Here is a 42,177-nt window from a genome sequence, read left to right as displayed (position 1 = left end):
GTCGATACCTACTACTAGATGAGAGGTGGAAATTCGTTCTATACGTTGATTTTGTCCATCGTTTTGTTTAAACTTCATAGTAAGAGCGCCTCCTTGATGGTATTGGGTTTCAAACCCGTGCACAAACCCATCATACCGAGGCGCTCCTTTTTTGACAAAGTCCAAATCTTAGTCATTACAGGAATGTTTAGCGCAATTCCTTATTTTACGGTTCTCCGAAAAGAAATTTAATATAATACTTTGCCGATCCACCCAACTAATACCCCAGAACTTCCGAGATTTGCGAATCATTCGTCATGGCCGTAAACCAATTTGGATACAAGGAAACTGGTCTCGTTATTTCATCCAGTCTCGCAACATCTTCGGTGCTCAACTGAAGCTCTACCGCGCGCAAATTATCTTCCAATTGGGCTAGTTTACTGGAGCCAACCAACACGCTACTGATGTAGGGCTGGGCCAGAAGCCAAGCCAGCGATACTTGTGCCGGTGTCGCTCCATATACTCCAGCTATTTCGCGAACAGTGTCCAAAATCTTGAAGCCGTACTCTTTGTCATGCGGCAGAAAGTCAAAACCGCTTAAGCGGTTTTGAGCGTCATTCAAGTTCTCTTTGCTATATTTTCCGCTCAAGAAGCCACCAGCGAGCGGACTCCAGACAGTTAATCCGATTTTATTTCGGACCGCGAATGGAACCGTCTCATGTTCAATGTCACGGCCAACTAAGGAATAATATAACTGACCGTTAATAAAGGTCGCCCATCGGCGCTCACGCTGAATCGATACGGCCTGCGCCGCCTGCCAGGCCGGCCAATTCGAGTATCCGATATAGCGAATTTTCCCTTGCCGTACCAGATCGTTTAGCGCTTCCAATGTTTCCTCCAGCGGTGTGTATTGGTCGGTTTTATGTACGATATAGAGATCTATGTAATCAGTGCTTAAGCGACGTAGACTAGCTTCGCAAGCCTCGAAAAGATGCTTACGGGATAAACCTGCTTGTACGAGCCCCGGACCCACGCGAAAGCCGCCCTTCGTAGCGATGACGGTTTCCTTGCGCCGGGAACTGAGCAGCCGTCCAAGCATCTCTTCACTTTGCCCGTCCGCATAACCGTCAGCGGTATCAAAGAAATTAATGCCCGCATCTAAAGCGCGGTCAACAAGCTGCTGCGCGCCGCTTTGGTCCACTTTGTATACACTGGGATTGTTCCCTGATCCGAAAGTCATCGCCCCGAATGCCAGCCTAGAAACAAGCAATCCCGATTGACCCAATATTGCGTATTTCATCTTCTCTCCTCCTCGATTCACCTGAATTGGAATACAAATCCAGTATATCAATAATGTAAACTGATAGTATGAGACTTAAGTCGATGAGTCGAAAGACATTGTCCATCGACTTATATTATGCCTTATATGGAGCCTCTAATTTTATTGAACTATCGTTTCCGTTAGCGCAATTCAGAGTCTCAATCTCACCATAAATATTAAATATAATATACGAGGTAATCCTATAGCAGATAGTATTGTTATTACGGTACGTACTTTTTTCTCATCTCGTAATATAAATGCGAAAAACTTATACCCTAAAATACCAATCAATCCACCCAAACAATTTAAAATTATGTCATCAATGTCTGATGTTCCGATGCCTAAAAGCCCCTGAGTGATTTCAACAGATAAACTCACAAAGAATATAAACAACAAATTGGTTATCACTCTTTTGTCTTTTTTGAATAATGACAAATAAGTACCAAGAGGAAGAAGAATAATTATATTGCCAACCACATTACTAAAAGCGAATTTTTTTATAGTCGTGGAACCGCCAAATAAATATTCCTTTATACTATAAAAAGGAATAAGATTGATTGACCTATTAAAAGTCCTTTGATTATTAAACATCTCCAAAAGTGAAATTCTTGATAAGAACAATAATTTAATTAAAAAAATTATGTAACAAATGAAAACACCATATAAAAAGATTGTTTTAATTCGTTCTCGTTTATTCATAATAATCTCCGGTTTCGTTTACTTTTTCTCCTACGGAACATATCATGCAGCTTCTTCTTATATTTCAATGCCATATTCCCCTTCTTTGAGTCTATGAGCTAATAATCACTGTGTGTCAAACCGAAGTAGCGAAAATGCGCTCAACTCTCCTGACCATTCATTAGCTCTAGGATAAGGAAAACTGTTTAAATAAAACTGGGGGTAATAATAAAATTTTTCTTAAAACGCGCGTCCCTCAGTTTAATGGCTGCGTTTTAGTTTAAACTAACGAGGAACGTTAGTTCCATAACAAAGATCAAACAGGCTTCAGGAGATAAACTCTGTGGCCTGTTGTGCTAAGGGGCAGATTACGTTAATCGTGGAAAACCTATTTGAGATTTTCGCATAATAAAATATCTAGTTAATAGTTGATCAACAATAAGAAACCTTTTATGGAAGCAATAAAAACAAATAAAGAAACGATAATATATTCCCAAAATCTTTTTCTATCTTTTTAAAGTTCAGCTAATCCTGTCACTAACATGAAAAGCGCTAGGAATAACATCAAATACGGCATGAATTCACAGTTTTGAGTAATTAGACTAAAAAGAGAGCAACAAATAACGATTATTGCTAAGTAATTCTACTTATCTTTAAAAACATGACCCCTCCTACTGAAAATTGATTAGTGCTTTCATTTAGGTGATACTTTAGAAATGTCCAATCTTAGCAATCTACCTGTCGTTGTTTCAATATAGGCATATCCCATAAAAAAACGGAAACAAAGAAACCATCGCACCATTTTTCTGAAAGGTTTATTCCCTTATAGTGATAAGAGTTTAAAACACGAAAGTAATATAACTTTACCCTATCACCTGTTTTTAAATTATTGATAAATACTGTTCTTGAGCCCTCATTACTGCTTAAACTATCCATTTCTTTTTGTGAGGTTTCGTCTGTAAAGGTGGAGGGGATATTTCTGATTTCAGTCTTAACAATTTTGACATTTGCATTAGGTAGATATGGTGAAATGACTTTAACAACAGCATAATTAACATAATATTTGTATCCAACATAACCAATCCAAGTAATTGCAATGACCACTAAAATTATCAGTGTTTTTTTGTGCTTCAAAGTTCAACTCTCCCAAACTACATAAAATCATTCTTTCATCAACGTATAACTTTCGCTATATTATACCATATTTTGGAATTTATATTTGTCATTTCGTTTTCAAATTTTACGCACAGTCCGTCGATGGAACACAAATTCCTACCACCCTCTACTGCCCGTTAACGAAGTAATCACTATTTCTTACCAAACATGTTTTTATTGCAATCATTATTTAGTTTTAATCTTCGATTAATAAATCATGGTTTTTATATAAACAGACCCCCATTAATATAAGGAAAATCGGACTTACAACCTTAAAACGGTGTAGGTCTGATTTTCGTTTTTAGTTAAGTTAATGCTTAACGCGTACCCGTTAGATGAGCAAAGGACCACCTATCAGAACCAAACTTATTTTTTTTGAAAAATAATTCAATTGCAACACCGACCACTATGCTCACTACCTTTTAATACTAGCTTATCAATGATTGGTATTTGGTGGCAGTACTAATTATTTATATCTCACAACATTCTTTTGCGTTTTCCCGTTAATGGGGCTATTTCAATTCATTCTCGTCAAGTACAGCCGGGAGCTCGATCCAAGCTCGTACACCTTGATCTTCTCTAAGACTGTAATGTAAACCGTAGTTTTCGCCGAAATGCAGCTGAATCCGCTTCTGAACATTAATGATTCCGAAGCCTCGATTATTTTCCTTCCCCTGCAGGATACCATTCATCATCTCGATATCCACCCGGCGATAACCGTTATCTTCTACACTGATGATGACATTATCATCCTCGCTTTTTACCGAAATCCATAATTCCCCATCCTGGCTCATGTTCTTAATCCCGTGCAGAATCGCATTCTCAATAATCGGCTGAAGAACGACCTTCGGCATGACAAATCGCTTCGCTCCCTCTTCAATATCCCAATGGACTTGAAAGGCATATTCATAGCGGAATAGCTGCAAGCGAACATAAGCCTCCGCGTGATTGATTTCCTCCATAACCGGAATTAAAAGCTTCCCTTTGCTAAGCCCAATTCGCATAATTAGCGATAAATCCTTGATCATTTCAGCAGACTCTGCTGCCCCTTCCATTAGCGTATGCCAATATACAGATTCCAAGGTGTTGTAGAGCAAGTGCGGATTAATTTGTGTATGAAGAATAGATAATTCAATCTCCTTATGCCTCAGTTCGAGTTCATATTGGTCATAAATCGTTTGATTCAAGCGATCAGTCATGCGTATAAAATGATTATTGAGTAAAACAATCTCATTTTTGCTCTCAGAGTGTAAGGAAATAGCTAAGGGTCTACCTGGATGATAAGAATTCGTGATGCGGGCTAGTCGAGAGATCGGTTTCAAGATCGACTGGATAAAGTATATACTCGCCAAAATCAAGATAAAGAAATAAATAACCATGATCCAATCAACCAATCGCTGCACACTAATATGATCGATAATAATCGACTGAACAGGAACTCGCATGAGCAATTTCGTTTTCGTATATTCACTTGTGTGAAGAACGCACATGAACTCTTGTCCAGCCTCTTTCAGCTTATAAACACCTTCTACTTGATTCGCAGGAACATGTACCGATGATCCGATCTCAAAGCTGGCTGTATTCGTCGCGAGCACCGTATTGTCTTGGTTTAAGAGCATTAATTCCGCATCCGCATATTTATCAAAAGGGGAAAAATCCTGCTGCAGAGGTGTCTCGATGCCTGATACTACCAAATATCCAATCACACTTTCCCCGTTATAAACACTATTTAATTGACGCATATACGCAACGGTTTGCAAATTATTAGGGTTGTATCCGAATTTATCAATAACACGAATAACCCCTTTCCCTCTCGCCTGACTTACCTCCTTATACCAAGAGAGCGCATTCAAGTCTGTTGAATAAAAAATACCATTGTTCAGAAGATCCGGATTGGGGACGAACGAATACTGCTTATCTGTATCCGAAAAAAACAACGAATATCGCACCGCACTCGTCGAATAGTTGTTCAAATATTTATCAAGGGCTTTAAAGATTTCAAATCGTTCAAACTCCGATGAGGACGGGATGCTTGCAAGCTGTTGGATTTCCTGAGATATCATGATTTTCTCTGTCTTTTCCTCGAAATCACTGCTCTCTCTGTCTAGTGTCAAATGACTTCCTCGCACTAACTGGAGCAGCGCGTTCCCTACTTGCTCTTCTGTAATGGACTCCAGCTTTTTGGCTACAAACAAATCCAATACCAATATCGGGATGACGACGAATAAGATGAGCAATACGATTAACTTTTTCATCAAATTCATATTACGCAGCATTTTTCGCATGCCGACATTCCTTCCTTTCAAACCGTATCCTCGGAGATTATTACTCCTAGCCGTCTCATTGCACACATAGCTTCGCTATAACGGTCGCAATCTCCTTTAAGCAAAAGAAAACGCCTTCAGAATAAGCATTCTGAGGGGCGTTCATTGACCTAACCTTTGACACTGGAAACGGTTAACCCACGTATGATAAATTTTTGGAAAATGAGAAAAAATGCAACCGGCGGCAGCATCGCCATCGTCAAGATAGCAAACCGCACACTCCATGGAATAACCGATGTTGAGTACACCACATACCGATAAATCCCTGTGGCAAGCGGGTACATCTCCTTTTCAGTCATCACAATGCTAGGCCAGTAGAAATCATTCCATGTTGTTGAGAAGGACAGAATCAGCAGGGTCCCAATAATGGGAGTTGAAAGTGGGACAGCAATTTTAATGAATGAATTAAATTCACTCGCCCCATCAATTCTCGCTGCCTCCAGAATTTCTTTGTGAATGCCATCGAAGAAGTTTTTGAGCAGAAGCATGAAATAAGCATTCGCTGCAGCCGGCAGCCAGAAGGCCCAGTACGTATTGATCATGCCCAAGCTTTTCAGGTTCATAAAGTTAGGAACGATGTAGGTTGCTGGCGGTATCAACAGAGTCGCTAAGAAAAAGAGCGTCACCCATCTCTTGAACGGTACCCTCAAATGTGACAACGCGTAGGCAGCTAAACCAATTAGGAGCAGCGAGCATACGACATTTCCCATGTAGATGAATATCGTATTCTTCAAGAAAGTCAGTAATGGCAAATCGAACCCGTTCCATGCATCATTGTAATTGGTCCAAATCCAGCTTTTCGGAAAAAAGGTTGGTGGAAAGGCAAAGAATTCCTCACGTGTTTTGAGTGAACCAAAAAAGGTATTGAAAAACGGGTATAATGTCGTAATGCCAATGATGATCATCAGCAGCACCATGAGGGTGTAACCGGCTTTCACAGCGCCTTTTTTCATATCAAATGGCGAAATAATGCCGCGTTCATCCCGCTTCATGCCTTCTCACCTCTACGCTGCAACAGATTGTATAACACGGACAGTAGGATTAAAACGAAAAACATTAAGCTGCCCATTGCACTCGCTTTCCCAAAATCAAGATCACGGAACGCCGTATGATTCATCCACAGCAGGTACGTAAGCGTCGCATTATTCGGGCCACCGTCGGTCATCGATAATTGCGCTTGAAAGCCCTGTGAAGTCGTGATCAGCTGCAAGAGAAGTAGAAGCAGCATCAAAGTCTTGATACTTGGAAAGGTAATATGGCGGATACGCTGCCAGACACAGGCGCCATCGATCTCAGCCGCTTCGTATATGTCCCTCGGAATACCCACGACTGCAGCGATATAGATGAGAGTGGCTGCGCCAAAGCTTTGCCACGTTTCTAGCAGAACAATCGAACCCATGGCCATCTTCGGACTGAAGAATTCCACTTTTGGGATACCGAACGCTTGTAACAGGCTGTTAATTGGGCCAACGGCATCAAAAAACCACTGCCACATCCCATAGAGCACGATGGCTGGAACAGCGCTTGGCAAATAGCCAATGATACGGGCTGCCCCCTGAAACCATTTTAATTCGGAGACGACAATTGCGATAAGCGGCGGTACCCAGAAACCGAGTAGGACGCCTAAGCCCATATAGTACAGCGTATTTTTAATCGAGGTGAGTAGCAGTCCATCTTGAAAAATACTTACATAGTTAGCCAAGCCAATGAAATGATTGCCATCGACAAAATCAATATTGTAAAAGCTGTAGAAAATCCCTTTAAAAATCGGCACCCATAAAAATACAATAAATAACACGATTTCTGGAAAGACAAACAGCGTCCCCCACAAAAACCAGTTGATTTTCTTCTTCACCGTACTACTCGCTACGATAGGTCGTACACGCAATTCTGCTTGCATGTTGAACACTCCTTAAAGTTTTCGTTAGAAAACTTACTTCGAAAGCATATACTTATAAAATCGGACCTAAACCGCTAAACGGCTTAGATCCGATGTTCCGGTGCTACTCGACTTTCACTTTGTCAAATACTTCCGTTTGCACTTTACTCGATGCATCAGCCAGCGTCTTTTTCAAATCAACATCTTTGGTTGTGAACACTTTTTGGATCACATTAGCCATCTCGGTATAATATTTCTGTGCCTCATACTGAGCTTCAGGCTTACCATCCCATAGGTTGAGCAATTGGGGGTCGTATTTAAATACGTTGTCATATTTAGCCAGTAAATCGGTATACTTTTTGCCAAAATCAGAGGAATCCTTCCAGTAGTTAATAGGTTGTGGAATGTAGACACGGTTTTTCCCTTTACGGTCTTCGATTTCTTTTTTCGTGGAATTTAGGAAGTCGTCTGTGAAGTACTCGTCCGTAATCCATTTGAAAGCAAGTTGCTGTTGTTCCTTGTCACTCTTCGGATTAATAACGCGATAGTTACCGCCAAGAACGCCCGTATGCTTGCCGCCTTTCGTGATCGAAGGCATTGGATATACGACCATATCCTCTTTGCTGATACCGCCCTCATTGATCGCAGCATCTGCCGCGTTGCCGCTTCCGCACATCACCATCGCACCGCGTCCTTGGGAGAAAGCGCTCAATGCGTCGCCATACCCTAAGGCCCAGTTCTGAGGAATTAAGTTCTCGTCTTTTAACTTTTTATAAAATTCAAGCGCCTTCACACCAGCATCAGAATTGAACACGCTTACCACTTTCCCGTTATCGAGCTTCTGCACATCGCCGCCAGCTGCATAAAGGAAATTCGTCCAGTTCCAGCCTGCTTCCGGTCCTTTACCCATTGGAATAAAGCCCGCGATGCCTTTGGCCGGATCATTAATCTTTCTCGCTGCCGTTAACAGATCGTCCCACGTCCAATCCATTGGAGGCAGCTCGACACCTTTATCTTTGAAAAGCTTCTTGTTCAGCGTAATGGTCATCACGTAACCGTCGATGGGCACTCCATACGTTTTACCATTCACCACAAACGGTTTGGAAAGAAGATCATTCATGTCCTTAGCATGTTCCCAGGCATTGATCGAATCGGTAATATCAGCGACCCATTTCTTGTCGACGAGCACTTTACCTTCTGTTGCATACGTCGTATATTCGGTTGGCGCGCTATTCGAAGCCATTTTGATCCCAATTTCCAACGGGTTGTACTGCCAGTCGTCTTTCTTGAAATCAACATTCGGGGTTTTCGCCTTAAAGCGGCTGATCCGCTGGTCAAGCTGATCATTCTTTTCCTTCTGGTCAGGCTTGAAGCCTTGGGCTGTAATTGTCACTTTTTTGGCTGCAGGCGTTGCTGCTGCTGCTGTTTCCTTTGCTGAAGCGGGACTGCTTGTTGTGCTAGTCGTGGTACTGTTCGAACCACATCCTGCGAGTAAAACGGTCAGTGCAATCACACTGATGGCTGAAGCCTTTTTAACTTTCATGTTTGGTTCCCCTTTCGAATCGTTTCATCAAATGTTAGTTTCTACACTTTCGATTATAAAGGGAACCGCCAAGAGCGACGATGTGTCCTGTTACGCTAATCATGTCGCATCTTACGGACCCGTATGTTTTAACTCCGAAATATTCAACCCGAAATGTTTTTTAAAAATTTTACTGAAATGCTCTGGTGATTCGTAACCGATTTCCTCCGAAATTTCGTACCTGCGTTTGTCCGTGGTCAGAATCAATTGCTTCCCTTTTTCCATACGAAGCTTGGTCACATAGTCCCAAATGTTGACTCCCATCACTTTTTTAAACAAATAACTCAAATAATTAGGGCTTAAATGCACAGCATCGGCGATATCTTGAAGCTTCAGGCCTTTATCACAGAAGTGTCCTTCAATATAGGTTTTTGTCTCATAAACAATTCGGTTATTAGCCTCGTCAACCTGCGTGTTTGTTAAATTCTGCTCGTTCGTCGTTTTGCCGATATCCTCAATGTAGAACATGTGATGCCCTTTGTGTGTTTCGCTCCAACCCAAGCTCTCCAGAGCTTCTTGATAGATAACAGGCAGCTGTGTGATACCCTCCCGAATGCGGCTGATCCCAATCTGACATTTGACATTGACGTATTTCTGCAAATTCGTGTGAATCATCTGGGCGACCATCAACAATTGATTAATGCTCTGAGAACCCCTAACCTCCTCTTCAGGAATTTGCAGCAGCAAGGAGAAAGTAGAATTATGCGTATTAAAAACAAGATGACACCACTGATTCGCGGTCTCCTCAATAATATTCAAAGCGGCGTACTTCAGAAGACTACGGTCCTTCAGCGTCGATATTTCCTGATCATGAATGCCGCCTCGATCTAGGGATAATTTGATCACTAACATGCTGTAATGCGTACCCCTCATTCGGGTTCCAAGCTTCTCCATAATGGCAGGTACCTCAGACTCATGGACCGTTCCGGTGACAAGCTCATTCAAGTAATAATTCATCTCGAGCGAAGTATGCTCTGACAGGGTTCGGCTGCTCTCCCAATTAGAGAAATGCCGCTGCTTCTCTTCCTTCTCTCCCAGCAACTTAGCTGCTACCGAAATGAGATGAGGCGGCGTTATCGGCTTGACCAAATATTCCTTGGCTCCGAAACGGATCGCCTTCTGTGCGTACTCAAACTCGCCATGGGCGGATAAAATGACGATTGGAATCGTAGGATCTTCCATGAATATATTTTCAATTAATTCAATACCGTTCATCTTTTCCATCTGTATATCCGTAAAAACAAGATCGATTTTCTCCAAATGTATAAAATCCAACGCTTCAAAACCGTTATATGCGATAAACACCTCAGCGATGTCCAGATTCGACTGTTTCAATATGGTAGCCACGCCTTTACAAATCATCGGCTCATCATCTACAACCAAAATATTAACCATGCGGCCACCTCACTATCCTTTTATGCATCAATACCATTTTATTGTACAACAAATGGCATTAACATGTGTTTTATTACGGTTATTGTGTCTTATGTTCCGAATTGTGAGGATAAACAATTTAAACAGCCTGAAACTGGATGTTATGAACTAAATCTTGCTAGCACCAAAGGGTGTAGCTCCAAGGTTACAGATATTGTTGTATTTCGTACAAATGATCCGATAAAATAAAAAATCCGCCATTTAAGCGGATCCTAATCGGACTATATTCTTGTCACCCGACATTTGTAATTCATGGTTGAAAGAACTATTATTTTGAATCAGCAGCCTAGCAGATCGAAGTTCCGTGTCTTTAAAACTTAATGAAATCAGTACTTATTTGACCTTCTTTGTTCACTTTCCAAATCGCTTTATTATAAAAGCTAGAGAAACTTGCCTCATCTTGGCTTCCTTGTATTACAATAAATCGTTTTATTAGATCGTTCTCTTTATTATCAAATAACCAACCCTTCTCTTCTCCTAATTTTTATTGAAATATCGTCTTCCAGTAGTTCAGCGAGCAAGACAAATACTGATTAACGTAATAGCTCGCCGTAAAACACATGAAAATGAAGATGTTTTGAGTCTTGGTATTTTCCCAAATTTGTCAGCACCCTGCAGGCTCCATGCTCAGACTGTACCTGCGATGCCACCTTTTTAACAACGTCTATCAACTCAATTAAGAGCTCATTATCGCTTTGTTCCAGCGTAAGAAGAGGCGAAATATGCTTCTTCGGAATCGTAACAATGTGAACGGGATAATAAGGGCGAGTGTGATGATATGCAAGCACGTTATCAGTTTCAAATACCTTTTGCACAGAAGTACGACCACTTAATACCTCATCACAATAAAAATCCTCGGTCAAACTTATCCCCCCCCAGTATTTTCGTTAGTTGAACGAATAAGGTCGCCATCAAGGGCTGCATATATTTCTACTTACGGATATAATTTCTCAAATTCGCTTTTAGTCAGGCCATATATATATTCGTCATAGTGCTGGCTTTTTGTAAAAACCATGTCTCTAATTCTTCCTTCTTGGACAAAGCCAAGATGCTCCTGCAATGCTGCAGATCCATCATTGAAGGCATAGACATGAGCGTTAACCTTCCGATATCTTAATTCTTCAAAGTAATATCGAAGTACTATCTTTATTGCATCAGAAGCATAGCCATTACGCCAATACTCCCGAAATATCGAAACCCCATATTTGAAAGTCCCGTTTCTAGAGTTACAACTATTTGTGCTTATACTTCCGACGAGTGTGCCATCAAATGTTTCAATTGCCAAAAATACATTATCCCCGTTTGAGGTATTAGAGGCTTGCTGTTCTGCCCACTGCCTTGTCCCTTCTTCTGATCTCGGAAAATGTATTTCATCACAAAGTCTGGCGTTAACCGAATCCAGGTCATTGTTATGAAACTTGTCCCCGTCTGATGGCAAAATTGGCCTTAACCTGACTTTTAAACCATCCCACGCATAATTGCTCATATATATTGATCCTCCTAATTTCAATCTCTTATGTTAGAAGAGCCTCATCTTGCAATCTCGTTATAATTTCATTAACGGTTTCTTCAGGAGTTAATTCAGATGAGTCCAACCACATTCCGATTCGAGGTGTTTCATCTCGCAACAGACTATCCAATCTCTCAACGGTCCATATACCATATCCTTTTTTTAAACGGGCAGATTCCCTTAGTGTGACAACTGACTGGTTTGGACAAAGAACCACGACATAAAAAGGGCGGTTTTGGATATAGGAAATAAAATCATTTAACATTTGTCCAACCACGACGTCTTGAACTACAACTGTAAATCCTGATTGAAAATAGGCATCCGCAGATTGTGCGGCCAGCCGATATCGAAGTCGCAATTGGTTCAGTTCATCACTTCCGGCATCTGGGTGAACCTCTTTGCGGTTATTAACAATCATTCTCCGGAAGGTATCTCCCCGCAAATGAACCGATTTCTCGAACCGTTCGGAAAGCAACTGTGCCACCGTTGATTTCCCACTCGCCATTATTCCGGTAATTAAAATAATGCTAGGACATTCTGGCAACATAGAGTCATCACTTCTTTCATCTTTTTACCAAATATTATAAGGGTAATAAATAACTGATTTAAGGGCGAGTTTAGATAAATACGATTTATTCCGCTCATCTGGCCGTTAGCACAAGTTCCCCATTAGTTCAATAATATCTGCCATTTTAGGTGTTCAAAACTCGTCGATCAACGAAATTCCTTTTGTAATCCGCATGCGACTATCTTGTAAAAAATGGCGTGTCCAATCGTCTGGTTGACTTAAGTCCCAGCTCCGGTGCATACTGACGAATACGACAATTTCTCGTAATCTAAGGAAGAGCCCAAGCTGTTCCTTCCAGCCGTCAGGCATTTGACGACCATCCTCTGTATAACCTTGCTCGAAATGTTTAATGAAAAGTTCACCAAAGCAACTAGCAGAGATCGGTTTCTTGACTCTAATTTTATTAAGTCCATTGGTTAACAATGGTTCATCCCCGTTGTAAATTAGAACTCCATTATCTTGCAAGCCATTTACAATCTCTAATTTGGCGGCAGCAATTTCTTCCCTTGATCCAAGACTCGATAAGTGAGACACACCAATCATTGTTATGACAGCAACATCTGGCTGAGCTATACGGGAGAGTCGATCGATTTGACCACGCGCACTCATCCCCATTTCAATTACAGCAACTTCTGCGTTTTTATCTATATCTAGTATGGTCAAGGGAACTCCAATTTGGCTATTTAAATTCCCCACAGTTTTATGAACTCAGTATTTTGTCTGCACCACGGAATTTATCATATCTTTTGTGGTTGTCTTACCATTGCTACCAGTAACACCAATTACTTTTAATGATAATTCCCTTCGATAATTAGCGGCCAGAATTTGAAGTGCTGTTAAGCAATCATCAACATAAATTAATGGTAAATGAACAGGTGGGTTGGGATGATCCTTTTGCCATAATGAGGCTACAATTTCAAGCTATGGCAATAATATCTTGTTCTTGTCCAAAAATCAGCTAAGAATATAACTTCTTGTCTATATTTACGGCAAAAGATATTTGTTCTTAGCACAAAAATTAATTATTTTATTCATTGAATGACGTCCCTAAATAGTTCTTTTATTTGCTTATTAACACTTCTTAAAAATGAAATATGATGCATTGAACTCCACCACGGCAAAGGATATTTGTTTTTGTCCAGTATCAGTAAAGGATGTAAGTTCTTGTCTAGCGAAAAAGACAAGAACTTACATCCATAAAATAATAAATCCGCACTGCGCGCGGATCTCTAAAGATATATGATCTTGTCCTCTTACATCAAAAGTGCATTTTATTGTTGCTTGACTTCTTCCTTCATAGTGCGTCATTCGCTATGAATGAAGAAATTCGAGCGCCTTCTCAAGTGTGACGTCACGTTGTTGATAGAGATCTTCTCTTCTCATTGTGACCTCCAAATTCGGCACGATGCCGATCCCTTCGAACGAATCTCCGTTGGGTAAAAAAGAACGAATGGCTCCGACCATTACGACGATGTTGCCGTCATCGAAATTCCGAATTAACGGTTGGCCAGTTGAACCATAAGTACGCTCGCCGATGATTGTCGCCCTGCCGTTTTCCAGGAACGGTAAGATGAAGTCCTCAGCAGCCGATCCGGAGAAACGATCCACTAGAAGGACTAGTTTTCCAATATATGGCGTAACTTCGAATACTGGATCGGCATAATCGTCTCCGCTTTCCGCATAACTGTAATCGGGTGCAAAGCAGATCTCTGCCTTAGGATGCCGTTGTCTCAGGAATTCGGGATGGCGTGCTCGTTCTTTCCACCACCTATAGGGCCGATCCATGAGTCGTTGGGTTAGCTTTCCCGGAGTCGAGCCACCGCTATTGCCCCTTACGTCAACAATAACCGCAGTGGCATAGCGAAACTCCTCGAGGAGCTCCAGAGCCCTCTCTTCAAACTTCAAATGGTTGAAGCTTGGAATTCGAATGTAAGCGATTATTTCACTCTGAAGCCATTTTCCCGTCGTTTCCACAAGATTCAGTGCCTCGAAGTCGATGGGCTTGCGAAGCAAGTCGACAGATCGTAACCCTTGCTGATTCATAACCTCCACCTTAACCTGTTCTTCCGTAAGGAGATGTGACAGATAGTAAGGTAGTCGTCCGATCATCGATCGCCAATCGGTGATGCCTGTGAGAGAACTAATATCGTCCAACCAATTCCTCAGTGGCCTTTCCCCGATCGACACCACTAAGTCCCCGGGTTTCAACAAGCCGGAATCATCTTCTTTTACCACCCATTCGTCATCCAACTCCAGCATTGAAAAACCAACCATTCCGCCATGGGGGAATGGAGCTGCTCGGTCGAAATAATTCGAATGGCCGTTGCGAAGCTTTCCGAAATACTCCCACATGACGGTCTGGAAGTCAGCCCGCCGTTCAGCTCTCGCCGCTTTCCTGAAAAATTCCTCCGCAATGGTTCCGAGATCGTCGGGCCCGAATTTCGCATTTTCCCAATGAGTAATGCTTTTTCTGTTAATCTTATGGATTCCGACACAATCAAAAGCCGTTGTTCCAACGACAGCTCGGGCATTTGGATCACGCTCCTCATAATAGAGTAAAGTCGTCAACTATGTTCATTCACTCCCCTAATATTACCTTATTTTGGATGTGAGTGAGAAGAGTGTTTCCACGCTAAACTGCCTTTCATAGCAAAAAGAGACCCACAGCAACGGCTGAGGGTCTAAGTTTATATTTTAAAGGGGGGTCGACTTTTATTATAGGCTTGATTCATTAATGCCACATGAAAATAAGATTTCAATCATGTTACATTTACTTAACTCTTGTTCCTCGTTAGCGTAATTCGTTAGTTTGAAGGAATGCATTGTTATATGTTACAGTTAGCAAATGTTTGGTCAATACTTGCTCTATCGTATTTTAATATCCATTCATGATAATCTCGATAGATGTTTATCAACGCTTCTTTTGATGAAGCGACTACATCGCATCCCCTGTCATCATAAACATGAAATATGGTTCCAGCGGAAATATTGACAAAAAAAACATCATGACAAATCGAAGGTCTGATTGCAACATCATTATTACATATTGCTTTAATCAAACTTCCATACTTAATGTTCCTTCCGTAACACTTTAAAATGAACCGATGTGTTTCAAAATCATCTATCTCATAAACATCAGCAAATACATAAGGAATTACTTTATGCTGTAAGCATTTCAATACATCTTTATTGTTAATATATCTTCGATAAACCTTGGGGTTTCGCCTTATTGGATTAGGTTTATCAGCAAAATGCGCATTAGTTACAACATATATTTCATCATTATCTTTATGTATGTGCGTGTAGATACTAATCGCTCTATTATAAACTTGTTCCATATATAATGCCTTATCAACCTTGAACATTGGTGGGTTTCCAAGTTCAAAACGAATGCCGTAGTCCCAATTATAAAAAAGAGGTGGGCAAAGCAATAGGTTTGGAAAATACTTTTGTAAATAGTCATCCAGAGACATCAGACACCTCTTTTATTTGTTTTACGGATATAGCATATTGGGACATATTATTCATCTTGAATCCCCCGAATGCTGTATCATTAGTTAGGGCATAGTATATGCCATCTTCATTTGCTTTTTTGGTAACGAAATCTGCTTTTTGTATAATGGCTAAGACCTAGGGTCTCTAATAGTGCACTTCTAACACGTTTTTCTTCTACTCCTATTCCGTTCATTGAAATCGAATCTGTAAAATAGGAAAGACTGTGTCCATTTAACTTGGCAAAACTTGATAGTTCACGAACAGTTTTTGCAGAAAGCGCTGACTTATAAATAACAGTATTTTTTGCTTTAATAAGTGCTCCATTTGCTGATATTAAAGTATCAATGCCGAGTGCAATTAGTTCTTCACACAAATTAGTGGAATTCTGTGCCTTGTTGATCCATTGTAATCGAAGTAACCTACCCGTTACTACAACGAACAAGAGCAAATCGCCGCGGCGCCTGCTCCCGTTTTTTGAGTAATTGTACTTAGTTAGAGCTTCAAAAGAACGGTTAATGTCCTTACATCACCCTAGACCCGATCTGAAGCAATATAAATGCCCATCCAGTATACAAAACGGTATACAACCCGCCATATGCAAGACTTAAGCCAACTCGATTACGGCACGCCCTCCCTTTTAGAAAGACATATCGGTATGCCCTATAAAACAACCAATACAGCATTACACCCATGAACACGATAATCCCCCAGAGCATGTTACCGACCAAAAAAATAAGAATGAGCATCACAATCGTAATTACGATCCAGGCAATAACTGTAAGTACGATCCCAAATAGGCCGTCACCGGAGAACTCTACCGGAAACAGGTCGCCCGCCGAAGCAAAATCCAATACATCCCACTTTCCAAACGGTTTCCACCCTTCCTTATATAAGGGATCGTTCTGCAACCTTACTCCCCTGTACAAACCAAAGGACAGAAATGTAAAAAGTACTATAGCTAATACACCCGTCGTGATCTCGAGCTCCACTAAAATTGAGCGATGGCCGATGGCAAATACCAGGACTAAGGTAAGGACCGTGGCAGAAAGGGATAATAGCGTCGCCGTCTTCGCATTAATCACCTTATAACGTTTCACAGATTGGCCCCCCCAGTTATTTTTTTCATACCATACGAAGCAAGCTTTCACTCAGTTTCAATAGCTAGAGTTCACCGTTAGTTGAATGATTTCTTTTGTTTTTTTAAGATATCAAGTCAATTATTTTCAAATCTTCTGCATCGACTACTAAGAGAAGACTAAGACAGAATGATGCAAAGAAGCGAAGCGAGACTGACTTTTGTAATTCGTGATATTTGGTTTCATTTTTCCCAAATCAACTTGAAGTAACCTTCCCGAAAGTGAAAAAAAGGCTGCATTGTCGGCAGCCTCAAGCCAGCTATCGTTCCCTTTGACGAGAACCAAACTTCATCGGATACTAATTGTCGGGACATTGGCTAATGACACTATTCTAAGTCATTTCGGGGATGTGGATTAATCGGCGGATATAAGAATTGATTATCGAATTGATTATCTTTCTTCGGATCATGATCATCAGGATTTCCGCTTTCATCTGGCATCTCAGCAGCATTCATAGCCGACATAGCTTCCAAGTTCACGAAGTCTTCGACTTCATCAAACTGGTTGTTTTGAGTCATTGCAAGCCTCCTTAAGGTGATTTCATTACTAGGCAATTATTCGCCTTATATCTACTTTTTATTCAGGAATTCAAGGAAGCAAAGTCCTCCGTCTAGATGGACCGAGGATGACCTTGGAACTATTGTAGGAACTCAGTTCGAAGATTTGAAACCTTACGCTACAACGGTACAATTTCAAAAGTCTCCTGATCTTCGAGATTACCAATATCGTAGACACTGCATATTTAAAAAAATGAATGGAGTTGATTTCTATTATAAGCCGCCGCGGCGCCTGCTTTGTTTGCATGTCTTTATGAACGCCAAGATAATCCGTTAACGTAATGAATGTTCAGCTAGATTTAATTCTGGATTGAATAATTTATTTTTCTTTAAAAAAGTCTTTAAACTGTGGTTTTTAACATGGAAAACAACAAGACCTTCTTCCTTTGTAAATACTAGTAGAGTTGGGAAATAAGTTTTGGACGGACTAATAATCATCACTACTTCTGTAACTGTTCCAGTAATCAAATCGTTATTAACTTTATAAGGTGGCGTAAGAGGGATCTTAATGGCTATGCCCTCGCTTGGTTCGATTTTTAAGGAACCTACGATACCATTCACAGAGGACAACCATTCTTTAACCTGGTTCTGCAACGAATTAGAGTTTTTTATTGTGAGGATTATCTCACCTTTTTTAATATCCAACACTTCTGCTCCATCTGATGCCCCAACTGTTTGAGCAAAAAGTAAACTAAATACTGCCACAAGGAATAACATGCGATCTAATGTTTTCAACAATAATTCAACCTCCTCCACTTAAGGTAATATTCCCCATTCTAAAGATTATTTTCCTTCTCTCAATTGAACTATGCTGCCCGTTAGCGGAGCGAAGGGCTGCAACACTGAAATCCCTTACAATATCCAACTTTTTTCTCACAGTGACAATCGGTACAGATTCTTGTCATGGCACTTCCGCATTTATGACTCTCGACGCCAGCAACATTTTTTTTCGGAGAATCATGAGGAAAATAAAAAAATCCTAAACACAAAAAGACCTCACTTATTAAAGTGAGGTTTTCCTGTTTGGCAACGTTCTACTCTCCCAGAACCCTGCGGTTCAAGTACCATCGACGCTGGAGGGCTTAACGGTCGTGTTCGAGATGGGAACGCGTGGGTCCCCTCCGCCATCATCACCAAACAGTCAAAGCGTGGTTTGCGCCTTGAAAACTAGATACGAAACATGCGTAAAGTTGAACAACTGCTTAGTCAACTGATCAGAGAGACTTTGACTTTCGTCAAAGATCCCTAAGCAGAGAGACTTTTGACTTCGTCAAAAGATCCCTAAGCAGAGAGACTTTTGACTTCGTCAAAAGATCCCTATATTAGGTTAAGCCCTCGACCGATTAGTATTCGTCAGCTGCATGCATTGCTGCACTTCCACCTCGAACCTATCAACCTCGTCGTCTACAAGGGGTCTTACATACTGGGAAATCTCATCTTGAGGGGGGCTTCGCGCTTAGATGCTTTGAGCGCTTATCCCCTCCGTACATAGCTACCCAGCGATGCTTCTGGCGAGACAACTGGTACACCAGCGGTACGTCCATCCCGATCCTCTCGTACTAAGGACAGCTCCTCTCAAATTTCCTACGCCCGCGACAGATAGGGACCGAACTGTCTCACGACGTTCTGAACCCAGCTCGCTCGTACCGCTTTAATGTGCGAACAGCCCAACCCTTGGGACCTACTTCAGCCCCAGGATGCGATGAGCCGACATCGAGGTGCCAAACCTCCCCGTCGATGTGGACTCTTGGGGGAGATGAGCCTGTTATCCCCAGATCATGTAAGTGGCGCGATCCGTTTGAATCTCCAATCCCTTTTCATTTTGAATACCATGGAAGTTTCCGTCGAAAGAAATTTCGTAACTATCTTCGGGAAGCCTTTGCTTTTCACCATCATGTGTCTCGATGCTTCCACTTCCGCGTAGTACGATCACTTTGGGTGATAAATAGGCGTCTAAGGTGTCTGAGAAGCTCATGAGACCAACGTCATTGACGTTAATTTCTATCTGATCTATATCTTCTTGATCTTCTTTTTTAATCTTGATGCTCTTGTCTTTATTGGCTTCAAACTAGCTACAAACCTCTTGTATAGTTAATTCATTCATCGTATTGTCCATCCCTTACTTTATTTATTCGATTCAAATGTTCTACGTAAGCATAAGTATTCTTTACATTAATGTGGATCGGCTATTCTATACTTTGGGTAGTAATAATTGTTACTCTTTATTAATATACGATAAATACAAAAAGACCCCATTCATAGGGGTCTACATCATTTAAGCATATAAAATTTTTTTTGTTTTACGACCATACTTCATTTGCGCAAACTTCATAAAGAGATTTTGAACCATTCTGATTTCGTGATCAGCTAAGTTCATGATGTCGATATACTTCTGACAATTCCGATCCTTAAAAAAATCGTCCCAACTTAACATCTTGTCATTTACAATAGCATTGTCAAGCGACATAAGGATCCATTTCTTGATGCCGCCCGTACATATTTTCACAGGATCTGGCGTGAAATAGTTGATATCACTTACGATTCCTGGTTTGAGCTTCAATAAAAGCGCAGCATTTAAAGCATCATCCAGTGCAGAATGACTTTGTCCGATGAATTGAAGGCCATGATCCTCTAGAGCTTTCTGCAAGCCTCCATCAAAATGCCGCGTCAAGTCCAACAATTGAGTAGTGATCCATTCTGTATGAACATGATTTACTTTGCAATCAACCATTAAAGTGAAGAAATCGCTGGCGCCCCATGCGATCAGCTTATAATCTGTGTCGCAAAATTTTTTGAATTTTTTAATAACCGCTTCAAAAGGCATGCTTTTTAATAACGTTTCTTTTGTGATACCGCAAAACTGCAATGCAAATCTATTTAAAGGAAATTTAGGACGAATAAAGCTTTGGAATGTCTCGATAATTTCCATCTGCTCATTTAATTTTACAGCCCCAATTTCAATAATCTCCATAGGATAAATGTCATAATGCTGCCTACCGTTGAATTCGAGATCGATAACGATGTAATTCATGCTCTATTCACCTCATTACTTCTCATATACCATGTACATATAAATGAGACTATGATGGATACGAATGTACCACATTCTCTTCATCCACTCAATCCTTCAATTCTTCCCAAGTCATTTTACTAAAAAAAATTGCCCTGCGCGATACTTGCCCAACTTCATCAACAAGGCATCGACATTTAAACACTAGCACCTCAGAAAGCTATAGTTTATAAACTAGTCCCTCGTTAGTTGAGCCGATATGACGCTGAAATCCGTACTATATTTTTACACCATAACCTTTATGTATTTATTGGATTTTTGACTTTCAGCGCAATTGGGACTGGCTTACTTCTCCCATGCCAAATACGATGATTACTGGATCCGTACAAAAAGAACAGCGGGGATGATAACTTCCAATGGTATTTATCACGGCATCTTCATTAGCCTTGATAACGGGGTTAGTTTTCTTTTAATTAAAATAGAATTTTTATAATATGGTCCCCTTATCAGATCCACTGTTCTTTTTACTCTATGGTTTTATGACTTTAATATTTGATATTCTGACGTCTCCTGTAAATTGAATAAGACCTTCCCTTTGATTTCCCTTTAGGTAACTTTCAAATAATTCTATTCCAGATTCCTATATATCTCTATAGTCCTTACTTTCTGGATCTTTAATTCCATTCTTTAATTCTTCAATTACTGATTCAATTTCAAAACGTTCAAGATTCATCATTCTACTCGAACAATTTGTATCAAAACTTGAAAATGCACCAACTAGAAAGTCATTAAGAAACTTGTCTTTCCCATATCTGATTAACTTCTCACCTAATTTATGAAAATCAAATCCTACTGACCATGCTTGAACTGACCATTTCGCTTCTTCCAAAAATAAATTTCTAATAAGCTCGACCGGAAAAAATAGATCAAGTCCTCGATATCGAATACACCATCCGGTTAGAGCAGCTACAGCGGATTGCCCTAAATAACCCGACACTACCATATTATCAAAGACGGTTTCTTTTTGTTTTCCGAATAGAAAAAAAAGGTTGCCCCACAGGTCAACTTTTTGACCTTATGTGACAACCTCTTCTAGATTAGTCAAGTACTACTGTCATATGCTCTTTCGTAACTGCCCAGTGGGAAGTAGCCCAGTATTTGGCTTTATCCTTGATCAAAATCATTTGCGGAGATTCGTGTTTAACATTCAAATCCTCGGCAATCTTGTTAGACACCGGACGTGATTCGAGAACTTTGACAAGCGTGTAATCTATCTCTTGATTCGGGGATCTCTTCAAATATTCAAATTCACGAAGCGCGTTAGCGCTAATCGGGCATGGAGAAGACCCCGAAATGCAATCCTTCATAATACAAGTTATAACGGGAACGACTGCTCCGGTGCCCTAAGGCTGTGCTTAATGCACGCCGCCGGATGCGCTGATTCTCTCACCCGTCAGCCATGCGGCGTCATCTGAAGCGAGGAAGACCACTGTCGGGGTTATATCTTCCGGTTTCCCGAACCGGCCGCCCAGCGGCGTAGTCGCAGCAAGAGCCCTTCCGGCCTCGCTGGCAACGAAACCGGCGTTGCCTTCCGTATCCGTAAAGCCCGGGGCAACAGTATTGACGCGGATGTTACGCGGACCGAGCTCCTTAGCGAGTGCCATCGTCATCGTATCCACTGCGCCTTTGCTCGACGCGTAAAGCATGGTAGTCGGAACCGGATTCTTGGTTGCGATCGTGCCGATATTGATAATACTTCCGCCTTCCGCAGGGAAATGTTTCAACGCTTGCTGCGTGGTCAGAATCGGCCCAAGCACGTTAATGTTATACTGGCGATGGAACAACTCCTCCGTCACGTCCTCTAATGGCTGGAATTCGAAGATGCCGGCGTTGTTGACCAGGATGTTCGGCGTACCAAGAGCATTTTTCGTCTCCTCGAACAGCCGCTCGACGTCCGCCGCTTTGGACATATCGCCCTGAACCGCGATTGCTCGGCCTCCTCCTTTGATAATTTCGGTTACGACACGGTCTGCACCCTGCCTACTGGAGGAAAAATTGACGACGACAGCCGCACCGGCCTCCGCCAATCCCTTCGCGATGCCGGCACCGATTCCCTTCGAAGCGCCCGTTACTATTGCCACTTTACCTGTTAAATTTGCCATGTTTTATATTCTCCCTCTCATAATTAAAAAAATAAGTTTTTTTGAACTTTTTCCGTTTTAAAAATTCGCCCAATTATCCATGTAATACAAGAATTGCCGCGTATCAGCTCAATGGATTCCGCCGGAAGCGTTGATTCTCTCGCCTGTTAGTCATGCGGAATAAAAAGAAGCGATTGTACTTTTTTTCTATTCAACGAAAGGTTATTGGGACAATACTCTTTTATAAGTGGAGAAGACTCCGGCGTGCAATCCTTCATGGTACAGGTTGTAACGCAGCGATTGCTCAGGAGTTACCAGAGAGAGTCCCGTGGACGTATTAATCGCATCTACACTTTCGTTCAAGCGGTCCATCGGATACTGCTTGCGGATTCTGTCCAGTTGTTCCGTCAATAGGGTTTTCAGTTCTGGCAATGTCGGTTTAGGAAGCGAAGCAGGGTAATCCAACGGTCCCTTACCTGATCCGAACCGTTCAACAAACCCTTCCGGCAGATTCATCGAAAGATTCAGTTGCGACAGCGTCAAGTGCTCTGTAACGAAATAGATATGACCAAGTTGCCAACGGATATTATTGCGGCAACCAGCGGGAATACGATCTGCGAGTTCCTCAGTCACGCCTTCCATTGCTAGCAGCGTTTGTGCTCTAATAATGCCCAAGTCTTCGAAAATCGTTGTTTTCATTTTTATCGCTCCTTGATTGTTTATGCTTTAGTGTGCCGCCATAACTGTGCACCGATTCAACTGGCTTTTATCACGAAAGTAACTATCTATTTTTAAAAAAAGGTTACAAAACAATCTATATCACGAATGGCGACGGCTTGTAAGTAACTATCTTAGGCAAGTTTTGGATGTTACCGCGATTTGTGACGCGCCCGAAATCTGATTTTCCCGCGACAACCGTTTCGGTTATCTCAAGCAGTTTTTTTTAAATAGAAGAGTTATTCCCGGTCGTTCTGAAACGGATCTACCTTCATAGAACATACGATCCGCGATTTCTGCCTTCTCTTTGGCCACCAAGGTGACCGCGCTTAATTTAAAGATGGCGGTTTTGCCTCCTACCCAGGAAACGTACCGATCCAAATGAATCCGCCCCTCGACGACGCCCGACACGTCCGACCCCAGAATGAGGGGAAAGGACACCGCCGGCTGTCACTCAGGAGAAAGTTCCTATACCACTCGCGCAGGTACCAGTTGGAGGGTTGATGCCAACCACGTAAACGCGGACAAGCATCTCACCTGGCTTCAGCTCGGGAAGCTGCGCCTCCTCGTAACGCAGTACCTAAGGGCTGCCATGCAAACGAATCGCCTTCATTGTATCTGTAGACAACTTGCTTTCTCCTTACATGCAGATGAGTTATACTTACCAGAGCAGTGCTCCACATAAAAGGATCACTGTTCCGTTTACGATTATACGGAGCACCGCTCCAATTGTCAAGGAGGAAGAATATGCGAGCCGATGCGAAGAAAAACTATGAGCACATACTGGCAGTCGCGAACGTGGTTGTAACCCAGCACGGCGCCGATGCATCGCTGCGCGATATCGCTCGCAGAGCTGGCGTCGGGCTCGGCACATTGTATCGTCATTTCCCGACCAGAGAGGCGCTGCTTGATGCATTGCTCCGCGCAGGCTTCGACGAGCTGACGGCAAAGGCACGTGAGCTTGAAACTGCGAGTTCACCCGATGATGCACTTGTGTCGTGGCTACGTGACGTCGTTACATTCACGGGTAACTATCAAGGTGTTGTGGAAGCTATGATTGCAGCCATCGAGGACACGGAATCCGCACTACATGCTTCGTGCGTCACGTTGCGAACGGCAGGCACGCGGCTTCTCACTCGCACTCAGGCCGAGGGTCTAGCGCGTACCGACATGAATGGTGATGACTTGTTCTCGCTAGTTGCTGCGCTCGCGTGGCTCGGTGACCAGCGCTCGTCCGCGCCACGAGCTGAGCATCTCTTCAGTATTATCACGAGCGCGATCATAACGAATCGAGCGAGCGGTCGAACAAGCCATTTGTAATCCAGATAAAGAACTGGCTGTTCGCCAACACACCGCGCGGCGCAAAAGCGAGTGCGGCGATCTATAGCGTAATCGAGACAGCGAAGGAGAAATACAACGACTTGAATTATCTCTTTAAGCAGTTGCCGCAGCTCTCCGATCCGCTGGATGCCGAATTACGGGAATTGTTCCTGCCCTGGTCAGCCTCGCTCCCCGCCGATTGTCGGATGAAGCAGAATCCATAGAAGTACATCCCAAGTCCGCTCCCGCCGCTAGGTGGGGGCTATTTGACGCTCACCATGAACAAAGCGACTCCACAACACTCAAAACTTCAGCGTACAAAAAAAAGCAGCTCTAGACATTTTCCTGAAGCTGCGCTGACCGAAATGATTTCCCAACAAAAGGACACCCGTCATCTTTTTCCATTACACATTTTTACATATATTTATAGGTGGTATCAGCAACGCTGGTACTACCCCTTATTGCCGGAAAAGTCTATTTATCGAAGTAACCAGCGAGAATGCTCTTGAATTGTTCAGGTGTTTTTCGTTAAAATGTTGGCGAGACCCCTTAATGACCAGCAGATATCTATATGATATCTATTAGCGGTATCCACATGATTCCCTCAAAATACCGCAATGTTAGCGTCCACTCGGTCTGACCTTCAATTGTTCCTTTAAGCTGCTTACCATCATCCATCTTAATTGCTACCAACTGCATGTTTGGTCTATAGTAAGCTTAATCGTACACTCATAGCCCGGAAGCCCCTCTTTATGATTATTTTATGGGCTCGAACCCCACCTAGCGGATAAGTATTCACGTAAAGTTATTTCTACAATATCGACAATCTTCTTAATTTTGTTTCGATGTCAAATAGAACCATCCCTTATGAAGATAGTATATTATCTTCCAAGTGGATTGAGGAGACACAAGAAAAGAAGCCCCTCTCAAAGTTGATGGGCTTCTTCTTTTTCAGTTAATCAATTTGCAACGCATTTTTCATCATTTGAATGGTACCAGTTATTCGTCTCGGCAATTCCCATGTCCTGTAATAAACTTCTAAATCATCCCGGCACTCCTTTATTCGATCAAGGAAGGCTGGATGCGTTTTGTGGATGCGAATCCCATTGGAACTTGGATGAAGTCCTTTGGCCATAACCAACTCGCCTGCCTTTTCTAATTCTTCAAAAACATGAAAAGGTAGCCAGCCCAGGCACCTAACAACTGACCTTTGTGTTGTGCAAGCACGTATCCATAACTGGTTAAGGCTGAATGAAGGAAATGTGGGAGAGCGTAGACTCTGCGAGATGTGGTGATAGTTTTGGAAAATATAAATCAATATTGGTTTGAAAAAGGTATAGTGACTCCAAGGGATATAAGTTCTTGTCCAACGACATCAACCGTGTATAGCGACATTAAAATGGGATCATTGAATCCCATTTTCCTCATTCCGAGAGTAAAACGCTGTCTTTTTCTCTGAGGTATTCCGGAAATGAATTAACCTTCCTGCTCTTCACTTGTTTAACTAAAGTTCCTCGTTTAGTTCAGTTATTCCAAACTGATTACTACTCATTTTTTATTGTCCCTTAAAATAGATTCGGAAGTTCGTCAGTTCGCTTCACTGCAAACATTCTCGCCATATCCAGTCAGCCGCGCGACATATCCGTTGGAATTCCTTCTTCTTTCTTAGCATTATCTCGGCGATTTCATTTCCTTGGCTTTAGGTCAATTTGATTACAACAAACTCAACTAAAAACATAGTAGTCTCTTGGCACTCATAGCCTATTTTCTTCTTTATATCGTCGTCAAGATGAAAAGTTATTTTTCCAGGAAGTTCTTGTTTAATGATGTATTTATCCGTCCCTGTTTCCTCAATTAATTCACGTATAATGACAGCTTTTAGGCATAAAACCTTTTCTTCAACTCCTCCTTTTGGAAAGTCCCAAACTTCAGATTCCTTATTGAAAGTTTTCGATGTTTTATGAACCAATAGGAATTTATCCCCTTGGCATACTATAGCTCCAACGCTTTACGGACGTTAATGGGAAACATCCCCATATAATTTAATGTCATACTCGTTATTTGTAATAATAGTCTTATTTAATGACATGGGTAGGTTAAGGTTATTCTGAAAAACAAAAAGGGGCTGTCCCAAAAGGGTTATAGATCTTGAAGGGGATCTACCTTGAAGTTGTTTACACGTATCCATGAGGACTTCCGCCAATAGGTGGAGGTCCTTTTGGGGCAGAGTTGTTCTTAACGGAACGACAAGCCGCTAAAGTGGATAATATGAGCTGAAAATTGAATTAGCGGAACGAGAGGGCGTTATTCGATGAAATTTGTGCTATTCGAAGCTAAAAACAACGGAATAGCGGCTCTACGTTCCTCGTTTGCTTGAATGAGAGCATATTTCACGTAAATAACGTCTATACGTTCCCTTAGTGGAAAGGTAGATGGATACATGTGCCCATGATGAAGCTGCCCCTCTAATGTATTTAACATTTTGGGACAGCCTTTTTACATTTTGCTCAAGGAAGCGGCGACGCTCCAGCTTCTCCTTTTCGGGATCCGCCATCAGTTCTGAACGCCTCGATTGTCTCGGGTCCGCCTTCTTTTCGCCTTAATTATAGACTACTTAATAACGACGTATTCCAAGTTAACCAGCTTGGCGTAGGTCACGATTTGGTCTGTCGTCAGGTTCAAAGAAACGACGGTATGGTGGCCGCCACCATTCTCTATCCAGGCTTTTACCCCATCCTGGAAGTTTGGCTTCACGCTCCAGAGTACACGAGCCACGGGAAGCTTAGGCGCCGGAACCGTTGGCTCGAAAGCGGAAACCTCGTTGATCAGCAATTTATAATGAGTGCCGAAGTCCGCCATGGATACGACGACGCCTTCGCCAGCTTTGCCGTCAAATACGAGACGTGCCGGATCTTCACGATCGCCGATTCCGAGTGGGGAAACAATGATTGTCGGTTTGTTGCTTGCCAAGGTCGGATCTACCTCGAGCATATGGGATTGCAGGATCGCTTCCTGACCAGCCGCCATCTCGTAAGTGTAATCCTCCATAAAGCCTGTGTTTTGATTGCGGCTCATCACTTTCAGCAAGCGATCGAGCGCGGCCGTCTTCCAGTCGCCTTCGCCGGCAAAGCCATAGCCCTGCGCCATCAGTCGTTGAACAGCAAGACCAGGAAGTTGTTTCATTCCATGCAAATCTTCGAAGTTCGTCGTGAAGGCATTATAACCTTTCTCATCCAAGAAACGTTTGATGGCAATTTCATAGCTCGCTTGGATTCTGACGCTCGCTTCCCAAGCTTCTTTACTGTTCGTGCCGAAATCGAATTCGTAGAGCTCCGCATACTGGCCCATCAGATCATCAATTTCTTGCTCTGTAACGGCATTCACGTATTCCACGAGGTCGCCGATGCCGTAGTAGTCCACGGTCCATCCGAATTGAATTTGGGCCTCGACCTTGTCCCCTTCCGTTACGCCAACGTTGCGCATGTTGTCGCCGAAACGGGCGACTTTGATGTTGAAGCTTTCGTTATAGGCAACCGCTACGTCCATCCAATCCGCAATCTGCTGCTGCACTTCCGGACGTCCCCAGTAGCCTACGACGATCTTATTTTGTTTCTTCAGACGGGCATTAATGAAGCCGTATTCGCGATCGCCGTGAGCGGCTTGGTTCAGGTTCATGAAGTCCATGTCGATCGTAGCCCAAGGAATGCTTTCATTGAACTGGGTTGCCAAGTGAAGCAGAGGCTTCTGCAGCAGTTTTGTACCGCGAATCCACATTTTTGCAGGCGAGAACGTATGCATCCATGTGATGACACCCGCCACTTCATCGCGATAGTTGACCTCTTTCATGATACTTGTAATTTTATCCGCACTTACTGCCAGGTCCTGCAAGACAAGTGGATAAGGGAGCACACCGCTGTTATTCAAGGCATCAGTCATCGTCTGCGCGTGAGCTTTCACTTCAGCAAGCGCTTCTTCCCCGTACAGATGTTGCGAACCTACGACGAACCAAAACTGTTTAGCTGCTGTTGTTGACATCGTGATCTTCCTCTTTTCTCTATTTTATAATGAATAAGGCCATTACTTCTGCCCGTAGTAGGCATCTTTCCCGTGTTTCCGAAGATAGTGCTTATCCAGAATGCCTTGAGGCAGTTCTTTTGCAAAATGATTCAATTGCCGTGCGTACAAATTCATTTTGCACACTTCCTCCAGCACGACACTGTTCACAACCGCCGACTTCACGTCTTTCCCCCAAGTGAACGGCGCATGTCCTTGGAGCAGGACGGCTGGGATTGCCATAACATCCAGTCCGAGCTTCTCGAACGTCTCGATGATGACGTGACCCGTCTCGGCTTCGTAGCCCCGGTCAACCTCCTCTTGGTTCAAGAAGCGCGCGCAAGGAACGGCGCCATAGAAGGTGTCCGCATGCGTCGTTCCCATGACCGGTACATCCAGTCCTGCTTGCGCCCAGATCGTTGCCCAGGTAGAGTGGGTATGCACGATGCCGCCGATTTGTGCATAGTGTTTGTACAACACGGCGTGAGTCGCGGTATCGGAGGAAGGTCTCAGCTCTCCCTCGACCACATTACCGTCGAGATCCACGACTACCATATCGCTCGCTTTCATCTTTTCATAGCTGACTCCGCTCGGTTTGATCACGAACAGACCGCTTTCCCGATCGATGGCGCTCGCATTTCCCCAAGTGAATTTCACGAGTCCATGCTTCGGCAATTCCAGATTTGCCTGATAAACCTCTTCTTTCAATTGTTCTAACAACGTTAGCCCCTCCCGTTCTCTAGCAAATGGTCTACAGCAGCTTGTTCGATGGCCAACCCTGCTTGGTATCGTTTGATGAATGCTTGGAACCCTTTTACGTCTGTTGCATCCGGAACAATCTCCTGTCCTTCGACATCATTAAAGACCTTCTGCTCGAGGAAGTTATCCAGGCTCTCTTCTTGATCTTTGTTGATCATATATGAAGCCAGAAGCGCCATGCCCCATGCCCCGCCTTCGCCGGCCGTGGACATGACCGAGATCGGTACGTTCAGCGCGCCCGCTAAGATTTTTTGTCCGACGACAGGAGTCTTGAATAGGCCGCCATGAGCCAAAATGCTGTCAATGGCCACTTGTTCGTTTTCGGTCAAAATGTCCATTCCTAGCTTCAATGCTCCGAAAGCAGTGAATAAGTGCGTTCGCATGAAATTAGCCAGATTAAAGTTGCTTTCTGGCGAGCGAACGAACAACGGCCGGCCTTTGTCAATTCCTGTAATATTTTCGCCCGAGAGATAACCGTAGCTAAGCAAACCCCCGCCATCCGGGTCGGCTTCCAATGCCTTATTCAACAGCACGCTGAACAATTTGCCGGAATCTACGCCGTATCCCATAGCTTCGGAGAATTCACGGAACAATCCCATCCAAGCGTTGAGATCGCTGGAGCAGTTGTTGGCATGCACCATGCCGACCGGACTGCCGTTTGGCGTCGTGACCATATCGATCTCCGGATAAACTTTGGATAATTCTTTCTCCAATACAATCATCGCAAAAACGGAAGTGCCCACGGAAATGTTACCCGTACGCTTCCTGACGCTATTCGTCGCAACCATGCCTGTGCCGGCATCGCCCTCTGGAGGACATAGCAGAATACCAGGCTGCAGATCCCCGGCCAGGTCCAGTATGCCGGCTCCCGTCTCCGTTAGTTCGCCAACTTGATCGCCGGAGAGATATACTTTAGGAAGAAGATCCTCAAGCTTCCACGGATAGCCTTTGGCTGCTATAAGTTCATCGAATTGCTTAACCATCGATGGATGGTAATTACGGCTTGCTTCATCAATAGGGAAGATGCCGGAAGCATCTCCGATGCCGATCGCTTTATTGCCGGTCAGCAGCCAGTGAATATATCCAGCCAGCGTCGTTACAAAATCAATGCGGGGCACATGTTCCTCTTGATTTAATATCGCTTGGTACAAATGAGCGATACTCCAACGCTCAGGGATATTAAATTGGAACAAGTCCGTTAATTCCCTAGCTGCCGCACCGGTTGTTGCGTTGCGCCAAGTCCGAAACGGCACCAGCAGATCACCCGTGCTGTCGAATGCCATATAACCGTGCATCATAGCGGAAAACCCGATCGAACCCACGGTCCGGAGGGTGACCCCGTAATTCCGTTCCACTTCCTGCTTCATTTCACGATAAGCGGTTTGGAGGCCTTTAATAATATCCTCCTGGTTGTACGTCCAATATCCGTCTTTCAATAGATTTTCCCACTCATAGCTTCCCGATGCGATGGTCTCGAAACGACGATCGATCAACACCGCTTTGATCCGCGTAGATCCGAATTCGATACCTAGCGAAGTTTCACCCTTAGTTATCGCTTCTTTCAAGTCTACATGATTCATAATCACGTATCTCCCTTCTCTGTTCGTGGCTTAAACCCAACGATTGCGAATCGTATAATAGCCTGATTCCGATCGAACCGGTCACTCGATGAGACAAACGGAAGATTTCAATCGAAAGAAGGCGCTTTCTCTTACTGACAGTTTTAGTATATTTTCTGTACGTACATTTGTCAATATAGTCTAATAGTTATACTAACATAAGCTGAAATACTACCTCTTTTCGTCTCACCAAGATGTTTTCCTAAGGATAAGTATAGAAGTTGTACCATTGAAATCATAAACAAATATGACTATATTTGCATTCCATACAATTTATGCTAGAATGTGTACGTACAACTTAATGAACAACGATGAAAGAAGTGGATTTCATGAAGCCAAAGTACCAGATCATCATAGATGAGATAAAAAGTTATATCCTCTCGGGAACTTACAAAGCAGGCGAGAAAATCCCTTCGGAATTCGCTTTGCAGGAGGACTACAACGTTAGCCGGCAGACGGTTAGAAAGGCTATTCTGGAATTATCGAATGAGGGTTTCCTAAGAAGCGAGAAAGGATCCGGCACGTACGTCAGCACCCAATACCGGTCCAGAACGGGTGGGAAAGCCATGAATAAAACGATTGGCGTCATCACGACATATATCTCGGATTACATCTTTCCCTCCATTATCCGCGGCATTGAAAGCCGATTAAATGAAGATAACTATTCCTTGCTGTTAGCCAGTACAAATAACGATATCTCCCAGGAAAAAAAGGCGTTAGAAATGATGCTGTCCTACGGCGTGGATGGACTGATTATAGAACCTACCAGAAGCAATGTATACAACCCCAATATCGCTTACTACCTGTCTTTTAAGGAGCAGGACGTTCCGTTCACGATGATCAATGCCTATTATGAAGAGTTGGAGGTTCCTTTCTTCTGTCTGGATGACGTGCAGTCCAGCTATCTAGCAACTCGGGAGCTGATTGACAAAGGACATACCCAGATCGGAATCATCGCGAAAATGGATGATTTACAAGGGAAGTATAGAATGAAGGGATTTATCAAGGCTCTTGGGGAAGCCAAATTACGGTTCCAGCAAGAGCATGTGCTTTCTTTCGATACGGCGACGAAGTCGGACCTGTCCGCTAACTTGGAAGTGTATCTGAACGACAATCGCGATGACGTGACTGCGCTTGTGTGTTACAACGACGAGGTAGGCTTGGAAGTCGTACATGTCTGCAGAAAACTGGGTATCTCCATTCCAGACGAGCTATCCATCATTGGACAGGACAATTCCTATATCGCCAAAAACGCAAATATCAAACTAACGACGCTGACCCACCCCCAAGAACAAATGGGACGAGACGCAGCGGACTGGGTCATTAAGAATTTACAAGGCAAAAAAGACTTGCCCACCAACACCTACTACCAGCCCGTATTCATTGAGGGCGAAACCGTAAAAGCGATCGAAGTGGAATAGTCATGGACTGTGTTATTACTTATGGTACGGTTCTCCTAAATTGATCTGCAACAAAACTGCCCGTTTAGTTGAGAAGGCTGCCGATCCAATACTGTCGGCAGCCTCCTCCTGTTTTACTGAGATATCGTTCCTCGTTAGCTTAGTCTATTTTCTGTTTTTTTAATAAGTACCGAATCCCTTTTCCCGCCATTATTTCATCCGCATATCGAGGAATTACATGTAAATGCGAATGAAAAACATGCTGTCCCCCCGCATGACCACAATTCCATCCGATATTATAGCCATCTGGTTTGTAATTCCGATCCAAATACAACTTAACTTCGTGTAATAAATGATATGTTGCATTCCATTCATCTTGAGTTAAGTCAAACACAGTTTCCCTATGTTCTTTGGGGACAATAATACCAGCCCCTTTAATCTCTTGTTCTTTAAGCAAAGTATAAATACATCTGTCATTGCTGATTATGACTTCATGACTTTTATTATTGGAAATATTGCAATAAGGACAGTTAACCAAACTCCACACCTCACAGATTTGAATACATATCCAGGATCTTTATTCGCTTCATCCATATATTTTCCCTTTTTTGCAATTTATTAGCTTATTATTCTCATCCCATATAACTTGCCCATCGAAGGATTCCGTGATAAAACGCAAGGGAACGAGTGTTGCTATCCCATTGGATGGTAGCCCCCAGCGACTCTAATATCTTTCGAAGTGGTAGCACCGTTGTCTCATTGATGATCTCTGGATATTGTTGAAAAGATAACATATTCCCGTTTAGCCTCACTTTAATTATGGAGGGGTATAGATACTTTAACGGGTTCGTTAAAACTCCATCCACCTGGGCTAACTTGCCCCACCTGATTAAATCCTCAAGCCCATGCGTTACCATTATTATCTAATGCAACAGTGTGTCTGTTTTTATTGAGTGTCTTCATCGCTTTTGTACTCCAAAATATCACCTGGCTGACAATCCAAAGTCTTACATATCGCTTCTAATGTTGAAAAACGAACCGCTTTTGCTTTCCCATTTTTCAGAAACGGCGATCACCATAGAGGCGAAAATAATGACCAATCCGATTGGTATGAAACTTGGAGGGTCAACTCTTTTCCCCATGAAATAGTAGAGTGGCATACCTAGCAGGTATAAAGTACTGATCGTGATGGCACAGTATTTTATATTCTTTAAAGCTTTTACCGATAATTCCGAGAACGCCTGGTTCTTATCAATATAGCTTAAAAGTTTAAAAGCTTGATACAGAGCAAAGTAAAAAGATATCGCTGCCGCGTACATATCGATTAAAACGAGAGATTTCATATAAGCAATATCTGGATACAATTCTCCAGCAAAATTCCCGATCTTAGGCACCAAAAATATGCACAATGCAAGAACTGAGATTCCTATAAAAATAACAGCTAGCTTTAAAAAGAGTGTCGTAACTTGTTTCATAAAAAGCACCTCGTTAATTAAATTTTACCGAAACGTTAATCATTTTCTGGTTTAATTCAAGGATGTTTTTTAATGGCTTTTGAAGTGCATCCATAAATAATTAATAATTACCTTTAAGAAAGTGGATGAACCTTGTTTAACATTCATTTAAAACACCTCCACTTATTTAATGACAACATGATTTTAGCACATGATTTATCGTTTTACATTAAATTAGTATTGTTTTAAATTATATTTTTATTGAAATATCCTTATAATTTTGACAAATAAAAAAAGCATTTCTCATTGCAAAGAAATGCTCTTACTATCGTATTCGTTAGTTCAACAAAGCACCATGACTCAATTATTGTTTAAGCTTCATCGTTTCATCTCTTAAAATATCTCGGTTTCTTTTTATAAAATCAATAAGAAACTTAACTTGTTTATCATCATATTGATTAAATATAGCTTGTATGGATTGTCCCAAAGACTGTAAATGCTTCATTATATCCTTCTCAGCTTTTTCTTTATTAACTTGAATAATCACTCTTCTACGATCTTCAACATCCTTCTCACGAAAGACGTATCCCGCCTTTTCAAGTCTGTCAAATTCCCCCGTTATCGTTCTCGTTGTAAGCCCTGTTAGCTCGGAAAGCTTTCCGGCTGTCATAGGATGATTCTCCAAAATAATATCCAAGCATTTATGGTCCGTTTAAAAGGAGCGTGCGCCATGTCTAAAAAGATCTCCCAAAATCAAAAAAATTGGTGGCTAATATTTCATCTTCTTTTTACGGCAATGTGGATAGGAGGCGGTTTTACCCAGTTGGTGTTGATCTTAATTGTCTATTTCACTACCAGTGGAGAGTTTCTTTATTCTGCCCATTCTTTTATGCATATCTTTGACCTTGCTCTCATTATTCCCGGAGCATTAGGCGTTGTCTTTACAGGCATTGTTTTATCCATCCGTACACATTGGGGACTGACGAAGTATTATTGGATTATATCTAAGGAAGTCATCGCTTTTGTTCTGATTCTTTCAGGTGGTATATTAAATATCTGGGTCCAAGATGCTATTCAAATTACAGTATTGGAGCGTCTGGACTCTCTTCATAATCCAAGGTATCTCCATGACCGGTTTATGCTTCTTGTTTTCGGTGCGTGTCAATTGATCTTATTATTAGCTGTGATTTTCATTTCCGTAAGAAAACCATGGGGAAAACGCAAAAGCAAACGACTCCCCCATGCTTCAGACCAATAGCATTAATGAGTTATAACTATTACATTCTCCGTGTGAGAGCTGATTCAATAGAGCCGTGTAGGAGACTTTGCATTTCTTGTCGAATATGGAGAGTCGTCGTATATAGAGAAATTAAATTGGGAGGTTATGTAGTTGAGTCGAAAAGTTGTTGTACTTCTATTGCTTATGATGTTTGTTGTAAGCTCCAATGCTTACGCTGCTGATAGCAAGATCGCTGTTTACCTGGATGGAAATGAGTTGACGTTTGATACACCCCCCATCATTACAGATGGAACGACACTTGTACCGTTAAGAAAAATTTTCGAAACTTTAGGTTCACAAATTCAATGGGACAATACTACGCGTACGGTTACTGCAACGAAAGGCGATGTTTTGATTACCTATAAAATCGGGGAAAAGAACGGTTACAAGAACGGAAAATCCGTAACGATGGAAGTACCTGGAGTTATCTCCAATGGGTTTACACTTGTACCTTTACGGTTCGTCAGCGAAGCACTAGGAGCCTTAGTAGCTTGGAACGGCGAAACCAAACGTATTGATATCACTCATCAAGAGAACGCCACAGCCGAAGTAAAAGCTACAGAAACCAGCTATACCCCAAGCATCAATCGCTTGAATGGAAACCAAGTAGGCACCGTTTATGTGGATGGAGAATGGATTTATTACACCCACCCCATGGATGAGCGGAAAATCTATAAAATGAAACTAGATGGATCAATGAACACCAAGATTGGCGATGAGGTAAGTACTAGCCACCTTATTGTTGATAAAGATTGGATCTACTTCTCGACGTTTAAAGTCATTGGACACCCTAGAGATTACAATCTTTCCCCAGAGAACGGCGTCTATAAAATGAAAACCGATGGCTCAGGACTTCAGAAGCTACTCAGCGGCACATCGATTGCGGCTATGTCTATTACCGGAGATTCGATCTATTATACGAAACAATTCGATACATCGAACGTGAATATGGTCAAGACGGATGGTACTGGAAATCAGTTGGTATATAAAAATGTTTGGAACTACCAAATTTCGGGTGAAACTCTATATTACAATCAAGAATCCAGGCTACCCGTTGACTTCTATGAAATGAAGCTAAATGGAACGAATAAACGTAAACTAATGAGAAATATTTCCTCAAGATATCAAGTCATTAACAATTCCTTATACTATACAGACGGTACTTACCTTATGGAAAGGCTCCTCAATGAACCTGAGAAGGAACCAACGAAGGTCATAGAACTTAATTCGAATAACCTTGTTATCGTTAACGAGCAGACGGTGATTTTCCAGAAGAAAAATGATATGAAACTGTATAAAGTAGATCTAATAGCTAAAAATGTTACTCTCTTGCATGACTCGGCTGTACAGAGTTTTGACGTTGCAGGTGATCTTATTAAAGTCACTTTCGCTAATCCTGTCACGTTCTCATGGATCAACTGGAAAACCAAAGAAATGACAGCTATCCAATAGTTTGAAGTTGTGCAAAAAAGGCTGCTCCTCGACAATCATATTCCGAGGAGCAGCCTTTTCATTTGCTTTTGCTCTAATCTGCCCATTCGTTCAGCGAAGGCTAGCATATTTTTTTGTAATGTAGGGACATTTGTGTCTTCAGACTGTTCTAATTCCTTTCTTGAAGAACTTGCACCGATTGTGCCGAAACAAGCCCCACTCGGTTGCAATAAACGGCAGCCCTCCACTGGAGAGCTGCCGTTGTACTTGCGCTCATTTGTCCTTATTTTTAGGAACAGCCACCTGAGTAGACGCGACTGTTATGTTTCCAGCCAGATCGACGGCAGTATACGTAATCGTATAAATTCGGCCGCTGCCTTTACCGGATCGCTCCGCGCGGAGGCTGAACGATGTGTCGTATGTTCCGATTGCTGCATCCTGTATGTCATTCACCGTATCGCCGTCGCCAAGACCGTTATCAGGCTCATTCGATGTTATCGAGGTAAGCACGACAGATGCGATACCGGAGCCGGTTCCATCCGCATTTACGCTAATGCTGACCGTCACCATATTATGCTTATTTCCCTCTAATATTGGCTTATCGATCAAGAGATGGAGCGTCGGCGCGATTTGGTCGATATTGCCTACGGTCGCCACCGCGCTGCCCTTATTGCCGGCTGCGTCCACAAACTCAAAGGTGAAGCTGCCGTTTGCTGTGAAAGTGTAGCTGGGCGAGCCGCCGTTATTGGTGATGGTTACCGCTTTACTTGGCGTGATCGTTGCCGTCACATTCTGGTTTGTCGGACTGGTTTGGCTGTAACTGACCGTCGCCGTCGGAGCGGTCTCCTTCGTAAGCTTGAATAGTTTGGATTCGGCAGGCTGAAGCATAAGCTCCTTCGTTCCGCTTACATCGGAAACATCAATCCCCGGAAATATAGTAAACCGTTACTTTGTAATTTCCGCTGGTTGTAGCGGTTACATTGTTGATCTTTAAAGATGCTCCTTGGTAAAGGCCGCCAACCTTCTTCCCACCCGAGCACGCTCCGCAATCGTTCACGGAGGCGTTACCGGTGAGCGAGTTCCCTGCCGCCTCGGCTTCGTAGACGCCATCCACCGATACTGCGAATTCGTCTATTCAACCCTTCACAGCAGAACTGACCGTCAAAGCGCTTTCTACTTGTTCGGTGAAGATCAGGTATAACACGACCATCGGCAAGCTCGCGATCGTCATTACAGCGCCCATTCCTCCCCAGTCGGTCGCATGAAGTCCTTGAAAATAGATGAGCCCAATCGGTAAGGTCATTAATTGTTCTTTTGTAATCAATATTGACGCCAAAAAAAACTCATTCCACGTCCCCATAAACTGAAGAATAACAATGGTTGCAACTGCCGGAGTGAGGATCGGCATAATTATGCGAAAGAAAGCGAGATAAATCGAGGCGCCATCCATACAAGCCGACTCTTCCAGCTCTTGTGGAATTCCCCGTAGGAAACCGTAAAATACCATCGATGCAAAGGGCAGACCGAACGCCACGTAAGGGATCAATAAAGCGCCGTAAGTATTCGTCATGTGAAAATCTTTCACGATAATCGCCAAGGGAATGATGATGACTTGAATCGGAATAAACATGCCGATAATCATGTAAATCCGCACCGCTTCTCGAAATTTCCACCGAAGCCTGGCAATTGCATAGGCAAACATGACGGCGAAGATGACAACACCGATTGTCGTAACCGTAGAGACAACCAGACTATTACCGATATAGGTGGGGACACTGAATTTATTCCACGCGTTCACGTAATTCTCGTATCTGAAGTGCGTCGGTATTCCGAAAGGATTGGTGACGAAGATTTCATCGTTGTTTTTCAACGAATAGAAGACCATCCAAATTAACGGATATACGGAAATCACGAAATAAACCCATAAAAAGGACTGCAGGACAATTCCGACGATTCTGTTCATACCATGACTCTCCTTTACCCCTGTTCCAATCCGGTTTCTCTGCTATCAAACACTTTGTTGATAATAACGGTGACGATTAGGCTAATTACAATCAACAATACCGAAATGGCGCAAGCATACCCGTATTGATTGCCCGAAAATGCGTTCCGGATGATCATGAACGTAATCGTATAGTTTGTCGTGCCTGGGCCGCCATTGGTCATAATAGCCATTTGCACATAAGCACCTATACCTGCTGTAATGGCAATAATATAGCAAAACTTGAACGTCTCCTTCATTAGAGGGAGCGTGATGTACCAATGCGCCTTCCATTTACCCGCCCCATCAATTCGAGCAGCTTCCGTATAATGCTCAGGAACGGATTTCACGCCGGCATAGAGCAAGGCAAACTGAAATCCCATATATTGCCAAGCGTTGACGAATGCAATCGCAATAATCGAGACGCTTGGTGAGTTCAGCCAGTCTTGGCGGTAGTCCATCCCAAGGGTTTGAAACAATTTATTGATGATTCCGTTAACCGGGTCATACATGGAAAGCCAAAGTTGACACACGACAGTGACCGAAAGCACTACGGGAATAAAATAAGCGGTTTTCAGCACTTTTCGGCCTTTCACCGTCGGGTCCGAGCAAATAAGCGCCAATAACGTGCCTAAGCCAATTTGGAAAACGACCAGAACAATGGCGAATAAAAATCCATTTCGAAGCGAAGTGGTCAATAAATAATCTTGGGCAAGATCGATATAATTTCTGACGCCAATAAAAGTCGCTGTGCTCAGCCCATCCCATTCAAAGAAGCTGCGGTAAAACGTCTGGAGAATTGGATAAAACACGATTACACTATATAGAACTATTGCCGGCGTTAAAAAAATCAAGATGGCCCATTTGTTTCCTAGGTATTGTTTCATCTCCATGCTCCCTTTTTTTAAAAGACTCACACCGACTTACAAATCGATGTGAGTCATAAGGTACTGAAAGGATTTATTTCTTCAGCGTTTTATTAAGATTAGTTACGAATTGATCCGCTTTAAATCCGGAAACTATCAAGTTCTGCGAGTTGTCGTCAATACTCAGATTTACGTTCGTATCATTCTGCACGGTCGCGAAGCTTGTAATATTCGGGATCACTTCTTTTCCGAGACGAGTCAGCATTGCAGGCACTTGCGCAGTGATTGGCTTATCGACCTTGATTGATACAATCGGAGTGCCCACTTGCGTGTACTTGTACTCAGCATATTTACGTGCCATGAACGCAGCTACTTTAATCGCGACTTCTTTGTTTTTCGTTTTTGCAGAAACTGCGAAGCCTCCTGGACCGCCCGCTCCGTTCATTGCAAACTTTGCTTTTTCATAGGTGGCTTCGTCTTTCGCCGGGAAGTTCATGAAATCTACGTTGTCTCCCAGATTTTTTTGCGAGCTCGGAATTTCCCATTGGCCATTGACGAACATTGCCGCCTTGCCTTGGTAAAATAGCGAGGAAGCTTGATCGTAATTCGTCTGGGTCGCGTTTTTCGCGAATAATCCTGCGGCTTGCAGCTCCTCCACTTGCTTAGCGGCCAGCTTCAGAGCAGCCGGAGTTTCCGTCGCGCCATTGAGGGCGCCGTAGCCTTTCGATTCCTCGCGAGTCATGAAACCTTGCAATAGTGCGTTGCCAATCCATTTTTCTTTTGAGAAGATCGCGAGCGGTATGATTCCCTTCGCATTAAATTTTTTAGCGGCATCCTTCAATTGATCGATCGTTTTGATCGGCGCTTGTACGCCTGCTTCCGCAAACAGTTTCTTGTTATAATACAAGATGATAAATTCAGTGCCGGCATACGGATAGCCATACACGTGGCCGTCCGGCGCAATCAATTTAGCTTCGTTGCCTTTGTTCAAATCTTTCTTGAATTGAGCCGTTTCCGGAGCATCATCTAATGTCAAAATATTGTGCGACTTGCTGCCGATCTGCATGATATCCCAAGAGGTGTCGATGATATCAGGCAAGTCTCCTGTCGCCATTTGCGTTTTGATTTTTTGACCATTATCTTGCAGCCCAGCCATCAAAGTAACTTCAACGTTTGGCATCGCTTTTTTCAACTCGGCGACCGCGTAATCGTAGGGCTTGGAAGTGTCATCGTCGAAATGATTGGTATAAATGCTAAGCTTAACACCAGGATCTGCTGTCGCTGCAGGAGTTGTCGCTGCAGATGCAGTAGGAGTTGCCGAAGTAGGTGCTGCAGGCGTTTCTTTTGAGCTTGCTACATTCTTCGTTTCCGATCCACATGCTGTAAGTGATACTGTCATGATTAATGCGAGTGCGGTGCTGCTCAATTTCGTCCTGTTCTTCACTTTTAATACCCCCAATAATATATTCAGATTTTTGAAGCGCTTACATTAATGATTTTAGGGAAAAAGCGCTTTCGCCGTAAGGTACGTTTACGCATTATTGCGTACAAATCCCCCGTTTTCCGGGGTACAATTTTCATGCAGACGGCCAATCTGCCCTGTTGTATTCGGTTTCTGAGACCAATGTTACAGTTGGAGAACTTGAAACGAAAGTTCAAATAAGTTATGTTATCTAATTATCGCTTTTGCTTTTGCGATCAGAGATTTTCCTTTTTTTGTAACTAAACTCCCCATTACTTCAACGAAACCAGGGAGCAGCTGCCGCGTGGCGATCTGCTCCCTGGCTATTGCGCTATCGTTCTCCGTTTAGAGTTCAACAACCGTTCCCTTAATTAAGCTTATAACCTATAATCTTTCCTTCGGTTTGTCCCCAATTAAGCCCAACAAAAACATCTGAGAAAAAGCGTACCCTTTGTACGCTTTCGTCACACAAGAAGGAACTGTCAGATCAAGGTCCAAGTAGGTGGTTAGTATTCGCTGAGTGAATTCTTTTTGATTCGTTAAGGAATATTCCTGCAATTGTTTTGCAAACTCCTTGTTAACGTTTTCTCTCCCCCCAAGCGCTTCTTGCAATTGATATCCTGCCAAATATAGTTCAGCAGCAATATCTTCATCAGCTCGCAGATGTTCAGCTACATAGGTCGAAATCCAGTCACGCACTAGTGACGAGGTATCTTTTTTATTTTCCTTAGCGACCTGTTGGAAACTCTCTTTTAAGTCTTTTGATATACGTATTTGTAAATTTGTATCCATCTAGCTGATGCCTCCTTACAATCAATAAGCTAATTGTAATCTATATGTAATTACATTGTCAATACATTGTAATTACATAACTTGAAGTGCTATTCTGCGTCATATGTTTAGTTACTTCCTAAATCTGCCCGTTAATTGAATGAACAAAAAAAGGAGCTGCAGCGATGAAGTGACCCCCAAAAGTTAGACAGTATATAGTTAGACTGCCTTTAGCGCATGAGTTCGGTACTGTACCGGGCTCATGCCTTTTAGTTTTGCCTTTATTCGTTTATGGT

The 42,177-nt window shown here is 42.7% G+C and carries 39 protein-coding genes, 1 rRNA gene, 6 pseudogenes and 1 other annotated feature; of the genes and pseudogenes, 5 read left to right on the top strand and 41 right to left on the bottom strand.

The genetic code is table 11. From position 1 onward, the window contains the following. Positions 1-256 precede the first annotated feature (256 nt). From AC58U0_RS34985 to AC58U0_RS34865, 25 genes and pseudogenes are all read right to left on the bottom strand, one after another. Positions 257-1,279 (bottom strand): aldo/keto reductase, encoded by a 1,023-nt coding sequence (locus AC58U0_RS34985; protein WP_497383317.1) that lies wholly within the window; start codon positions 1,277-1,279, stop codon positions 257-259. A gap of 171 nt (positions 1,280-1,450) precedes the next feature. Beyond that, entirely contained in the window at positions 1,451-1,999 is a 549-nt protein-coding gene (locus AC58U0_RS34980; RefSeq protein ID WP_497383316.1) for a VanZ family protein, read from the bottom strand. A gap of 705 nt (positions 2,000-2,704) precedes the next feature. After that, complete coding sequence (locus AC58U0_RS34975) at positions 2,705-3,112, bottom strand: hypothetical protein (RefSeq protein WP_497383315.1); 408 nt, start codon at positions 3,110-3,112, stop codon at positions 2,705-2,707. Positions 3,113-3,645: 533 nt separating this feature from the next. Further along, positions 3,646-5,418, bottom strand: a complete 1,773-nt coding sequence (locus AC58U0_RS34970; protein ID WP_497383314.1) for a cache domain-containing sensor histidine kinase — start codon at positions 5,416-5,418, stop codon at positions 3,646-3,648. 149 nt (positions 5,419-5,567) lie between these two features. After that, entirely contained in the window at positions 5,568-6,449 is an 882-nt protein-coding gene (locus AC58U0_RS34965; RefSeq protein WP_497383313.1) for a carbohydrate ABC transporter permease, read from the bottom strand. Next, positions 6,446-7,357: a carbohydrate ABC transporter permease gene (locus tag AC58U0_RS34960; protein WP_497383312.1), complete on the bottom strand. Its 912-nt coding sequence runs from the start codon at positions 7,355-7,357 to the stop codon at positions 6,446-6,448. The genes AC58U0_RS34965 and AC58U0_RS34960 overlap by 4 nt, the downstream gene beginning before the upstream one ends. Positions 7,358-7,460: 103 nt before the next feature. Continuing rightward, complete coding sequence (locus AC58U0_RS34955) at positions 7,461-8,879, bottom strand: ABC transporter substrate-binding protein (protein ID WP_497383311.1); 1,419 nt, start codon at positions 8,877-8,879, stop codon at positions 7,461-7,463. Between the two features lie 111 nt (positions 8,880-8,990). Continuing rightward, a complete protein-coding gene (locus tag AC58U0_RS34950; RefSeq protein ID WP_497383310.1) occupies positions 8,991-10,313 on the bottom strand; it encodes a response regulator in 1,323 nt (440 codons plus the stop codon). A 572-nt stretch (positions 10,314-10,885) separates the two neighbouring features. Further along, a complete protein-coding gene (locus AC58U0_RS34945; RefSeq protein ID WP_497383309.1) occupies positions 10,886-11,215 on the bottom strand; it encodes an HIT domain-containing protein in 330 nt (109 codons plus the stop codon). Between the two features lie 71 nt (positions 11,216-11,286). Further along, positions 11,287-11,838, bottom strand: a complete 552-nt coding sequence (locus AC58U0_RS34940; protein WP_497383308.1) for a GNAT family N-acetyltransferase — start codon at positions 11,836-11,838, stop codon at positions 11,287-11,289. A gap of 28 nt (positions 11,839-11,866) precedes the next feature. Beyond that, on the bottom strand, positions 11,867-12,409 hold the full coding sequence (locus AC58U0_RS34935) for an AAA family ATPase (protein ID WP_497383307.1): 543 nt from the start codon (positions 12,407-12,409) through the stop codon (positions 11,867-11,869). 432 nt (positions 12,410-12,841) lie between these two features. Continuing rightward, a pseudogene (locus AC58U0_RS34930) lies at positions 12,842-13,342 on the bottom strand (Mur ligase family protein); the annotation flags it as partial. A 399-nt stretch (positions 13,343-13,741) separates the two neighbouring features. Further along, the gene (locus AC58U0_RS34925) at positions 13,742-14,998 is read right to left on the bottom strand and encodes a S41 family peptidase (protein ID WP_497383306.1); all 1,257 of its coding nucleotides are present in this window, start codon (positions 14,996-14,998) and stop codon (positions 13,742-13,744) included. Positions 14,999-15,255: 257 nt separating this feature from the next. Next, a complete protein-coding gene (locus AC58U0_RS34920) occupies positions 15,256-15,903 on the bottom strand; it encodes a DUF3885 domain-containing protein (protein ID WP_497383305.1) in 648 nt (215 codons plus the stop codon). A 107-nt stretch (positions 15,904-16,010) separates the two neighbouring features. Then, positions 16,011-16,367, bottom strand: a complete 357-nt coding sequence (locus tag AC58U0_RS34915) for an HAD hydrolase family protein (RefSeq protein ID WP_497383304.1) — start codon at positions 16,365-16,367, stop codon at positions 16,011-16,013. A gap of 79 nt (positions 16,368-16,446) precedes the next feature. Continuing rightward, complete coding sequence (locus AC58U0_RS34910; protein WP_497383303.1) at positions 16,447-17,022, bottom strand: hypothetical protein; 576 nt, start codon at positions 17,020-17,022, stop codon at positions 16,447-16,449. 365 nt (positions 17,023-17,387) lie between these two features. Further along, positions 17,388-17,579, bottom strand: a complete 192-nt coding sequence (locus AC58U0_RS34905; protein WP_497383301.1) for a hypothetical protein — start codon at positions 17,577-17,579, stop codon at positions 17,388-17,390. A gap of 312 nt (positions 17,580-17,891) precedes the next feature. Continuing rightward, on the bottom strand, positions 17,892-18,356 hold the full coding sequence (locus AC58U0_RS34900; RefSeq protein WP_497383300.1) for a hypothetical protein: 465 nt from the start codon (positions 18,354-18,356) through the stop codon (positions 17,892-17,894). Positions 18,357-18,639: 283 nt separating this feature from the next. Then, a 5S ribosomal RNA gene (gene rrf, locus AC58U0_RS34895) occupies positions 18,640-18,756 on the bottom strand. A gap of 197 nt (positions 18,757-18,953) precedes the next feature. Continuing rightward, positions 18,954-19,485, bottom strand: a sequence feature (23S ribosomal RNA rRNA prediction is too short). A 408-nt stretch (positions 19,486-19,893) separates the two neighbouring features. Next, the gene (locus AC58U0_RS34890; RefSeq protein WP_497383299.1) at positions 19,894-20,649 is read right to left on the bottom strand and encodes an exonuclease domain-containing protein; all 756 of its coding nucleotides are present in this window, start codon (positions 20,647-20,649) and stop codon (positions 19,894-19,896) included. A gap of 619 nt (positions 20,650-21,268) precedes the next feature. After that, positions 21,269-21,517 (bottom strand): hypothetical protein, encoded by a 249-nt coding sequence (locus AC58U0_RS34885; protein ID WP_497383298.1) that lies wholly within the window; start codon positions 21,515-21,517, stop codon positions 21,269-21,271. A gap of 208 nt (positions 21,518-21,725) precedes the next feature. Further along, a pseudogene (ytxJ, locus tag AC58U0_RS34880) lies at positions 21,726-21,974 on the bottom strand (bacillithiol system redox-active protein YtxJ); the annotation flags it as partial. A gap of 69 nt (positions 21,975-22,043) precedes the next feature. Beyond that, on the bottom strand, positions 22,044-22,790 hold the full coding sequence (locus tag AC58U0_RS34875) for an SDR family NAD(P)-dependent oxidoreductase (RefSeq protein ID WP_497383297.1): 747 nt from the start codon (positions 22,788-22,790) through the stop codon (positions 22,044-22,046). Positions 22,791-22,991: 201 nt separating this feature from the next. Continuing rightward, the gene (locus tag AC58U0_RS34870) at positions 22,992-23,468 is read right to left on the bottom strand and encodes a DinB family protein (protein ID WP_497383295.1); all 477 of its coding nucleotides are present in this window, start codon (positions 23,466-23,468) and stop codon (positions 22,992-22,994) included. A gap of 225 nt (positions 23,469-23,693) precedes the next feature. Beyond that, positions 23,694-23,867: a hypothetical protein gene (locus AC58U0_RS34865; protein WP_497383294.1), complete on the bottom strand. Its 174-nt coding sequence runs from the start codon at positions 23,865-23,867 to the stop codon at positions 23,694-23,696. A gap of 366 nt (positions 23,868-24,233) precedes the next feature. Here AC58U0_RS34865 and AC58U0_RS34860 point away from each other — a divergent pair, with 366 nt between their 5' ends. Both AC58U0_RS34860 and AC58U0_RS34855 read left to right on the top strand, forming a co-directional pair. Then, a complete protein-coding gene (locus tag AC58U0_RS34860) occupies positions 24,234-24,806 on the top strand; it encodes a TetR/AcrR family transcriptional regulator (protein WP_497383292.1) in 573 nt (190 codons plus the stop codon). Next, positions 24,770-25,030, top strand: a pseudogene (locus tag AC58U0_RS34855) (IS66 family transposase); the annotation flags it as partial. The gene AC58U0_RS34860 and the pseudogene AC58U0_RS34855, both read left to right, overlap by 37 nt. A gap of 731 nt (positions 25,031-25,761) precedes the next feature. On the opposite strand, the gene AC58U0_RS34850 reads toward AC58U0_RS34855, so the two are convergent. The 5 genes from AC58U0_RS34850 to AC58U0_RS34830 all read right to left on the bottom strand — a co-directional run bounded on the left by AC58U0_RS34850 (position 25,762) and on the right by AC58U0_RS34830 (position 31,198). After that, positions 25,762-25,941: a hypothetical protein gene (locus AC58U0_RS34850; RefSeq protein WP_497383290.1), complete on the bottom strand. Its 180-nt coding sequence runs from the start codon at positions 25,939-25,941 to the stop codon at positions 25,762-25,764. A gap of 564 nt (positions 25,942-26,505) precedes the next feature. Then, positions 26,506-26,802 carry an NUDIX domain-containing protein gene (locus tag AC58U0_RS34845; protein ID WP_497383318.1) on the bottom strand — a complete coding sequence of 99 codons (297 nt, stop codon included), beginning with the start codon at positions 26,800-26,802 and terminating at the stop codon, positions 26,506-26,508. 614 nt (positions 26,803-27,416) lie between these two features. Continuing rightward, positions 27,417-28,841: an L-arabinose isomerase gene (gene araA / locus AC58U0_RS34840; RefSeq protein WP_497383289.1), complete on the bottom strand. Its 1,425-nt coding sequence runs from the start codon at positions 28,839-28,841 to the stop codon at positions 27,417-27,419. Between the two features lie 42 nt (positions 28,842-28,883). Further along, positions 28,884-29,579 carry an L-ribulose-5-phosphate 4-epimerase gene (locus tag AC58U0_RS34835; RefSeq protein ID WP_497383287.1) on the bottom strand — a complete coding sequence of 232 codons (696 nt, stop codon included), beginning with the start codon at positions 29,577-29,579 and terminating at the stop codon, positions 28,884-28,886. A 2-nt stretch (positions 29,580-29,581) separates the two neighbouring features. Then, the gene (locus AC58U0_RS34830) at positions 29,582-31,198 is read right to left on the bottom strand and encodes a xylulokinase (protein WP_497383286.1); all 1,617 of its coding nucleotides are present in this window, start codon (positions 31,196-31,198) and stop codon (positions 29,582-29,584) included. Between the two features lie 368 nt (positions 31,199-31,566). Between AC58U0_RS34830 and AC58U0_RS34825 the strand changes: the two genes are divergently transcribed. Then, a complete protein-coding gene (locus AC58U0_RS34825; RefSeq protein ID WP_497383285.1) occupies positions 31,567-32,658 on the top strand; it encodes a GntR family transcriptional regulator in 1,092 nt (363 codons plus the stop codon). Positions 32,659-32,797: 139 nt separating this feature from the next. Here the strand turns inward: AC58U0_RS34825 and AC58U0_RS34820 are convergent, their stop codons facing one another. The 6 genes and pseudogenes from AC58U0_RS34820 to AC58U0_RS34795 all read right to left on the bottom strand — a co-directional run. Continuing rightward, on the bottom strand, positions 32,798-33,175 hold the full coding sequence (locus AC58U0_RS34820) for an HIT family protein (RefSeq protein ID WP_497383284.1): 378 nt from the start codon (positions 33,173-33,175) through the stop codon (positions 32,798-32,800). Between the two features lie 48 nt (positions 33,176-33,223). Then, a complete protein-coding gene (locus AC58U0_RS34815; protein WP_497383283.1) occupies positions 33,224-33,316 on the bottom strand; it encodes a hypothetical protein in 93 nt (30 codons plus the stop codon). A gap of 73 nt (positions 33,317-33,389) precedes the next feature. Next, positions 33,390-33,554: pseudogene (locus AC58U0_RS34810) on the bottom strand (hypothetical protein); the annotation flags it as partial. A gap of 29 nt (positions 33,555-33,583) precedes the next feature. Continuing rightward, positions 33,584-33,700 (bottom strand): annotated as a pseudogene (locus tag AC58U0_RS34805) (helix-turn-helix domain-containing protein); the annotation flags it as partial. Then, entirely contained in the window at positions 33,645-34,112 is a 468-nt protein-coding gene (locus tag AC58U0_RS34800) for a DUF2975 domain-containing protein (protein WP_497383282.1), read from the bottom strand. The gene AC58U0_RS34800 and the pseudogene AC58U0_RS34805, both read right to left, overlap by 56 nt. 343 nt (positions 34,113-34,455) lie before the next feature. Beyond that, positions 34,456-34,791: pseudogene (locus tag AC58U0_RS34795) on the bottom strand (MarR family winged helix-turn-helix transcriptional regulator); the annotation flags it as partial. 30 nt (positions 34,792-34,821) lie between these two features. Here AC58U0_RS34795 and AC58U0_RS34790 point away from each other — a divergent pair. Both AC58U0_RS34790 and AC58U0_RS34785 read left to right on the top strand, forming a co-directional pair. Beyond that, positions 34,822-35,349, top strand: coding sequence for a hypothetical protein (locus tag AC58U0_RS34790; RefSeq protein ID WP_497383281.1), 528 nt, complete (start codon positions 34,822-34,824; stop codon positions 35,347-35,349). Between the two features lie 132 nt (positions 35,350-35,481). Then, complete coding sequence (locus tag AC58U0_RS34785) at positions 35,482-36,822, top strand: DUF5050 domain-containing protein (RefSeq protein ID WP_497383280.1); 1,341 nt, start codon at positions 35,482-35,484, stop codon at positions 36,820-36,822. Positions 36,823-37,074: 252 nt separating this feature from the next. Here AC58U0_RS34785 and AC58U0_RS34780 read toward each other — a convergent pair whose 3' ends face one another. The 5 genes from AC58U0_RS34780 to AC58U0_RS34760 all read right to left on the bottom strand — a co-directional run bounded on the left by AC58U0_RS34780 (position 37,075) and on the right by AC58U0_RS34760 (position 41,902). After that, positions 37,075-37,689, bottom strand: a complete 615-nt coding sequence (locus AC58U0_RS34780) for a hypothetical protein (protein ID WP_497383278.1) — start codon at positions 37,687-37,689, stop codon at positions 37,075-37,077. 247 nt (positions 37,690-37,936) lie between these two features. Next, a complete protein-coding gene (locus AC58U0_RS34775) occupies positions 37,937-38,764 on the bottom strand; it encodes a carbohydrate ABC transporter permease (protein WP_497383277.1) in 828 nt (275 codons plus the stop codon). 14 nt (positions 38,765-38,778) lie between these two features. After that, positions 38,779-39,669 carry a carbohydrate ABC transporter permease gene (locus AC58U0_RS34770; protein WP_497383276.1) on the bottom strand — a complete coding sequence of 297 codons (891 nt, stop codon included), beginning with the start codon at positions 39,667-39,669 and terminating at the stop codon, positions 38,779-38,781. A gap of 73 nt (positions 39,670-39,742) precedes the next feature. Beyond that, a complete protein-coding gene (locus AC58U0_RS34765; protein WP_497383275.1) occupies positions 39,743-41,092 on the bottom strand; it encodes an ABC transporter substrate-binding protein in 1,350 nt (449 codons plus the stop codon). 402 nt (positions 41,093-41,494) lie between these two features. After that, positions 41,495-41,902, bottom strand: coding sequence for a hypothetical protein (locus AC58U0_RS34760; protein WP_497383274.1), 408 nt, complete (start codon positions 41,900-41,902; stop codon positions 41,495-41,497). Positions 41,903-42,177 lie beyond the last annotated feature (275 nt).

The organism is Paenibacillus sp. J31P190 (assembly GCF_059692075.1).
The sequence above is the reverse complement of the archived record's forward strand: the minus strand, read 5'-3'. Positions and strand labels throughout refer to the sequence as shown.

Bases quoted from the DNA above. Each gene is read 5' to 3' on its own strand.
- AC58U0_RS34890 (WP_497383299.1), bottom strand. From the start codon at position 20,649: ATGAATTACATCGTTATCGATCTCGAATTCAACGGTAGGCAGCATTAT.
- AC58U0_RS34940 (WP_497383308.1), bottom strand. From the start codon at position 11,838: ATGAGCAATTATGCGTGGGATGGTTTAAAAGTCAGGTTAAGGCCAATT.
- AC58U0_RS34830 (WP_497383286.1), bottom strand. From the start codon at position 31,198: ATGAATCATGTAGACTTGAAAGAAGCGATAACTAAGGGTGAAACTTCG.
- AC58U0_RS34970 (WP_497383314.1), bottom strand. From the start codon at position 5,418: ATGCGAAAAATGCTGCGTAATATGAATTTGATGAAAAAGTTAATCGTA.
- AC58U0_RS34965 (WP_497383313.1), bottom strand. From the start codon at position 6,449: ATGAAGCGGGATGAACGCGGCATTATTTCGCCATTTGATATGAAAAAA.
- AC58U0_RS34770 (WP_497383276.1), bottom strand. From the start codon at position 39,669: ATGAAACAATACCTAGGAAACAAATGGGCCATCTTGATTTTTTTAACG.
- AC58U0_RS34980 (WP_497383316.1), bottom strand. From the start codon at position 1,999: ATGAATAAACGAGAACGAATTAAAACAATCTTTTTATATGGTGTTTTC.
- AC58U0_RS34800 (WP_497383282.1), bottom strand. From the start codon at position 34,112: ATGAAACAAGTTACGACACTCTTTTTAAAGCTAGCTGTTATTTTTATA.
- AC58U0_RS34905 (WP_497383301.1), bottom strand. From the start codon at position 17,579: ATGACTCAAAACAACCAGTTTGATGAAGTCGAAGACTTCGTGAACTTG.
- AC58U0_RS34985 (WP_497383317.1), bottom strand. From the start codon at position 1,279: ATGAAATACGCAATATTGGGTCAATCGGGATTGCTTGTTTCTAGGCTG.
- AC58U0_RS34850 (WP_497383290.1), bottom strand. From the start codon at position 25,941: ATGGCCAAAGGACTTCATCCAAGTTCCAATGGGATTCGCATCCACAAA.
- AC58U0_RS34775 (WP_497383277.1), bottom strand. From the start codon at position 38,764: ATGAACAGAATCGTCGGAATTGTCCTGCAGTCCTTTTTATGGGTTTAT.
- AC58U0_RS34870 (WP_497383295.1), bottom strand. From the start codon at position 23,468: ATGAAAACAACGATTTTCGAAGACTTGGGCATTATTAGAGCACAAACG.
- AC58U0_RS34860 (WP_497383292.1), top strand. From the start codon at position 24,234: ATGCGAGCCGATGCGAAGAAAAACTATGAGCACATACTGGCAGTCGCG.
- AC58U0_RS34935 (WP_497383307.1), bottom strand. From the start codon at position 12,409: ATGTTGCCAGAATGTCCTAGCATTATTTTAATTACCGGAATAATGGCG.
- AC58U0_RS34760 (WP_497383274.1), bottom strand. From the start codon at position 41,902: ATGGATACAAATTTACAAATACGTATATCAAAAGACTTAAAAGAGAGT.
- AC58U0_RS34960 (WP_497383312.1), bottom strand. From the start codon at position 7,357: ATGCAAGCAGAATTGCGTGTACGACCTATCGTAGCGAGTAGTACGGTG.
- AC58U0_RS34920 (WP_497383305.1), bottom strand. From the start codon at position 15,903: ATGTCTCTGGATGACTATTTACAAAAGTATTTTCCAAACCTATTGCTT.
- AC58U0_RS34790 (WP_497383281.1), top strand. From the start codon at position 34,822: ATGTCTAAAAAGATCTCCCAAAATCAAAAAAATTGGTGGCTAATATTT.
- AC58U0_RS34780 (WP_497383278.1), bottom strand. From the start codon at position 37,689: ATGCTTCAGCCTGCCGAATCCAAACTATTCAAGCTTACGAAGGAGACC.
- AC58U0_RS34955 (WP_497383311.1), bottom strand. From the start codon at position 8,879: ATGAAAGTTAAAAAGGCTTCAGCCATCAGTGTGATTGCACTGACCGTT.
- AC58U0_RS34950 (WP_497383310.1), bottom strand. From the start codon at position 10,313: ATGGTTAATATTTTGGTTGTAGATGATGAGCCGATGATTTGTAAAGGC.
- AC58U0_RS34825 (WP_497383285.1), top strand. From the start codon at position 31,567: ATGAAGCCAAAGTACCAGATCATCATAGATGAGATAAAAAGTTATATC.
- AC58U0_RS34875 (WP_497383297.1), bottom strand. From the start codon at position 22,790: ATGGCAAATTTAACAGGTAAAGTGGCAATAGTAACGGGCGCTTCGAAG.
- araA (WP_497383289.1), bottom strand. From the start codon at position 28,841: ATGTCAACAACAGCAGCTAAACAGTTTTGGTTCGTCGTAGGTTCGCAA.